At 62.5% G+C, this 57,175-nt stretch carries 49 protein-coding genes and 2 pseudogenes (1 of these 51 cut by a window edge); 33 read left to right on the top strand and 18 right to left on the bottom strand.

All coding sequences use genetic code 11. The features are described from left to right. Nucleotides 1-710: the 3' portion of an NADH:flavin oxidoreductase/NADH oxidase gene (locus BM017_RS15770; protein WP_092246033.1), read on the top strand. Its footprint begins 382 nt before the window's first position; only the last 710 of its 1,092 coding nucleotides appear in the window; its start codon lies off the left edge, out of view; it ends in the stop codon at nucleotides 708-710. A gap of 191 nt (nucleotides 711-901) precedes the next feature. After that, complete coding sequence (locus BM017_RS15765) at nucleotides 902-3,028, top strand: TonB-dependent siderophore receptor (RefSeq protein ID WP_092246030.1); 2,127 nt, start codon at nucleotides 902-904, stop codon at nucleotides 3,026-3,028. A 70-nt stretch (nucleotides 3,029-3,098) separates the two neighbouring features. On the opposite strand, the gene BM017_RS15760 is transcribed toward BM017_RS15765, so the two are convergent. Together BM017_RS15760 and BM017_RS15755 are read right to left on the bottom strand one after the other, a co-directional pair. Beyond that, on the bottom strand, nucleotides 3,099-3,821 hold the full coding sequence (locus tag BM017_RS15760) for a FadR/GntR family transcriptional regulator (RefSeq protein ID WP_071494877.1): 723 nt from the start codon (nucleotides 3,819-3,821) through the stop codon (nucleotides 3,099-3,101). A gap of 48 nt (nucleotides 3,822-3,869) precedes the next feature. Then, nucleotides 3,870-5,606 carry an IlvD/Edd family dehydratase gene (locus tag BM017_RS15755; protein ID WP_092246027.1) on the bottom strand — a complete coding sequence of 579 codons (1,737 nt, stop codon included), beginning with the start codon at nucleotides 5,604-5,606 and terminating at the stop codon, nucleotides 3,870-3,872. 193 nt (nucleotides 5,607-5,799) lie between these two features. On the opposite strand from BM017_RS15755, the gene BM017_RS15750 reads away from it, so the two are divergent. The 7 genes from BM017_RS15750 to araH are packed head-to-tail and all read left to right on the top strand — an operon-like array spanning nucleotide 5,800 to nucleotide 14,137. Then, nucleotides 5,800-7,122 (top strand): MFS transporter, encoded by a 1,323-nt coding sequence (locus BM017_RS15750; RefSeq protein ID WP_071491459.1) that lies wholly within the window; start codon nucleotides 5,800-5,802, stop codon nucleotides 7,120-7,122. Between the two features lie 15 nt (nucleotides 7,123-7,137). Then, nucleotides 7,138-8,127 (top strand): AraD1 family protein, encoded by a 990-nt coding sequence (gene araD1, locus BM017_RS15745; protein ID WP_092246025.1) that lies wholly within the window; start codon nucleotides 7,138-7,140, stop codon nucleotides 8,125-8,127. Between the two features lie 11 nt (nucleotides 8,128-8,138). Then, the gene (locus BM017_RS15740; protein WP_092246022.1) at nucleotides 8,139-9,719 is read left to right on the top strand and encodes an aldehyde dehydrogenase (NADP(+)); all 1,581 of its coding nucleotides are present in this window, start codon (nucleotides 8,139-8,141) and stop codon (nucleotides 9,717-9,719) included. 36 nt (nucleotides 9,720-9,755) lie between these two features. Then, a complete protein-coding gene (locus tag BM017_RS15735) occupies nucleotides 9,756-10,619 on the top strand; it encodes an SMP-30/gluconolactonase/LRE family protein (protein WP_092246019.1) in 864 nt (287 codons plus the stop codon). Between the two features lie 36 nt (nucleotides 10,620-10,655). Beyond that, nucleotides 10,656-11,660 carry a substrate-binding domain-containing protein gene (locus BM017_RS15730; RefSeq protein ID WP_092246016.1) on the top strand — a complete coding sequence of 335 codons (1,005 nt, stop codon included), beginning with the start codon at nucleotides 10,656-10,658 and terminating at the stop codon, nucleotides 11,658-11,660. Further along, a complete protein-coding gene (gene araG / locus BM017_RS15725; RefSeq protein WP_092246013.1) occupies nucleotides 11,657-13,159 on the top strand; it encodes an L-arabinose ABC transporter ATP-binding protein AraG in 1,503 nt (500 codons plus the stop codon). Before BM017_RS15730 ends, araG begins: the two co-directional genes overlap by 4 nt. Before the next feature lie 9 nt (nucleotides 13,160-13,168). After that, complete coding sequence (araH, locus tag BM017_RS15720) at nucleotides 13,169-14,137, top strand: L-arabinose ABC transporter permease AraH (protein WP_092246010.1); 969 nt, start codon at nucleotides 13,169-13,171, stop codon at nucleotides 14,135-14,137. Between the two features lie 116 nt (nucleotides 14,138-14,253). Here araH and BM017_RS15715 read toward each other — a convergent pair whose 3' ends face one another. Next, nucleotides 14,254-15,402: an aldose epimerase family protein gene (locus tag BM017_RS15715; protein ID WP_092246007.1), complete on the bottom strand. Its 1,149-nt coding sequence runs from the start codon at nucleotides 15,400-15,402 to the stop codon at nucleotides 14,254-14,256. Nucleotides 15,403-15,539: 137 nt separating this feature from the next. On the opposite strand from BM017_RS15715, the gene BM017_RS15710 reads away from it, so the two are divergent. The 5 genes from BM017_RS15710 to BM017_RS15690 all read left to right on the top strand — a co-directional run bounded on the left by BM017_RS15710 (nucleotide 15,540) and on the right by BM017_RS15690 (nucleotide 20,270). Next, complete coding sequence (locus BM017_RS15710; protein ID WP_092246004.1) at nucleotides 15,540-16,307, top strand: SDR family NAD(P)-dependent oxidoreductase; 768 nt, start codon at nucleotides 15,540-15,542, stop codon at nucleotides 16,305-16,307. Nucleotides 16,308-16,570: 263 nt separating this feature from the next. Further along, entirely contained in the window at nucleotides 16,571-17,530 is a 960-nt protein-coding gene (locus BM017_RS15705; RefSeq protein ID WP_092246001.1) for a cysteine synthase family protein, read from the top strand. Further along, entirely contained in the window at nucleotides 17,517-18,080 is a 564-nt protein-coding gene (locus tag BM017_RS15700) for a type I phosphoribosyltransferase (RefSeq protein WP_170856086.1), read from the top strand. The genes BM017_RS15705 and BM017_RS15700 overlap by 14 nt, the downstream gene beginning before the upstream one ends. Nucleotides 18,081-18,114: 34 nt before the next feature. Then, nucleotides 18,115-19,026 carry an EamA family transporter gene (locus BM017_RS15695; protein ID WP_092245998.1) on the top strand — a complete coding sequence of 304 codons (912 nt, stop codon included), beginning with the start codon at nucleotides 18,115-18,117 and terminating at the stop codon, nucleotides 19,024-19,026. After that, a complete protein-coding gene (locus BM017_RS15690) occupies nucleotides 19,023-20,270 on the top strand; it encodes an ATP-grasp domain-containing protein (protein WP_092245995.1) in 1,248 nt (415 codons plus the stop codon). The genes BM017_RS15695 and BM017_RS15690 overlap by 4 nt, the downstream gene beginning before the upstream one ends. Nucleotides 20,271-20,452: 182 nt before the next feature. Here the strand turns inward: BM017_RS15690 and BM017_RS15685 are convergent, their stop codons facing one another. Next, a complete protein-coding gene (locus BM017_RS15685; protein WP_092245992.1) occupies nucleotides 20,453-21,049 on the bottom strand; it encodes a glutathione S-transferase family protein in 597 nt (198 codons plus the stop codon). Between the two features lie 102 nt (nucleotides 21,050-21,151). Beyond that, complete coding sequence (locus BM017_RS15680; protein WP_092246187.1) at nucleotides 21,152-22,150, bottom strand: AraC family transcriptional regulator; 999 nt, start codon at nucleotides 22,148-22,150, stop codon at nucleotides 21,152-21,154. A 64-nt stretch (nucleotides 22,151-22,214) separates the two neighbouring features. Between BM017_RS15680 and BM017_RS15675 the strand changes: the two genes are divergently transcribed. Both BM017_RS15675 and yghU read left to right on the top strand, forming a co-directional pair. Then, the gene (locus BM017_RS15675; protein ID WP_092245989.1) at nucleotides 22,215-23,438 is read left to right on the top strand and encodes an MFS transporter; all 1,224 of its coding nucleotides are present in this window, start codon (nucleotides 22,215-22,217) and stop codon (nucleotides 23,436-23,438) included. Nucleotides 23,439-23,540: 102 nt separating this feature from the next. Continuing rightward, entirely contained in the window at nucleotides 23,541-24,374 is an 834-nt protein-coding gene (gene yghU / locus BM017_RS15670) for a glutathione-dependent disulfide-bond oxidoreductase (RefSeq protein WP_092245986.1), read from the top strand. Nucleotides 24,375-24,426: 52 nt separating this feature from the next. Here the strand turns inward: yghU and BM017_RS15665 are convergent, their stop codons facing one another. From BM017_RS15665 to BM017_RS15655, 3 genes are read right to left on the bottom strand one after another with little or no spacing between them, the layout of a single operon-like run. Continuing rightward, nucleotides 24,427-25,353, bottom strand: a complete 927-nt coding sequence (locus BM017_RS15665; protein ID WP_092245983.1) for a sugar ABC transporter substrate-binding protein — start codon at nucleotides 25,351-25,353, stop codon at nucleotides 24,427-24,429. A 19-nt stretch (nucleotides 25,354-25,372) separates the two neighbouring features. After that, nucleotides 25,373-26,152 (bottom strand): TIM barrel protein, encoded by a 780-nt coding sequence (locus BM017_RS15660; RefSeq protein WP_092245980.1) that lies wholly within the window; start codon nucleotides 26,150-26,152, stop codon nucleotides 25,373-25,375. Next, the gene (locus tag BM017_RS15655) at nucleotides 26,149-27,153 is read right to left on the bottom strand and encodes a Gfo/Idh/MocA family oxidoreductase (RefSeq protein WP_092245976.1); all 1,005 of its coding nucleotides are present in this window, start codon (nucleotides 27,151-27,153) and stop codon (nucleotides 26,149-26,151) included. The genes BM017_RS15660 and BM017_RS15655 overlap by 4 nt, the downstream gene beginning before the upstream one ends. 185 nt (nucleotides 27,154-27,338) lie before the next feature. Between BM017_RS15655 and BM017_RS15650 the strand changes: the two genes are divergently transcribed. Next, the gene (locus tag BM017_RS15650) at nucleotides 27,339-29,300 is read left to right on the top strand and encodes a sigma-54 interaction domain-containing protein (RefSeq protein ID WP_092245972.1); all 1,962 of its coding nucleotides are present in this window, start codon (nucleotides 27,339-27,341) and stop codon (nucleotides 29,298-29,300) included. Between the two features lie 178 nt (nucleotides 29,301-29,478). Here the strand turns inward: BM017_RS15650 and BM017_RS15645 are convergent, their stop codons facing one another. Beyond that, entirely contained in the window at nucleotides 29,479-30,522 is a 1,044-nt protein-coding gene (locus BM017_RS15645) for a LacI family DNA-binding transcriptional regulator (RefSeq protein WP_092245969.1), read from the bottom strand. A 162-nt stretch (nucleotides 30,523-30,684) separates the two neighbouring features. Here BM017_RS15645 and BM017_RS15640 point away from each other — a divergent pair, with 162 nt between their 5' ends. The 5 genes from BM017_RS15640 to BM017_RS15620 are packed head-to-tail and all read left to right on the top strand — an operon-like array spanning nucleotide 30,685 to nucleotide 35,164. After that, nucleotides 30,685-31,779, top strand: a complete 1,095-nt coding sequence (locus BM017_RS15640; RefSeq protein ID WP_092245966.1) for a fatty acid desaturase family protein — start codon at nucleotides 30,685-30,687, stop codon at nucleotides 31,777-31,779. Nucleotides 31,780-31,808: 29 nt separating this feature from the next. After that, nucleotides 31,809-32,129, top strand: coding sequence for a MocE family 2Fe-2S type ferredoxin (locus BM017_RS15635; protein WP_058426960.1), 321 nt, complete (start codon nucleotides 31,809-31,811; stop codon nucleotides 32,127-32,129). Between the two features lie 2 nt (nucleotides 32,130-32,131). Beyond that, on the top strand, nucleotides 32,132-33,331 hold the full coding sequence (locus BM017_RS15630; RefSeq protein ID WP_092245963.1) for an NAD(P)/FAD-dependent oxidoreductase: 1,200 nt from the start codon (nucleotides 32,132-32,134) through the stop codon (nucleotides 33,329-33,331). 1 nt (nucleotide 33,332) lies between these two features. Continuing rightward, nucleotides 33,333-34,151, top strand: coding sequence for a sugar phosphate isomerase/epimerase family protein (locus BM017_RS15625; RefSeq protein WP_071489134.1), 819 nt, complete (start codon nucleotides 33,333-33,335; stop codon nucleotides 34,149-34,151). Nucleotides 34,152-34,201: 50 nt separating this feature from the next. Continuing rightward, on the top strand, nucleotides 34,202-35,164 hold the full coding sequence (locus BM017_RS15620) for a Dyp-type peroxidase (protein WP_092245961.1): 963 nt from the start codon (nucleotides 34,202-34,204) through the stop codon (nucleotides 35,162-35,164). A 77-nt stretch (nucleotides 35,165-35,241) separates the two neighbouring features. Here the strand turns inward: BM017_RS15620 and BM017_RS15615 are convergent, their stop codons facing one another. Beyond that, a complete protein-coding gene (locus BM017_RS15615; RefSeq protein WP_092245958.1) occupies nucleotides 35,242-36,114 on the bottom strand; it encodes an undecaprenyl-diphosphate phosphatase in 873 nt (290 codons plus the stop codon). 168 nt (nucleotides 36,115-36,282) lie between these two features. Here BM017_RS15615 and BM017_RS15610 point away from each other — a divergent pair, with 168 nt between their 5' ends. Then, entirely contained in the window at nucleotides 36,283-36,789 is a 507-nt protein-coding gene (locus BM017_RS15610) for a GNAT family N-acetyltransferase (protein ID WP_092246184.1), read from the top strand. On the opposite strand, the gene BM017_RS15605 is transcribed toward BM017_RS15610, so the two are convergent. Then, nucleotides 36,767-37,711, bottom strand: a complete 945-nt coding sequence (locus BM017_RS15605; protein ID WP_092245955.1) for a GlxA family transcriptional regulator — start codon at nucleotides 37,709-37,711, stop codon at nucleotides 36,767-36,769. The genes BM017_RS15610 and BM017_RS15605 overlap by 23 nt on opposite strands. A gap of 159 nt (nucleotides 37,712-37,870) precedes the next feature. On the opposite strand from BM017_RS15605, the gene BM017_RS15600 reads away from it, so the two are divergent. After that, nucleotides 37,871-38,548, top strand: a complete 678-nt coding sequence (locus tag BM017_RS15600) for a type 1 glutamine amidotransferase domain-containing protein (protein WP_092245952.1) — start codon at nucleotides 37,871-37,873, stop codon at nucleotides 38,546-38,548. A gap of 78 nt (nucleotides 38,549-38,626) precedes the next feature. Then, nucleotides 38,627-39,745, top strand: coding sequence for an alkene reductase (locus BM017_RS15595; RefSeq protein ID WP_092245948.1), 1,119 nt, complete (start codon nucleotides 38,627-38,629; stop codon nucleotides 39,743-39,745). On the opposite strand, the gene BM017_RS15590 is transcribed toward BM017_RS15595, so the two are convergent. Continuing rightward, nucleotides 39,746-40,732, bottom strand: a complete 987-nt coding sequence (locus BM017_RS15590) for an NAD(P)H-quinone oxidoreductase (RefSeq protein ID WP_092245945.1) — start codon at nucleotides 40,730-40,732, stop codon at nucleotides 39,746-39,748. It lies immediately after the preceding gene. Next, entirely contained in the window at nucleotides 40,729-41,961 is a 1,233-nt protein-coding gene (locus tag BM017_RS15585; RefSeq protein ID WP_092245942.1) for a YbfB/YjiJ family MFS transporter, read from the bottom strand. The genes BM017_RS15590 and BM017_RS15585 overlap by 4 nt, the downstream gene beginning before the upstream one ends. Nucleotides 41,962-42,073: 112 nt before the next feature. Here BM017_RS15585 and BM017_RS15580 point away from each other — a divergent pair, with 112 nt between their 5' ends. Together BM017_RS15580 and BM017_RS15575 are read left to right on the top strand one after the other, a co-directional pair. Next, nucleotides 42,074-42,949 (top strand): LysR family transcriptional regulator, encoded by an 876-nt coding sequence (locus tag BM017_RS15580; RefSeq protein WP_071488262.1) that lies wholly within the window; start codon nucleotides 42,074-42,076, stop codon nucleotides 42,947-42,949. 77 nt (nucleotides 42,950-43,026) lie between these two features. Further along, nucleotides 43,027-43,413, top strand: a complete 387-nt coding sequence (locus tag BM017_RS15575) for a DoxX family protein (protein WP_071488263.1) — start codon at nucleotides 43,027-43,029, stop codon at nucleotides 43,411-43,413. Nucleotides 43,414-43,468: 55 nt separating this feature from the next. On the opposite strand, the gene BM017_RS15570 is transcribed toward BM017_RS15575, so the two are convergent. The 3 genes from BM017_RS15570 to BM017_RS15560 all read right to left on the bottom strand — a co-directional run bounded on the left by BM017_RS15570 (nucleotide 43,469) and on the right by BM017_RS15560 (nucleotide 46,662). Next, nucleotides 43,469-44,287: an alpha/beta fold hydrolase gene (locus BM017_RS15570; RefSeq protein ID WP_092245939.1), complete on the bottom strand. Its 819-nt coding sequence runs from the start codon at nucleotides 44,285-44,287 to the stop codon at nucleotides 43,469-43,471. 90 nt (nucleotides 44,288-44,377) lie between these two features. Next, the gene (locus BM017_RS15565) at nucleotides 44,378-45,769 is read right to left on the bottom strand and encodes an alginate export family protein (protein WP_092245937.1); all 1,392 of its coding nucleotides are present in this window, start codon (nucleotides 45,767-45,769) and stop codon (nucleotides 44,378-44,380) included. After that, the gene (locus BM017_RS15560; RefSeq protein ID WP_092245935.1) at nucleotides 45,766-46,662 is read right to left on the bottom strand and encodes a VOC family protein; all 897 of its coding nucleotides are present in this window, start codon (nucleotides 46,660-46,662) and stop codon (nucleotides 45,766-45,768) included. The genes BM017_RS15565 and BM017_RS15560 overlap by 4 nt, the downstream gene beginning before the upstream one ends. Nucleotides 46,663-46,769: 107 nt before the next feature. On the opposite strand from BM017_RS15560, the pseudogene BM017_RS28890 reads away from it, so the two are divergent. Further along, nucleotides 46,770-46,943: pseudogene (locus tag BM017_RS28890) on the top strand (NAD(P)-dependent alcohol dehydrogenase); the annotation flags it as partial. 107 nt (nucleotides 46,944-47,050) lie between these two features. Here BM017_RS28890 and BM017_RS29640 read toward each other — a convergent pair. Continuing rightward, nucleotides 47,051-47,173: pseudogene (locus BM017_RS29640) on the bottom strand (hypothetical protein); the annotation flags it as partial. Nucleotides 47,174-47,441: 268 nt separating this feature from the next. Beyond that, a complete protein-coding gene (locus BM017_RS15550) occupies nucleotides 47,442-47,753 on the bottom strand; it encodes a hypothetical protein (protein WP_092245932.1) in 312 nt (103 codons plus the stop codon). Nucleotides 47,754-47,954: 201 nt separating this feature from the next. Here BM017_RS15550 and BM017_RS15545 point away from each other — a divergent pair, with 201 nt between their 5' ends. The 5 genes from BM017_RS15545 to BM017_RS15525 all read left to right on the top strand — a co-directional run. Beyond that, nucleotides 47,955-48,614: a TonB family protein gene (locus BM017_RS15545; RefSeq protein ID WP_170856085.1), complete on the top strand. Its 660-nt coding sequence runs from the start codon at nucleotides 47,955-47,957 to the stop codon at nucleotides 48,612-48,614. Next, on the top strand, nucleotides 48,611-49,156 hold the full coding sequence (locus BM017_RS15540) for an RNA polymerase sigma factor (protein WP_092245929.1): 546 nt from the start codon (nucleotides 48,611-48,613) through the stop codon (nucleotides 49,154-49,156). Before BM017_RS15545 ends, BM017_RS15540 begins: the two co-directional genes overlap by 4 nt. A 37-nt stretch (nucleotides 49,157-49,193) precedes the next feature. After that, nucleotides 49,194-50,120, top strand: a complete 927-nt coding sequence (locus tag BM017_RS15535) for a FecR family protein (protein ID WP_092245926.1) — start codon at nucleotides 49,194-49,196, stop codon at nucleotides 50,118-50,120. Nucleotides 50,121-50,544: 424 nt separating this feature from the next. Continuing rightward, entirely contained in the window at nucleotides 50,545-52,239 is a 1,695-nt protein-coding gene (locus tag BM017_RS15530) for a ShlB/FhaC/HecB family hemolysin secretion/activation protein (RefSeq protein ID WP_092245921.1), read from the top strand. Nucleotides 52,240-52,261: 22 nt separating this feature from the next. Further along, nucleotides 52,262-57,175 (top strand): two-partner secretion domain-containing protein (locus BM017_RS15525; protein ID WP_139216863.1); only part of this gene is annotated, 4,914 nt, incomplete at its 3' end.

Raw genomic sequence — 57,175 nt, 5'->3', positions numbered from 1 at the left:
AAACCATCGCACCCTCGGCCATCGCCTTCGGTGCCAACCTGCCACAGGTGCCTCGCGCCATGACCCTGGACGACATCGCCCGGGTGCGCCAGGACTTCGTCGATGCCGCCCGCCGTGCCCGCGACGCCGGTTTTGAATGGATCGAGCTGCACTTCGCCCACGGCTACCTGGGCCAGAGCTTCTTCTCCGAGCACTCCAACCAGCGCACCGACGCCTACGGCGGCAGCTTCGACAACCGCAGTCGTTTCCTCCTGGAAACCCTGGCTGCCGTGCGCGAAGTCTGGCCGGAAAACCTGCCGCTCACCGCACGTTTCGGTGTGATCGAGTACGACGGTCGCGACGAGCAGACCCTCACCGAGTCCATCGAACTGGCCCGCCGTTTCAAGGCCGGTGGCCTGGACCTGCTGAGCGTCAGCGTCGGTTTCACCATCCCCGACACCAACATCCCGTGGGGGCCTGCGTTCCTGGGGCCGATTGCCGAGCGCGTGCGTCGCGAAGCCGGTATCCCGGTGACTTCGGCCTGGGGCTTCGGCACCCCGCAACTGGCCGAAGGCGCGTTGCAGGCCGGGCACCTGGACCTGGTGTCGGTAGGGCGTGCGCATCTGGCCGACCCGCATTGGGCGTACTTCGCGGCCAAGGAACTGGGTGTCGAGAAGTCCTCGTGGACCTTGCCAGCGCCCTACGCGCATTGGTTGGAACGTTATCGCTGAGGTCACGCGTCAACGATGAGCCACTCGATTGAGTGGCTTTTTTTTGCCTGCGTCAGCGCTGATACACAGTCGATGCGCGAAAAATAGCGAATGAGAATAGATGTCAACCGCGAATCACTTGATATACCATCCCTCGCGAATTCTTGGCAGGTCTGCCGTCCCATCTGGCTCATTCACTAGGTTCCACACCCATGCGTCGTACCCTGATTTCCCTCTGCGTGCTTCAGGCGTTTTCCTCGTTCACCTGGGCAGAGGTTGCTGCTACCGAGAAAGCCAGCCTTGAGTTGCAAGCGACCAATGTCACCGGCGAGGCGGATTACGAGACCGCCCAAGGGCCGGTGCAGGGCTACCACGCCACACGTTCAGCCAGTGCGACGCGCACCGACACCTCGATCCATGAAACCCCGCAGTCCATCAGCGTGGTGTCCAGGGCGGTGGTCGAAGACATCGGCGCCACGCGCCTGCAAGACGCCCTGGACTACGCTGGCGGTGTCGGCCGCGCCAACAACTTCGGCGGGCAGGGCCTCACCACCTTCACCGTGCGCGGCTTTACCACTGGCGAGTTCTACCGCAACGGTTTCCCGATCAACCGTGGCTACCCGAACATGCCGGACGCCAACACCATCGAACGCCTGGAAGTGCTGCGCGGCCCGGCGACCATGCTCTATGGCCGTGGCGATCCCGGCGGCACCTTCAACGTGGTGACCAAGCAACCGTTGGCCGAACGCACGGTCACCCTCGGCAGCCAATTGAATGACCAGGGCATGAAGCGCGGCACCCTGGATGCCTCCGGCCCGTTGGACGAGGAGGGTCGCCTGGCCTATCGCCTGAACGTGGTGGGCGAGGGCGGCGACACCTTCCGCGACCATGTGGAGACCGAGCGCTACGGCGTCACCCCGGTGCTCACCTGGCAGGCCAGCGACGACACCAAGGTGATCTTCGAAGGCGACTTCATGCGCAACAATCACCCGCTGGATCGCGGGCTGACACGCTTTGCCACTCAGAAAGGCACGGCGTCCCGCGATACCTTCTGGGGCGACAAAGACGTCGGCAAGCTGCACAACGACAACAGCATGGCCCAGTTGCGTTTCGAGCATCTGCTCAATGACAACTGGACCCTGGGCGGTGGTTTTCAATGGCTCGACGGCACCCTGCAAGGCAACGCCATCGAAGCCAACGGTCTGGCCGCTGACGGTCGCACCCTGGGTCGCAACTTCAACTACCGCAAGCTGGAGTGGACCGACAAGGACACCCAACTCAACCTCACCGGGCATTTCTCCGCCGGCGGTTTTGACCACACCCTGCTCACCGGCGTCGAGTTCGAAGACTACGACTACAAGTCGATCATCCAGCGCTCCAGCGGCGCGGTGGGTGCCTATCCCATCGACATCTTCAACCCGGTCTACGGCCAACCACGCCCGACGCTCACGCGCACGCCGACCCACGACAAGGAAAACCTCAAGACTTACGCCGCCTTCGTCCAGGACCAAGTGGCCCTGACCGAGCGCCTGAAATTACTCGCCGGCGCACGCTTCGAGCGCTTCGAGCACGACTACCACACCTATGTGCCAGGCGGTAAAAGCTGGGAGGCCAGCGATAACGCGGTCACCCCGCGCGTAGGCGTGACCTACGACCTCACCGACACCGTCGCGGTGTACGCCGACGCCGCTCGCTCGTTCAAGCCGAATACAGGTGCCAGCCGTCAGGGGGGTGGGTTTGAGCCGGAGAAGGGCAAGTCCTACGAAATGGGCATCAAATGGGAAGCGCTGGATCGTCAACTGAGCGTCGATGCTGCGGTTTACCAGATCGAGAAGAAAAACGTGCTCACCACCGACCCCCTGGACTCGACCTTCAGTGTCGCCGCCGGCCAGGTGCGCAGCCGCGGCTTTGACCTCAACGTGGCCGGCAACCTCACCCCTGAATGGCGCGTGATCGGCGGCTACGCCTACGTCGACGCCGAAGTCACCAAAGACAACACCATCCGCGTCGGCTCACCCCTGGCCAACATCCCGCGCAACAGCTTCAGCCTGCTCAATGTCTACGAATTCCAGGACGGTCGCCTCAAGGGGCTCGGGCTAGGCGCGGGCGCCAAATACGTCGATGAACGGGTTGGCCAGACCTCCAACACCGCCTTCTCGATGGACGCCTACACCGTGGTCGACCTGCTGGGCTACTACAAGGTCAACGACAAAGTCCGCCTGAACCTGGATGTGAAGAACCTGTTCAACCGTGATTTCGAGGAAGGCGCGTTCGGCAACTTCTACGCCTACCCAGGCGCGCCACGCACGGTGCAGGTGGGCATCGTCTACACCCTCTAATGCCTAGCACAGTTTCAATGTGGGAGAGGGCAAGCCCCCTCCCACATTTGGTTCTGTGTACCCCTTGAAGTCAGAGCGGCGTAAGCACGTTCATCACCGTATCCAACGCCACCCGCGTGTCATCCAGCTGCACCAGCGATGCATGCCGGGCGCCGAGGGCGTCGCGGTTCTGGATCGCGGTGAGGATCGCCTTGTGCCGGGGCAGGCTCAGGCCCTGGATGTCCGGGCGGCGGTTGGTGATGTTGATCGACTCGCGCAACGGCAGCGACAGCATGTTGCACATGTAGGCGAGCAGGTCGTTGCGGGTGGCATCGGCGATGGCGCGGTGGAAGTCCAGGTCGGCCTGCAGCAGTTGTTCGTGGGTCTGTGCGGTTTCCATGCCCAGGTAGGCTTTTTCGATGGTGGCGATGTCTTCATCGGTAGCCGTGGTCGCGGCCATGGCGGCGATCTCCGGCTCGAGGATGCGTCGCACACCGGCCAGGGTGTTGAAGAACTCACTGTGGGGCGTGGACTGCATCAACCAGGACAACACGTCCGGGTCGAGCAGGTGCCACTTCAATCGCGGCCGCACCACCGCGCCCACCCGTGGCTTGGAATACACCAGGCCCTTGGCGCTGAGCACCCGCGTGGCTTCGCGCAACACCGAGCGGCTGACCTGGTACTCCTCGCAGAGCGTGGCCTCCATAGGCAGGCGTTCTTCCGGCTTGAAGCGGCCGGAAACGATGTGCATGCCCAAGTCCTGAACGATCTGGGCATGCTGGCTCTTGCGCGGCTTGGGCGGCTGGTGATCCATGACGACGGGGAGGCTCTGGCTTAAAGACGCGGCATCATAGCATCCCAATTAGTGGGAATGCCGTGGGACTTCCGCCCCGCGGCAACCCACCAGGAAGTCAAAGTCGCAGCCCTGGTCGGCCTGCAGCACGTGGTCGATGTACAGCTGGCGGTAGCCGCCGACGATGAGGTTCTGCGGGGGCGCCAGGTCCGCCATGCGCGCCGCCAGCTCTGCGTCGGGGATGTCCAGGTGCAGGCGGCCGTTGGCGCAGTCCAGTTCGATCCAGTCGCCTTCCTGCACTGTGGCCAGCGGCCCGCCGGCAGCGGCTTCCGGCGCCACGTGCAACACCACCGTGCCGTACGCCGTGCCACTCATGCGCGCATCGGAAATCCGCACCATATCGGTCACACCCTGGGCCAGCAGCTTGGCCGGCAGGCCCATGTTGCCGACCTCGGCCATGCCCGGGTAGCCCTTGGGGCCGCAGTTTTTCATGACCAGGATCGAGTTGGCGTCCACGTCCAGCTCCGGGTCATTGATGCGCGCCTTGTACATGTCGAAGTTTTCGAACACCACTGCACGGCCACGGTGCTGCATCAGTTCCGGGCTGGCGGCGGAGGGCTTGAGCACCGCGCCCAGCGGCGCCAGGTTGCCGCGCAGCACGCAGATGCCGCCGTCGGCGCGGATCGGGTTGTCGAGTGTGCGGATCACCTCGTCCTGGCCGTAGATCGGCGAGTCCTTGGTGTTCTCGCCCAGGGACTTGCCGTTGACGGTCAGGGCATTCGGGTGCGGGATCAGGTTGGCTTCACCCAGGCGGCGCAGCACGGCGGGCAGGCCGCCGGCGTAGTAGAACTCTTCCATCAGGAAGCGCCCCGAAGGTTGCAGGTCGACGATGGTCGGCATGCCACGGCCCATGCGGGTCCAGTCGTCCAGGTCGAGTTCGACGCCGATGCGCCCGGCGATGGCCTTGAGGTGGATCACCGCATTGGTCGAGCCGCCGATGGCCGCGTTCACACGGATCGCGTTTTCAAACGCCTCTTTGGTGAGGATCTTCGACAGCTTCAAGTCTTCGCGCACCATCTCCACGGCACGCATGCCCGACATATGCGCCAGCACATAACGCCGCGCATCCACCGCCGGAATCGCCGCGTTATGGGGCAGGGAAGTGCCGAGTGCCTCGGCCATGCAGGCCATGGTCGACGCGGTGCCCATGGTGTTGCAGGTGCCCGCCGATCGCGACATGCCGCCTTCGGCTGCAAGGAAATCATCCAGGGTGATGGTGCCGGCTTTCACTTGTTCGCTGAGCTGCCACACCACGGTGCCCGAGCCAATGTCCTGGCCTTTGTGCTTGCCGTTGAGCATCGGCCCACCGGTGACCACGATGGCCGGCACGTCGCAACTGGCGGCGCCCATCAGCAGGGCCGGGGTGGTCTTGTCACAACCGGTCAGCAGCACCACGCCGTCAATCGGGTTGCCGCGAATCGCCTCTTCCACGTCCATGCTCGCCAGGTTGCGGGTGAGCATGGCGGTGGGACGCAGGTTCGACTCGCCATTGGAGAACACCGGAAACTCCACCGGGAAGCCACCGGCCTCGATCACGCCGCGTTTGACGTGCTCGGCGATCTGGCGGAAATGTGCATTGCACGGGGTCAGCTCCGACCAGGTGTTGCAGATGCCGATGATCGGCTTGCCATGGAACTGATGGTCGGCAATGCCCTGGTTCTTCATCCAGCTGCGGTACATGAAGCCGTTCTTGTCGGCGGTACCGAACCACTGGGCGGAGCGGAGGCCGGGCTTTTTATCAGGCATGATCGATTCTCTTATTGTATGACTATATGTTCTATGCGTGCTTAAACATAAGCGCAAAAACGCTGCTTTGGAAGAGTTGTTTTGTAAATAGTCCTACTATATAGTCGATCTCAACTGAGGTATGACCCTGGCGGATTTTCGCGAGAGGCGTCCCCCGAGCTTCTATAAAAACAACAATCGGAGATCGACCCCCATGAGCCAGGAACTGCGGCTTATTCGGCGCATCACGCTGAAACTGATTCCCTTCCTGATCCTGCTGTACCTGATCGCCTACGTGGACCGTTCCGCCGTGGGCTTCGCCAAGTTGCACATGGGCGCCGACGTCGGCATTGGCGATGCTGCCTATGGCCTGGGTGCGGGGTTGTTCTTCATTGGCTACTTCCTGTTCGAGATCCCCAGCAACCTGATGCTCGACCGCTTTGGCGCACGCCGCTGGTTTGCGCGGATCATGATCACCTGGGGCGCCATCACCATCGGCATGGCCTTTGTGCAGGGCCCGCACAGCTTCTATGTGATGCGCTTTCTGCTCGGCGCGGCGGAGGCGGGGTTCTTTCCCGGCGTTCTCTACTACATTACCCAGTGGTTCCCGGTGCGCCATCGCGGCAAGATCCTCGGGCTGTTCATCCTGTCGCAACCCATCGCGATGATGATCACCGGTCCGGTGTCCGGCGGTTTGCTGGGCATGGACGGCATCCTTGGCCTGCACGGCTGGCAATGGCTGTTCATCGTGATTGGCACCCCGGCGATCCTGCTGACCTGGCCGGTGCTGCGCTTCCTGCCAGATGGCCCTGAACAGGTCAGTTGGATGAGCGACGACGAAAAGGCCTGGCTCACCGGCGAACTCGCCAAAGACCTGCAAACCTACGGCCAAACCCGTCACGGCAACCCCCTGCATGCCTTGAAAGACCAACGCGTGTTGCTGCTGGCGCTGTTCTACCTGCCGGTGACCCTGAGCATCTACGGCCTGGGCCTGTGGCTGCCGACCCTGATCAAGCAGTTCGGCGGCACTGATCTGGTCACCGGCTTTATCTCTGCGGTGCCGTATCTCTTCGGCATCATCGGCCTGCTGATCATCCCGCGCAGTTCCGACCGTTTGAACGACCGCTACGGCCATCTTGCGGTGCTCTACGTGCTGGGCGCCATTGGGCTGTTCTTCAGTGCCGCGCTCAGTGTGCCGGTGCTGCAAATGGCAGCGCTGTGCCTGGCGGCATTCGCGATGTTCTCCTGCACGGCAGTGTTCTGGACCTTGCCCGGGCGCTTCTTCGCGGGCGCCAGTGCGGCGGCGGGCATTGCGTTGATCAACTCGGTGGGCAACCTCGGCGGCTATATCGGCCCGTTCGTGATCGGCGCGCTCAAGGAATACACCGGCAACCTCGCTTCGGGCCTGTACTTCTTGTCCGGGGTGATGCTGTTCGGGCTGGTCCTGACCGTTGTGGTCTACCGCCTGCTCGAGCGCAGGCACGTCCTGCCTGCCGACCAATTTGCCGCCAGTGCCCGTGGCGCCACCCGACCTTAATCCAGGAGAACAGTCATGCGTTTAGTTCAGTTCGAGTTGCGTAACGGAGACCGCCGTGTCGGCGTGGTCGACGCCACCAAGGTGCGCGAAGTACAGACAGCCCGCAGCGTGCGCGAATTGGCCCTGGCTGCCATCGACGCCGGCGTAGGCCTGGCGCAACACGTGGACAGCCTGGGACTTGGCGACAGCTATGACTACGCCGCGCTGCTGACCGACTTGAAAATTCTGCCACCGCTGGACCACCCGGACCCGGCCCATATGCTGATCAGCGGCACCGGCCTGACTCACCTGGGCAGTGCCTCGGCGCGGGACAAGATGCACCAGGCCGGCGACGACAGCGCATTGACCGACACCATGCGCATCTTCAAATGGGGCGTGGAGGGCGGCCGTCCACCGGCTGGCCAGGCGGGTGTGCAACCCGAGTGGTTCTACAAGGGCGACGGCAGCATCGTGGTGCGCCCCGGCGCAGCCTTCCCGGTGCCACCGTTTGCCGAGGATGCCGGTGAAGAGCCGGAGATCGGCGGCCTGTATGTGATCGGCCCGGACAGCAAGCCGTATCGCGTCGGTTTTGCGGTGGGCAACGAATTCTCCGACCACATCATGGAGCGCAAGAACTACCTGTACCTGGCCCATTCCAAACTGCGCAGTTGCAGCTACGGCCCTGAGTTGCGCGTGGGCGAGTTGCCCCAGCACCTGGCGGGCACCAGCCGCATTCTGCGCAACGGCGAAGTGATCTGGCAGAACGAGTTCCTCAGCGGCGAGGCCAATATGTGTCACAGCCTGGAGAACCTCGAATACCACCACTTCAAATACCGTCAGTTCCTTAAGCCGGGCGATGTGCACATCCACTTTTTCGGCACCGCCACGCTGTCATTCGCCGACGGTATACGGACCCAGGTCGGCGATGTGTTCGAGATCAGCCAGGCCGAGTTCGGTGCGCCGCTGGTCAACCGTGTCGGCAGCAGCGCTGCGGCGTTCGAACCCGGCAATGTCATCACCCTTTAATGGAGAACCCCATGACTCAGTTTCTCGGCCACAACTACATCGGCGGCCAGCGCAGCGCCAACGGCAGCGTGACCTTGCACAGCGTCGACGCCAGCACCGGCGAGGCCTTGCCCCAGGCCTTTTTCCAGGCCACGCCGCAGGAAGTCGACGCCGCCGCCAAGGCTGCCGCGCAGGCCTACCCTGCGTACCGCGCCTTGAGCGCATCGCGCCGTGCACAGTTCCTGGATGCGGTGGCCGATGAGCTGGACGCGTTGGGGGATGATTTTGTCGAACTGGTCTGCCGCGAAACGGCGCTGCCGGCCGCACGCATCAAGGGCGAGCGCGGGCGTACCAGCGGCCAGATGCGCCTGTTCGCCACGGTGCTGCGTCGCGGTGATTTCTACGGTGCGCGCATCGACAAGGCACTGCCCGACCGCCAACCGCTGCCACGCCCTGACCTGCGTCAATACCGCATCGGCCTGGGGCCGGTCGCGGTGTTTGGCGCGAGCAACTTTCCCCTGGCGTTTTCTACGGCGGGCGGTGATACAGCGGCTGCTTTGGCGGCAGGCTGCCCAGTGGTGTTCAAGGCCCACAGCGGGCATATGGCGACCGCCGAACGCGTGGCCGATGCGATCATCCGCGCGGCCGAGGCCACGGAGATGCCGGCCGGTGTGTTCAACATGATCTTCGGCGGTGGCGTGGGTGAGGCGCTGGTCAAGCACCCGGCGATCCAGGCGGTGGGCTTTACCGGCTCGCTCAAGGGCGGGCGTGCCTTGTGCGACATGGCGGCGGCGCGCCCGCAGCCGATCCCGGTGTTTGCCGAGATGTCGAGCATCAACCCGGTGATCGTATTGCCCCAGGCCCTGACCGTGCGCGCCGACAGCGTCGCGCGTGACCTGACCGCCTCGGTGGTACAAGGCTGCGGCCAGTTCTGCACCAACCCTGGGCTGGTCATCGGTGTCGCATCGCCTGCATTCACCGCGTTCACCCAGCAAGTCGCGCAACTGATCGGCGAGCAACCGGCCCAGACCATGCTCAACGCCGGCACCCTGGGCAGCTACGGCAAAGGCCTGGAAAAACTCCTGGCGCACCCGGGCATCCAGCATCTGGCGGGCAACCAGCAGGCCGGCAATCAGGCGCAACCACAGCTGTTCAAGGCCGATGCGAGCCTGTTGATCGACGGCGATGAAGTGCTGCAGGAAGAAGTCTTCGGCCCCACCACCGTGTTCGTCGAAGTCGCCGACCAGGCCCAACTCAACGCCGCCTTGCACGGTCTGCACGGTCAACTTACGGCGACGATCATTGGCGAGCCCGCCGACCTGCAACAGTTCGCCGAACTCACGCCGCTGCTGGAGCAGAAAGTCGGGCGCATCCTGCTCAACGGCTACCCGACCGGCGTGGAAGTCTGCGATTCGATGGTGCATGGCGGGCCGTACCCGGCCACTTCGGATGCCCGTGGCACCTCGGTTGGCACCTTGGCCATCGAGCGTTTCCTGCGCCCCGTGTGCTTCCAGAATTACCCTGATAGCCTGCTGCCCGACGCGTTGAAAAACGCCAATCCGTTGCGCATCCAGCGGCTGGTGGATGGCACGCCATCTCGCGAACCGCTGTAACGCACACCTGAGAACAACAACAATCCAGGAGGCATCATGTCGTGTATCGCCGTTACCCCGCACCGTGCGCAATTGGGCGAGGGACCGTTCTGGGACGCGCCCACCCAGGCACTGTACTGGGTGAATATTGCCGGCAAACAGGCACTGCGCCTGATGGGCGGGCAGTTGCGGGTGTGGCAGTTGCCCGAGCATGTCTCGGCGTTCATCCCGTGTGAGGGCGGCGATGCCCTGGTGACCCTGAGCAGCGGCGTGTACCGCCTCGACCTGGCCACCGAGGCCCTGACCCTGCTGTGCGTGGCCGACCCGCAACCCGGCAACCGTGGCAATGAAGCACGCTGCGATGCCCAGGGCCGGCTGTGGCTGGGCACCATGCAGAACAATATTGGCGAGCAGGGTGAAGACCTGCCCATCACGCGACGCTCCGGCGGCCTGTTTCGTGTCGATGCCGATGCGCAGGTCACACCGTTGCTCAGCGGCCTGGGCATTCCCAACACCTTGCTGTGGAGTGATGACGGTCGGCAGGTGCATTTCGGCGACAGCCTGGACGGCACGCTGTACCGCCACGCTATCCAGCCAGACGGCCAACTCGAATCCGCGCAGGCGTGGTTCGGTCCCCACGAGCGTGGCGGGCCGGACGGTTCGGCCATGGATGTGGAAGGCTACATCTGGAACGCCCGCTGGGATGGCAGTTGCCTGCTGCGCCTCACGCCCGACGGCACCGTCGACCGCATCATCGAGCTGCCCGTCAGCCGCCCCACCAGTTGCGTGTTCGGTGGCCCGAACCTCACCACCCTGTACATCACCAGCGCGGCCAGCCCGTTGGAACACCCCTTGGATGGCGCGGTATTGGCCATCGAGGTCGATGTGCCTGGAACACCCTGTCATCGCTTTGCCGGATAAGTCCCCCTTTAAAAACAACAACAAGGAGTCACCCGTATGAATCGTCGTCGTGGTTTGCGTTCCCTGTGCTGCGCCGCTGTGGCGGTCTCTGCCATGAGCTTGAGCGGGCTGTTGCTGGCCGCTGAAGAAGTGAAGATCGGCTTCCTGGTCAAGCAGGCCGAGGAGCCGTGGTTCCAGACCGAATGGGCCTTCGCCGAGAAAGCCGGCAAGGAGCATGGCTTCACCGTGATCAAGATCGCCGTGCCCGATGGCGAGAAGACCCTGTCGGCCATCGACAGCCTGGCCGCCAACGGTGCCAAGGGCTTTGTGATCTGCCCGCCGGACGTGTCCCTCGGCCCGGCCATCGTGGCCAAGGCCAAGGCCAACGGTTTGAAAGTCATTGCCGTGGATGACCGCTTTGTCGACGCCAAGGGCAACTTCATGGAAGACGTGCCGTACCTGGGCATGGCGGCCTTTGAAGTGGGCCAGAAGCAGGGCGCCGCGATGGCGGCCGAAGCGAAAAAACGCGGCTGGGACTGGAAGGACACCTACGCGGTGATCAACACCTTCAACGAACTCGACACCGGCAAGAAACGCACCGACGGCTCGGTCAAATCCCTGGAAGAAGCCGGCATGCCCAAGGACCACATCCTGTTCACCGCCGCCAAGACTCTCGACGTACCCGGCAGCATGGACGCCACCAACTCGGCGCTGGTCAAGCTGCCCAGCGGCGCGAAAAACCTGATCATCGGCGGCATGAACGACAACACCGTGCTGGGCGGCGTACGCGCCACCGAAAGCGCCGGCTTCAAGGCCGCCAACGTGATCGGTATCGGCATCAATGGCACCGACGCCATTGGCGAACTGAAAAAGCCTGAAAGCGGCTTCTTTGGCTCCATGCTGCCCAGCCCGCATATCGAGGGCTACAACACTGCGAAGATGATGTTCGATTGGGTCACTAAAGGCACCGAGCCTGCGAAATACACGGCGATGGACGAAGTGACGCTGATCACCCGCGCCAACTTCAAGGAAGAACTGACCAAGATCGGGTTGTGGCAATGACCGCTGCGGCCCTGCGCTTTGACGGCATCGGCAAGACCTTTCCCGGGGTCAAGGCGCTGGATGGCATCAGCTTTACCGCCCACCCCGGGCAGGTGCACGCCCTGATGGGCGAGAACGGTGCGGGCAAGTCGACACTGTTGAAGATCCTCGGCGGCGCCTACATTCCCAACAGCGGCTCGCTGCACATCGGCGCGCAGACCATGGCCTTCAAATGCGCCGCCGACAGCATTGCCAGCGGCGTGGCGGTGATCCACCAGGAACTGCATCTGGTGCCGGAAATGACGGTGGCCGAGAACCTGTTCCTCGGCCACTTGCCGTCGCGTTTCGGCGTGGTCAACCGGGGGCTCCTGCGCAAGCAGGCCCTCGCGTGCCTCAAGGGGCTGGCGGATGAAATCGACCCGGCCGAGAAACTCGGGCGCTTGTCCCTTGGCCAGCGTCAACTGGTGGAAATCGCCAAGGCGCTGTCCCGTGGCGCCCATGTGATTGCCTTTGACGAACCGACCAGCAGCCTGTCGGCGCGGGAGATCGACCGCCTGATGGCGATCATCACGCGCCTGCGTGACGAAGGCAAAGTGGTGCTCTATGTGTCGCACCGCATGGAAGAAGTGTTCCGCATCTGCAACGCCGTCACGGTGTTCAAGGACGGCCGCTACGTGCGCACCTTCGAGGACATGAGCGCGCTGACCCATGACCAACTGGTGACGTGCATGGTGGGGCGCGATATCCAGGACATTTACGACTACCGCCCGCGTGAGCACGGCGAAGTCGCGCTCAAGGCCGATGGCCTGCTCGGTCCCGGCCTGCGTGAGCCGATCAGTTTCAGTGTGCGCAAGGGCGAGATCCTTGGCCTGTTCGGGCTGGTCGGGGCTGGGCGCACCGAGCTGTTCCGGCTGCTCAGCGGCCTGGAGCGCGCCAGTGCCGGCAGCCTGCATTTGTGCGGGCAGGCGCTGCAACTGCGCTCGCCCAGGGATGCCATCGCCGCCGGCGTGCTGCTGTGCCCGGAGGACCGCAAGAAGGAAGGCATCATCCCGCTGTCCAGCGTCGCCGAGAACATCAATATCAGCGCACGCGGTGCCCACTCCACGTTCGGCTGGCTGCTGCGCGAGGGCTGGGAAAAGGGCAACGCCGACCAGCAGATCCAGGCCATGAAGGTCAAGACGCCGAACGCCGCGCAGAAGATCATGTACCTGTCCGGCGGCAACCAGCAGAAGGCCATTCTCGGTCGCTGGCTGTCGATGCCGATGAAGGTGCTGCTGCTGGACGAACCGACCCGTGGCATCGATATCGGCGCCAAGGCCGAGATCTACCAGATCATCCATAACCTGGCGGCCCAGGGCATTGCGGTGATTGTGGTGTCCAGCGACCTGATGGAAGTGATGGGCATCTCCGACCGCATCCTGGTGCTGTGCGAAGGCGCGATGCGCGGCGAACAAACCCGCGAAGACGCTACCGAATCCAACCTGCTGCAATTGGCCCTGCCGCGCAGCGTGGCGAACTGAGAGACGACTATGACCACTCAACACAACGTGCTGCCCACGGCGCGCAAGCCTCTGGACCTGCGTGCACTGCTGGACAACTGGGCGATGCTGCTGGCGGCGGTGAGCATTTTCCTGCTGTGCGCCTTGCTCATCGACAACTTCCTGTCACCGCTGAACATGCGTGGCCTGGGCCTGGCGATTTCCACCGTGGGCATCGCCGCCTGCACCATGCTGTTCTGCCTGGCGTCGGGGCATTTCGATCTGTCGGTGGGCTCGGTGATCGCCTGCGCCGGGGTGGTGGCGGCGATTGTGATGCGCGACACCGACAGCGTCCTGCTCGGCATTGGCGCCGCCTTGCTGATGGGCCTGCTGGTGGGGCTGATCAACGGTATCGTGATCGCCAAGCTGCGGGTCAACGCGCTGATCACCACCCTGGCGACCATGCAGATCGTGCGCGGCCTGGCGTACATCTTCGCCAACGGCAAGGCGGTGGGCGTGTCCCAGGATCAGTTCTTCATCTTCGGCAACGGCCAGTTGCTGGGTGTGCCGGTGCCGATCCTGATCACGATCCTATGCTTCCTGTTCTTCGGCTGGCTGCTCAACTACACGACCTACGGGCGCAACACCATGGCCATCGGCGGCAACCCGGAAGCGGCGTTGCTGGCGGGCGTGAATGTGGACCGCACCAAGATCCTGATCTTTGCCGTGCACGGAGTGATCGGTGCGTTGGCCGGGGTGATCCTCGCCTCACGCATGACCTCCGGCCAGCCGATGATTGGCCAGGGCTTTGAGCTGACCGTGATCTCGGCGTGTGTGCTGGGCGGGGTGTCGCTGAGCGGCGGGGTGGGTATGATCCGTCATGTGATTGCCGGGGTGTTGATTTTGGCGATCATCGAGAATGCGATGAACCTGAAGAACATCGACACCTTCTACCAATACGTGATCCGCGGCTCGATCCTGCTGCTGGCCGTGGTCATCGACCGCATGAAACAACGCTGATCCCAAGCCAAATGGAGTTCCAAATGTGGGAGGGGGCTTGCCCCCGATAGCGGTGTGTCAGTGTGCATCTCTGTCATTGACACTCTGCTATCGGGGGCAAGCCCCCTCCCACAAGTTTAGTCCGCGGAGAATTTGAAGACGGTGTGTTGGGTGTAGGTCTGCCCTGGGTTCAGCCGGGTCGACGCAAACTTCGGCTGGTTAGGCGCATCCGGAAAATGCTGGGTCTCCAGCGTAAACCCGCTCCAGTGCTGATAGGTCTTGCCAGCCTTGCCCTTCACCGATCCATCGAGGAAGTTGCTGGTATAAAACTGCACCCCAGGTTCCGTGGTAAACAGCTGCAAGCGCCGCCCCGAGGCAGGATCATGCACCTCGGCCGCCAACCGCTTCACATCACCCTGGGTATCCAGCGCCCAGTTGAAGTCGAACCCACCCTGTTTCGGCTCGGCAAATTTGAGCTGTGGGTGATCGTCCTTGATGTGCTGGCCGATCGGCGTCGGCGTGAGGAAGTCCATCGGTGTGCCCTTGACCGGCGCCAGTTCGCCGGTGGGGATCAGCGTCGCGTTCACCGGCGTGTAGTGGCTGGCGTGCAAGGTTGCGACCTGCTTGAGGATGTCGCCATTGCCCGCACCGGCCAGGTTGAAGTAGCTGTGGTTGGTGAGGTTGAGCACCGTGGGTTTGTCGGTGGTGGCGCTGTAGTCGATGTGCAGTTCGTTGTTGTCGTTGAGGCGGTAGGTGACTTCGGTCTTCAGGTTGCCGGGGAAGCCCATCTCGCCGTCCTTGGACAGGTAGGTGAGCGTCACGCCAACCGAGTCCTTGGCGTTGACTTGGGTGGCTTTCCACACCCGCTTGTCGAAGCCCTGGGCGCCGCCATGCAGCGAGTTGGGGCCGTCGTTGAGTGGCACCTGGTAGCGCTTGCCGTCGAGTTCGAAGGCGCCGCCGGCCAAGCGGTTGCCGAAACGACCGATGGTTGCGCCGAAGAACGCCGTACCGCTCTGATAGCCTTGCACGTCGTCAAAGCCCAGTACCACGTCGTCGAGCTTGCCATTTTTGTCCGGCACCTTCAGCGACTGCAACACGCCACCGTAGGTGATCACCGTGGCTTGCATGCCATGGCTGTTACGCAGGATGTACTGCTCGACGGCAGTGCCGTCATTGGTTTTACCGAACGCTTTGTGTTCGCTGGTAAGGCCCGCTGCCTGGGCGCCGCCGCTGGCGACCAGCATGGACAGGGCGAGGCCCGAAAGCAGGTAACGAGGGTGCTTCATGGTCGAACTTCCTTTTGTTGTTTTGAGTGGAATAGTTCTACTAATGTGCGATATTTTGTCGATATGACAGCGAATTTATAGCCTTAAACCGCATTTTTGCAAAATAAAATAAGACTAATTAAGCGAGGCAACCTTTTATGACGACTCAGCACGCCATTTACCCCGACCTTGAAGGCAAAACCGTCCTGGTCTCCGGCGGTGCCTCGGGCATCGGCGAATTCATGGTGCGCGCCTTCGCGGCCCAAGGCGCCAAGGTCGGCTTTGTCGACCGCGCGCAAAGCCAGGGCGAACGCCTGGCGGCTCTGTTGAGTTCGCGCGGGCACACCGTGGAATTCGTCAATTGCGACATCACCGACGAGATAGCCTATAAAGCCGCCATCACTCGTTTCGAACACTCGCTGGGGCCGATCACCGTGCTGGTGAACAATGCCGCTAATGACGTACGCCACAGCTTGGAAGAAGTCGACTCGGAAATGTTCGACCGGCTCATCTCCGTCAACCTCAAGCACGCCTTCTTCGCCGCCAAGGCCGTGGTGCCGATGATGAAAAACGCGGGCGGCGGGGCGATCATCAACCTCGGTTCGGTAGGCTGGATGATGGCTTCGGCCGGCTACCCGGTGTACGCCGCCAGCAAGGCCGCCGCCCACGGCATGACCCGCGCCCTGGCCCGGGAACTGGGGCCGAGCCGGATCCGCGTGAATACGCTGGTGCCGGGTTGGGTGATGACGGAAAAACAATTGGCGATGTGGGTCGACGATGCCGCCAAGGAACTGATCAGCCGCAGCCAGTGTTTGCCGGGGAGCGTTTTGCCGGAACACATCGCCAACATGGCGTTGTTTCTCGCCTCCGATGCCTCGGCGATGTGTTCGGCGCAGAACTTTATTGTGGATGGCGGTTGGGTGTAGAGAGTCACCCAACTCAAGCGCCGATGGCGGTGGCACAGGCGATAGATTCATTGCCCATACCACCGCTGTTATGACATTTTTTGCATTTTACGGTGGTTGGCATGTGTCGCCATCGCTGGTTTTTTCGAAGCGTTTTTCAAGTAATGAGGCGGGGGTATAGCGCTCTTCGAGGGCTTTAATACCTAGCCGTTCGGCTAGTTGTTTGCCATGAGAATGATCTGATAATGTCTTGAAGTGGCTATCAGGTATTGAGATTATTTTTCATGAAGCTGACTGATATTGGTAGGACACCGCTCATAGAGTTGGCAAGTCTGTCTATTAATGGCGGTAGGTGCTTTTCTAAGTGCGAGTTCTTGAACCCGTCGGGAAGCCATAAGGACAGAACATATTTAAGTATTATTAATGGGTTGGAAAAGATTGGTGCTATCCAACCCGGTATGACCCTAGTAGATAGCTCCACAGGGAATGGCGGTGCGGCACTTGCATGGATTGGACGTCTGAAGGGATACAAGATAAAAATTTTTATGCCTGAAGGCATGACGCAAGAGAGAAAAGTCCAGATACGCTCATTGGGTGCGGAGATAATCGAGACGCCTAAGGAAGGTTTCTTGTCGGGTGCGGTACTTGCAGCTAGGCGCTATCAAGCTGAACAGTTGAATGAACAGGTTTTTTTTCTTGATCAGTCCAATAACCTATTAAATAAGGCCGCTTGGGCTGACTGTGGAGAAGAAATAGTAGAAGCGTTACGTCATCAGCATGTGGTACCGGATTTTTTTGTGTGCTCAATTGGCACGGGAGGAACTTTTTCGGGTATAGCTGAGGTGTTGAAGTGTGAGTATAGAGAGATAAGGACAGTGGCGATTGAAGTCAATAAATCTGCTCCACTGTATTCAGAAAGAAATAATTTAACATTTGAGCACCGCCCTCATAATTTGATGGGGTTAGGGGGAGGGGTGCTGTCGACTAATACGGTCTCTGCGCTTGTCGACGAAGTGCGAGTGGTTGATGGCAATGAAGCATGGGTTCGAATGAAGCAGTTTATTGAACATGAAAGGGTGCCTGTCGGGCCTACGTGTGGCGCGAATTTATTAGTTTGCGAAGAGGTCGCTCTAACGCATCAGAAGAAAAATATTGTTACTGTGTTTTTTGACAGTTCTTGGAAGTATGCGAGTCGCTGGGACGGTTTTTATCCTGAGTATGGTGGGGTGGATGATGCTACTTGAACAAGTCTATAAGGATGCGAAAGTTGTTAACTCTGGGGGGGCGTACACTACGGTGAATGAGTTTACCGACCAGATTCCCGCGTTGCGCCCTGCGGTATTGGTGGAGGTGGCTCAACGAATAGTAAGGTTGATGGATCTGAATGTTTCAAAAATTGTGACTGAAGAAGATAAGGGAGCTGCGCTAGCTACCACGGTATCCTTGCTTACCGGCATTCCCATGGCTGTGGCCAGATGGTATCCCTACAGTCTTGGCACTATTAATGAACAAGTAGTTTCCATCGACTCTGAATATTTTCAAGGCGAAATGTATCTCAACGGGATTGAGGCAGGCGATCGTGTTGCAATTATTGACGATACATTGAGTACCGGGGGGGCAATTGTTGCTTTAACTGAAGCGATAAGGTCGGCGGGAGGGGAGTTGCTCGATGTGGTCTGTGCGGTTGAAAAAGTTGGAAATGGTGGTTTCGAAAAGGTTCGAAAGATGACAGGCCTTTCTGTTAAGTCCGTCTTGAAAATCAAGGTAAACGAAAGCGGAGTGAGCGTGGTTTGAATTGCTTTGCTGGCTCAACTTGACAGGTGTATCCATGGTGCGTTCTGGCGTAGTTGTAGGTTTGATTTTTTGCCTGATCAGCGCTGCGTTCGATGTGTACGTAGCATTCGTCACGCAAACGATCAATACGCTGCTTGTTGTTTTTTATTGTTTTACAACGTCTGCCATTTTTTTTGTCGTGTGTGCCCTGTTTGATAACGCTGGCTCGTTACTTTCAAAGATAAGGATGCACTGGGTAATAGTTGTTGTCGTGAATGTTTCAGTATTGCTTAATTGGGGTGGCCTGTTTTACGCCTTGAAATACCTGGAGCCTGCCGTGGTCGGAGTCGCTTCGGTCGCCTGTGGCCCGGCGCTCACGTTAGTTATCTTAATGGCCAACAAGCGTAATGCCAAAGTCGCTTTCGTAGATGCGGTGGTGTCGTGTCTGGTGCTTGTTTCCGTGGGAATCATGCTGTTTAACTCCTTCGCAGGAGACAGTGGTATAGCCACTACGACGCTGGAAGAGCGGCTGATGGGAATCGCCAGCGTGGTGGTGTGTGCACTGGGTACGGTTATGTACACGGTGTTTTCCAAGGAGCTTTACCGGCGGCAATGGTCCGTCTATGAAATTCTGGCGGTCAGGAGCGTGGTAATGGTCGGTGCATGCGTCCTTGCAATGACTGCTTTGGGGGAGAGTTTCAGGCTGAATGCCGAGTTGATTCTGCCAATGGTACTGCTGGTTGTGATAGGGCATCTGTTGCCCATCTACTTGATCCAGAAAACAATCTTCTATCTCACGCCCATCCATGTTTCTTTGGTGTTGTTGACGCTTCCGGTATTTGTCTTGTTGTTGCAGTACCTCGACGACAGAGTCGAATTCTCTATCGCGAGTGTTACTGCGGTCAGCCTCATTGTGTTTTTGCTGTTGGGAAGGGCGTTATATGCACTGCGGAGGGAAACAACATGAGCAGGGTGATTGTCGTCGATGGTTTCTCATCCGGAAAATTTATATCAAAGCGCCTTGCTGAAGCAGGGTGTGTACTGATGCATGTGGCCTCATCCAACACCTTGGACGGTTATTACTATCGAGGCTTCGATTATTCCATTTATGACAACGTCATCGTGAATACGGGGTTTGCCACCACGTTGGCGAGTGTCGAGCAGTTCAAGCCACAATTCATTATTGCCGGCGCCGAAACCGGTGTACGGCTGGCGGATGAATTGAATGAGCACCTTCAACTGCCTTATCGCAATGACATCGAGAAGAGCACCGCCCGCAGAAATAAATACGACATGATTCATCGCATTACCCAAGCGCAGCTATTGGCAGCGCAGCAGTTCACCGCGGACACGTGGGAGCGTGCTGAGACCTGGATTAATGATCATGGTCGTTTTCCCGTGGTGGTTAAACCCCTCGAAAGCGCTGGCGCTGATGGCGTATTCATTTGTGAGGACTTGCGTGCTTGTGAGGTTGCAGTCGGCAAGCTATTGGGCGCGACTAACAAATTGAGCATTCCCAATCACCAGGTGCTGATCCAGGAGTATTTGGCAGGGGTGGAATATGTGGTGAATATGGTTTCGCTCAACGGCCAGCAGCTTGTCACTGAAGTAGTTCGCTATCAGAAACAGCGCACTGAAAGCGGTGGGGTCCTCTATGACATTGATGAGTTGATTGACGCCGATTCACCGGAGTATTCGAGCTTGGTGGATTACACTCGGGAAGTGGTGCGCACGCTCGGCATCCGTAACGGCCCCAGCCACGCCGAAGTTATGTTCACTGACGATGGCCCGAAACTGGTGGAGATCGCTGCACGAACCGATGGCATTTTACGGCCCGACGTGTCTAGGCAAACGACAGGACTCGGCCAAATCGAAGCAACTGTTTTATCGATCACTGCACCTGAACTGTTTGCCCGATTAGTGGCAGCAAACACCGATTATAGGCTGATGCAACACACCTACAACGTTTGCTTGATCAACCGTGCGAAGGGACGTTTCAAACAGGGCTTTTTTCTGAGTGAATTGCTTAAGCTTGAGTCCTTCTTTGATGCGGTGTTTTACGTTGACGATGGGCACGTACTAAGTGTGACTCAGGATGTGTTCAGCCAGCCAGGCACGGTGTATCTGGTACATGCTGACCCTGAAGTGATTGCCGCCGATTACCTCAGGATCAGGGCACTTGAACTCCAGGGCGTGTATTCGATGGCATGACGATTGGACACCGGAGGCGGTTCTATTCATTCGCAATAGCGTCGCCCATTGGGAAACGCTTCGGCCTTAATCACTGACGCTACGAGATCGCGGCGTGTCAGTCTGCACACCTGTTGCTGAAACATAGTCATCGGCAGCAATTCGAATCGTCACGCCGCCCCCCCACATTAGAACTGCCTTGCCTACTCGATTGGATAACGCTTGAAAGCCGAGTGCTGTTCCAGCCGCTCGGCGTGGCGTTTGAGGTTGGGGAACGCATCGGCCTTGACCACCGACGCCACGGTGAACTGGCTGAACGACCAGGCGACTGCCGCTGTCAGGGAAGCCTGGGTCAACTCCTGACTGTCAGGCAGTTGTTTTTCCAGCAGCGAGTAGGCCGCCAGCAATTGCCCGCTGACGCGATCCAGCCAGGGCGCATGCAGCTTTTCGGCCGGGCGCAGGTTGTGTTCGTAAACGATCTGCACGCTTTTCTCGCAGGCCGCCAGGGCCAGGCCAAGGATATGCAGGTCATGGGCACGACCTGCGGGGGAGGGGGGCAGCAGCTTTTTATCGGCCGGGGCCAGGGTTTCCAGATAGTCGAGGATCAGGCTGGAATCCATCAGCACCGTGCCGTCATCCAGCACCAGGGTCGGCGCCTTGACCACCGGGTTGATCTGGGAAAACTCGGTGAACGTGCTGAACACCGACAGCGGTTCATGCACAAAATCGACGCCGTAAAGGTCCAGGGAAATGGCCACGCGGCGTACGTAGGGCGAGTCCAGCATGCCGATCAGTTTCATGAAGCCTCCGTTGCTCTCAAGGTGATGGCTCCAGAGAGTAAGGGCACAGGATCGGCATGCGCAATGACTGAATGTTGCCTGCAAAGGTCAGGCTGCGGTCATTCAGGCAGGACGCCTGATGTTCTGCCGGCTGGCCCCCGGTGGCTGGCCGGTAATGCGCTTGAATGCACGGCTGAACGCCGCCTGGGAGGTGTAGCCCAGGCGCAGCGCTACTTCTTCGATAGGCAATCGCTCCAGGGTCAGCCATTGGCTGGCCAGGCGCATGCGCAGTTCCGTCATGTAGCGCAGTGGCGGGAGACCCAGGGTGGCCTGGAAGCGCTCGGCGAATACCGAGCGGGAGGTGTGACACTGCGCGGCCAGTTCGGCCACGCTCCAATCGCGCCCGGGTTGCTGGTGCAGCACGAGCAGGGCGCCCGCCAGGCGTGGGTCGCGCAACGCTGCGACCAAACCCGACGCATTGCCGCAGGCGCATTCCACCCAACCCCGCACAATCATGGCAGCCACCACATCGGCCAGACGCGTGAGGATGCCGGGGTAGCCGACGCGAGCCGCGGCGACTTCGCGCTCCATCACCGCCAGGATCGGCATCAGGCCGGGGTAACGCTGGCCCTGGGCATCGATCAGCATTAAGGCTGGCATCAGGCTGCCGAGCCCCTGGAGACTGCCGAGTTCGAACTCCATGCAGGCGCTGAACAGCAACGTGCTCGGCGGTGAGTCCGGTGATGCGTCCACGGCGCAGACGGTCTCGCCCAGTGGTGTCGCGTCAAAGCCGCCGATGGCCTGCACCGGCCTGTCCGCACTGGACAGCAGCGCATGGGCACCGCCGTGGGAGATGAACACGGCATTGCCCGCCGACAATTCGAACAGGCTGCCGTCATCGGTGCGCAGGGTGGCCGTTCCTGCGGCGAGGAGGTGGAAGTAGGCATGCCCCGGTCTGGCGTCAAAGCCCATGCCGAAGCTCGGTCCGGCCTGGATGCGTCGGTACTGCACGCCGCGCAGGCGCATGCCGCGCAGCAGTTCGTCGATAAGGTCGGAGGACAGGTTGAAGGGCGCCGCTGCAGCCATGTTCGGGGTTTCGGTCAAAAACTCAAGGGTTTGCATCATAGATCATCCGGGTTGGCAAACCTAGACTGGCCGTCGTGCTAATGACCGAGGATGTCGTGTGATGAATGATTGTGTAGCCCAAGCCGCTCACTCTGCCCAAGTTGAGCCCGATGCGCCCGCCTGGATGGCGGTGTTTTCCCTGGCCATGGGGGTATTCGGCTTGTTGACGGCGGAATACCTGCCGGCAAGCTTGTTGACGCCAATGGCGATGGACCTGGGAGTGTCCGAGGCGCTGGCCGGCCAAGCCGTGACGGTGACGGCAGTGGTGGCGTTGTTTGCCGGGCTGCTGGTGCCCGGCCTCACGCGTGGGATCGACCGACGCGTGGTGCTACTGGGTTTCTCCCTGCTGATGATTGCGTCCAACCTGTTGGTGGCGTTCTCTTCAAGCCTGACGGTATTACTGCTGATGCGTATCCTGCTGGGCGTTGCCCTGGGCGGTTTCTGGAGCATGGCCGCCGCCGTGGCGATGCGCCTGGTGCCAGCGGCGCTGCTGCCCCGCGCGCTGTCGATCATCTTCAGTGGCATTGCGGTGGGCACGGTGGTCGCTGTGCCGCTGGGCAGCTACCTCGGTGGTCTGTATGGCTGGCGCAGTGCGTTCGTTGCCGCCGCCGCCGTCGGTGCAGTGACGCTGGCGTTCCAACTGTTCACGCTGCCCCGCCTGGCGCCCTCGGGGACTGCACGCTTGCGCACGGTACTGGATGTGCTGCTGCGTCCAGGCATCGCCATCGGCATGTTGGGCTGCGTGCTGGTGCACACCGGGCACTTTGCGCTGTTCACCTATATCCGGCCGTTCCTGGAAAGCACCACGGGCGTGGGCACTGAAGGGCTGGCCTTGATGCTGCTGGGCTTCGGTGCGGCCAACTTCGTCGGCACGCTGTTGGCCGGTTGGATGCTGGTGCGTTATCCCCGCGGCACCTTGGTGCTGATGCCTGTGTTAGTGGGCGTCGCGGCGCTGGCGCTGGTGTTGCTGCCGGCCTCGCTGCCAGGCCAGGCGTTGCTGCTGGCGCTGTGGGGCATGGCGTTTGGCGGCGTGCCGGTGGCGTGGTCGAACTGGGTAGCCCGCAGCGTGCCGGATCAAGCTGAAAGTGCCGGCGGCATGGTGGTGGCGTCCGTGCAGTCGGCCATTGCGGCGGGCGCGGCCGGTGGGGGCGCGATGTTCAGTCTCAGTGGCATCAGCGGGGTGTTTCTCGGCGCCGGTGTGTTGATGCTGTTGGCCGCCTTGTTGATTGCGCTGCGGGTAACGGTGCCCGGCAATGACGCCGTGGGTGCACCGCTGCATCTTTGACGTCAGCCTGGAGATTGGCCGCATTCACGGTGTGACGAGCCATCGACCTTTGGTTTAGTCTGGAACGCTTCGTTGAACGCAAGCACATTTGGAGCAGTAAGCATGACCGATTACGTACCCCCGAAAGTGTGGACCTGGGACACCGAGAATGGCGGCACTTTCGCCAGCATCAACCGCCCTGTGGCCGGCGCGACCCATGAAAAGGAATTGCCGGTGGGCAAGCATCCACTGCAGTTGTACTCCCTGGCCACGCCCAACGGGCAGAAGGTCACGATCCTGCTGGAAGAACTGTTGGCCCTGGGGCACAGCGGTGCGGAGTACGATGCCTGGCTGATCAAGATCGGTGACGGCGACCAGTTCGGCAGCGGCTTCGTGGGGGTGAACCCCAACTCCAAGATCCCGGCACTGCTGGACCGCAGCGGCGCCACGCCGATTCGGGTGTTCGAGTCGGGCGCGATCCTGCAATACCTGGCGGAGAAGTTCGGCGCGTTCTTGCCCACCGAACCCGCCGCCCGCGCCGAATGCCTGTCGTGGTTGTTCTGGCAGATGGGCAGCGCGCCCTACCTGGGCGGTGGTTTCGGCCACTTCTATGCGTATGCGCCGAGCAAGATGGAATATGCGATCAACCGCTTTGCCATGGAGACCAAGCGTCAGCTCGATGTGCTCGACCAGCGCCTGGCGGTGAGCGAATACATCGCGGGTGATGAGTACACCATAGCCGATATCGCCATCTGGCCCTGGTATGGCGGGTTGGTCAAAGGGCGTTTGTATGGCGCGGCGGAGTTCCTCTCGGTGCATGAGTACCAGCATGTGTTGCGCTGGGCGGACGCGATTGAAGCGCGGCCGGCGGTGCAGCGTGGGCGGCGGGTCAACCGGGTGTCCGGCGAGCCCCATGAGCAGTTGGCCGAACGCCATAGCGCTCGCGACTTGGACTAAAAATGTGGGAGGGAGCTTGCTCCCTCCCACATTTGGATCACCACACTCCAGTTTATTGGTAGCGCTGCTCGAACACCGCCACCTGCTCGGGCTTGATCAGTTCGAACGGCACCCACACCTGCGGCTCAATCGCCTCGCCCTTGATCATTCGCACAGCCGCCTGCAAGGCCTGGGTCGCCTGGGCCTTCGGGTCCTGGAACACCGACGCCGTCAGCAGGCCGCGTTTGATCGCCGCCAGCCCGTCGGGCAAGCCATCAATGCCCACAATCGCCACCTCACCCTTGGCTTTGCCCGCCTGCTGCAAGGCCATGGCCGCGCCAATCGCCATTTCATCGTTGTTGGCCACGATGGCATCGAACGGCGTGCCCGCCAGCAGCCAGTTGCTGGTCAGGTCCATGCCCTTGCTGCGTTGCCATTCAGCACTTTGCTGCTCGACCACCTTGATCCCGGGAAAGTCCTTGAGCACCTGTTTGGCGCCCTCGGTGCGGTCGTGGGTGGCGTTCTGTGCGAGGTCGCCCATGATGATCGCCACGTTGCCCTTGCCGCCGAGTTTTTCCGCCAGGTAGCGCATCTGCAACTGGCCGGCCTCGATGTCGTTGGAGGCCACGGTGACCACGCCCTTGGGCAGGGTGCGTTCGTCCGGGTGGCGGTTGACGTACACCAGCGGCGTCTTGGCGGAGACGGCGGCGCGGGTCATGTTGGCGGTGGCGGCGGTGTCCACCGGCAGCACGATCACCGCGTCGACCTTCTGGTTGAGAAAACCTTCGACCTGATTGAGCTGGCGCACCACATCGCCCTGGGCGTCTTCGAACTGGATCTGCACATCCTGCTGCTTGGCTGCCGCTTCCAGGCCGGTGCGCACGTACGTCATGAAGTTGTCGTCGACCCGGGCAATGCTCACGCCGATGCGATAAGCCGCGAAGGTCCATTGGCTGAACAGCAGCAACAAGGTGGCAGCAAACAACGAATAGCGATTCATAAGGGTGATCCTTTTATTGTTATAGGGTGAACGCCTGGCGGAAACGCTCCAGGGCCAGCTCGCTGTCGCCGCTGGCCCAGCCTTCCAGGCCGACCACCCCGCTGTAGCCTATGGCGTGCAAGGCTTTGGCAATGGCCGGGTAGTGGATTTCACCGGTGCCAGGCTCCTTGCGACCTGGTACATCGGCCACTTGGATTTCACCGATGGCGCTGCCGGCGCGCTGGATCAGTTCGATCAAATTTCCTTCGCCGATCTGCGCGTGGTACAGGTCCAGATTCATCTTCAGGTACGGGCTGCCCACGGCCTCGATCAGCGCCAGGGTATCGTCGGCGCGGGCGAATGGCGTACCGGGGTGGTCGACTTCGGTGTTGAGGTTTTCCAGCAGGAACACACGGCCGGCGTCTTCCCCCAGGCGGGCGATTTTTTCCAGGGTCTTGCAGGCGCTCAGCCACATGCGCCCGGTGGCCAGGCTCACCGGTTGAACGGGCAGGCCGCCTTCACCCAGGCCGGTGCCGTGCAGGTTGAGGCTGGGGCAATTCAGGTGTGCGGCTACCCCTAAGGATTCGCGGGCGCTGTCGAGTAACTGGCGGATGCCATCGGGGTCGGTGAGGGTGCCGCTGATGTAGCCGGTCATGGAGGTGAAGTCGGCGCCGGTGGCGGCCAGGGCGGTGATGTCCTTGTCTGTCCAGTTCCAGATTTCGGCGCTGAACCCCAGTGCGTGAATGCGCTTTATACGCTCGACAAACGGCAGGTCGAGAAACACCATCTCGGCGCTGACCGCCAGCTTGAACGGGCTCATACCGCCACCGCCTTGCCGGTTTCGAACGACTCGATGCACGCACGGGCAATCGCCAGGGCCGCGCGCGCATCCTCGCCGCTGGCCATCGGCTTGGCACCGCTGCGCAGGCAGTCGACAAAGTGGTTGAGCTCGGCAATGTAGGCGTCGCGCAACAGGTCGGTGTCCAGGCGCTGGGTGTCGGCCTGGATGCCCTGGGCCAGGTAGCGCACCAGGTCGCTGTCGTTGAGACTGCCCATGCTCAGCATACCGGCGCTGCCGAACACTTCGCCGCGCACATCGTAGCCGTACACGGCCTGGAAGTTGGCTTCGGCGGTGGCGATGGCGCCGTTGTCGAAGCGGATCGCGACCACGGCGGTGTCGAGAAAGCCTTTGCTTTTGAATTCTGGAGCGATCAGTGCGTCGGCCATCACATACACCTGCTCGGCCTCGGCACCTGGGTTGAGGTAGCGCAGGGTGTCGAAGTCGTGGATCAGGGTTTCGAGGAAGATCACCCATTGCGGCGAGTTGGCCGGGTTGTTCAGCGCCGGGTCGCGGGTCAGCGAGCGCAGCAACTGCGGCGTGCCGATGCGGCCGGCGGCGACGTCGAGGTGCGCGGTGCGAAAGCTCTTGGCGAAACGCCGGTTGAAGCCCACCTGCAACGGCACCCGCGCATCGGCGGCAGCGGCGATGGCGCGGTCGGCCTCATCGAGGGTGATGGCCATGGGTTTTTCGCAGAAGATGCCCTTGCCGGCGCGGGCGGCGCTGATCACCAGTTCGGCATGGCTGCGGGCCGGGGCGGCGATGATCACGCCGTCGATAGCCGGGTCGTCGAGCAGCTGCTGAGGGTCGGTGTAGACCTTGCTCACCCCCAGTTCGGCGGCGAGGCGGGCGGCCTGGCCTGGCGTCGGGTCGGCAATCGCTGCCAGGCTGGCACCGGGGATGTGCCGTGCGGCGGTCAGGCCGTGGAAGCTGCCCATGCGACCGGCACCGATCAAACCCAGGCGGATGTTTTGTGTACTCATGCAATGACCCCTTGTTGTTATTGGCCTCAGGACAGTCCTGATGGGCAAGGGGGTGGGAGCAAGGCGTGTGCCAGTTTTTAACCTATTGATTAATAAGGGTTAATTAATATCTACAAACAATAAGTGTTCATTCTGATGACATGCCTATACTGACATGTCAAAAATATGAACATGGATATCACCCAATGAGCATGGCCTTCAGTGTGCAAGACCTCGACTACCTGACGACCCTGGGGCCTGCGGCGCTGAATGACGGCCCGGTGGCCGCGCTGGAGCAGGCCTGGCGCGATTGCCTGGCCGGCCAGGTCGACCGGCCGGCGTCCGTGCGCCAAGTGATCTGGGATTCGTGGCGGCGCAGCGTCGAGGCGGGCATCGATCCAGCCGACAACGCGTACCGCTTTGTCGCAGCCGACACGCTGACCGCCACCCTGACCACCCACCGCGTGCTGATCGCCGCTGCCGCGCAAGTCATGCACGGCTTGCTGGCCTACAACCCGCGCGGCCATATCAACCTCACCGATGCCGATGGCGCCACCCTGTATTTCTGTGGCCTGGACATCACTCCGGTCGGCAGCCGCCTGCTGGAGTCGGTGCAAGGCACCAACTGCACCGGCCTGGCCCTGGCCGAAGACCGCCTGGTGTACGTGCTGGCCGAGGAAAACTTCGGCATCGGCCTGCGCCAGCGCCGCATGCACTGCGCCGCCGCGCCGATCAGGAATGCCCAGGGCCACACTGTGGCGATGCTGACCCTCACCGCCGAGCCTGGCTGGTTTCACTTCCATACCCTCGGTACGGTGCAGGCGGCCGCCGAGGCGGTGTCGCGGCAGATGGCGTTGCAGGTGTTGCTGGAGGAGCAGCAAGCGGTGCTCGAAGTCCTCAACGAAGGCCTGGTGGTACTGGACGAGCGCGGCTGCATCAAGGCGCTCAACCGGTATGCCCGGCAGTTGTTCGGCGTAGGGCTGGAGCTGATCGGGCGGCCGTTCCAGCAACTGGGCCGTAGCGAGTTGAGCGACGTCCTTGGCGAGCCCGTGCGCGACCTCGATTGCACCTTCCACTTGGCTGACCGGGGCCAACTCGCCTGCCTGGTGTCGGTGTGCCCGCTGGAGCAGGGCGGGGTGATCGTGTCGCTGCGTGAAAACCGCCGCATCCGCGAAATCACCCGGCGCCTGATCGGCACCCAGGCCAGCTACACATTTGAAACTATCCAGGGCAACTCCCGAGCCATCCAGGACGCCCTGCACCTGGGGCGTATCGCCAGTCGCAGCGACTCCACCACGCTGATCCTCGGCGAAAGTGGCACCGGCAAAGAGCTGTTCGCCCAGGCCATCCACAACGGCAGCGACCGCCACAAAGGCCCCTTCGTGGCGGTCAACTGCGGGGCGATCCCCCGTGACCTGGTGCAAAGCGAACTGTTCGGCCATGTCGAGGGCGCGTTCACCGGCGCCACCCGTGGCGGTTCGGCGGGCAAGTTCGAACTGGCGGATGGCGGCACCATCTTTCTGGATGAGATCGGCGACATGTCCTTCGATGCCCAGGTCAGCCTGTTGCGGGTGTTGCAGGAGGGTGAAATCACCCGGGTGGGCGCGAAGAACTCGCGACAAGTGGACGTGCGCATCATTGCCGCCACCCACCGCAACCTCAGCCAGGCCGTGGCGCAAGGCGCGTTTCGCGAAGACCTCTACTACCGCCTCAACGTCCTGAACCTCACCGTGCCGCCCCTGCGCATGCGCCGCGAAGACATTCCGCTGCTGGCGCGGCACTTCCTGGCCCGCTGTGCACGCTCGTTGCGCAAGTCGGTGCAGGGCTTTTCGCCGGAGGCGATGGCATTGCTGTCGGCCTATGGCTGGCCGGGCAATGTGCGGGAGTTGGAAAACAGTATTGAGCGGGCGACCAACCTGGCGATGGGTGAGCTGATTCAGCCTGCCGATCTGCCGATGGAAACCAGGCAGCACACGCCGCTGCGCGCCTATGAGCCGCAACCCGCCCAGGACCTGAGCAGCCACGAAATGCACGCCATCGTCGCCGCACTCCAGAACACCGGCGGCAACATCCGCCTGGCCGCCCGGCAACTGAATGTGTCGCGGGGCGGGCTGTACAACAAAATGAGCCGGTTCGGGCTGAGTGCCAGCGATTTTCGCCGCGCCTGAGATTTAAGCAGCGCTGACCCCTGTGGCGAGCGGGCTTGCCCCGCGTTGGGCTGCGCAGCAGCCCCCAACCAGCTTCTGCGAAATATCGGGTACACCGCGTTCGTCTTTGATCAGGGGAGCTTCGCTCCCCAACGCGGGGCAAGCCCGCTCGCCACAGACAGCCAGCGCCTGAGTGCCGCTAGAGGTTCTCCGACGTCACAATCTGCGGCGGTATATACACCCGCTGCCGCACCGGATCGAACCCTTCGGCAGTCTGCAACTCCACCATCAACTGCACCAACGCCGTCGCCGTCTGCCCCGGCTGCGAGTCCATCACCACATCGATCAAACCCTGGCGCAGCGCCTGGCGCGACAGCTCGGTGGACTCCTGCAGGATGCAGCACAACGCCGGCCGCCTGGGCAACTGCGCCAGGGCGCTGATGATGCCGTCGCCGCCGCCACCCACCACGCATAGACCGCGCAGATCGCTGTGGCGGCTGATCAGGTCGAGGGTGGCTTCTTCGGTAATGTCGCAGTTGTCGAGGTTGATCAACGGCTCCAGCGGCTTGAGCCCCGGCGCGTGCTCGGCCAGGTAGCTGTGCAGGCCTTCGACCCGTGCCTGGTGGCCGAGGAAACGATGGCCGCCGAGCAGGATGCCCACGCTGCCTTTGCGCGCGCCGCAGGTGCGGGCGAGCAGCCAGCCCATGGTGCGGCCGACCACATTATTGTCCTGGCCTACGTAGGGTTCCTCCGCCTGTTCGTGGATATCCGAGAGCAGGGCGACCACGGGCACGCCGGCTGCGCGGATTTGCGCCAGGCAGGCGTTGATCGACGGATGGGCAAAGCTGACCACCGCCAGGCCATCGCACTGCACGGCCAACTGTTCGATCTGCGCGACGATGGCGTTGGGCGAGCGGTCCACGATGTACTCGAACTGGCACGTCAGGTTGGCGTTGGCATGCTGCTCCGCGGCGGTGCTGATGGCCTGCGCCAGGCTGGCATAGAACGCCTGGGCGGTGGCCAGCAACAGGATGCCGAAGCGATAGGTCGGCCGACGCTCGCGAATGCGCTGGCCGATCAGCCGCGCCGCAAAATACCCCACGGCTTCGGCCGCCTGGAATACCTGCTCGGCAGTCTCGGGATTGACCGGTGCCCGCGCATTCAATACGCGGTCGACCGTGGCCACACTCAGCCCGGCATGGGCGGCCACGCTGGCGATGGTTGGGCGTTTGTTGTTGTTCATGACTGGCCCCTTGTGCGTCTTGATAGAAAACTATCAAGCCCCGCTGGGCCTGGATGATAGCTTGATAGGGAATGGATTCAAGGCCTTGAGGGTGAATAACCCGTTCTCTAAGGTGGGTTTCACACAGCACCAGAAACCACCCGCTTGGGGAGAACAATAACAATGCCTGAACACACCGCTCCTATCGGCCGCCGCGACTACAGCCTCACCGGCCCCGAAGCCGCCCGCGCCGCTGAAAAAGGCCTGGTCTCGGCCAGTTGGTACCAATCGCCGATCTCGCGTAAACGCATGAAAGAACTGATGCAACGCCGTGACGGCCCGGCACTGCTCGACACCGCGATCTGGGTGATCGCACTGTTTGCCAGCGGTTTTGGCGGCTACTGGTTCTGGGGCACCTGGGCCTGCGTGCCGTTCTTCCTGGTCTATGGCGTGCTGTATGGCACTGCTTCCAACCCGCGCTGGCACGAAACCGGCCACGGCACCGCCTTCAAGACCCGCTGGATGAACGATGTGCTGTATCAGGTCGCCAGCTTCATGTGCATCTTCGAACCCCACGTGTGGCGCTGGAGCCATGCCCGGCACCATACCGACACCATCGTGGTCGGCCGTGACCCGGAGATCGTCGAACCGCGTCCGCCGAGCTTCTGGATGATGTGCCTGAGCCTGTTCAACCTGCCCCTGGCCTGGAAAACCTTCAGCGGCGTGGCGCGCCATGCCATGGGCAAGATGAGTGCCCAGGAAGCGGACTTCATCCCCGAATCCGAATGGCCCAAGGTGTTCCGTGCCGCGCGTATCTGGGTCGGCATTTATGCCGTGGTGATCGGCACCGCGTTGTACCTGCATAGCTGGTTGCCGCTGATGCTGGTGGGCCTGCCGAGTATTTATGGCGCGTGGCTCGGCTATCTGTTTGGCCTCACGCAGCATGTCGGCCTGGCCGAAGATGTACTCGACCACCGCAGCAACTGCCGCACCATTTACATGAACCGCGTGCTGCGCTTTATCTACATGGACATGAACTACCACCTCGAACACCACATGTACCCGATGGTGCCGTACCACGCCCTCGCGCAACTGCACGACGAAATCCGCAGCGACTGCCCGCCGCCGTACGCCAACCTGTTCGAGGCATTCAAGGAGATCCTGCCGACCATCTGGAAGCAGCGCAGCGATCCCACCTATTTCGTCCAGCGCCCGATTCACCCGAATACGCCTCCGGCTGCCCATGCGCCGGTGCATGCAGAAACCGCTGCCGGTTGAACCCCACCCAAGAACAAGAGAAAAACGCCATGAACGATCAATGGATCGACGTCTGCGCCGTGGGCGAAATAGACGAAGAAGACGTGCTGCGCTTCGACCATGGGCCGCACACCTATGCGGTGTATCGCTCGGCCGAGAATGAATTCTTCGCCACCGCCGGGCTGTGCACCCACGAGAAAATCCACCTGGCCGATGGCCTGGTGATGGACCACGTGATCGAGTGCCCCAAGCACAACGGGCGCTTCGATTACCGCACCGGCAAGGCCCTCGGCGCGCCGGTGTGCGTCAACCTCAAGACCTACCCGGTGCGGGTCGAAGCGGGGCGGGTGTTGCTCGCTGTCACGGCCTGATCATGCACGATCCCTTGATCATCGTCGGCGCCGGTCATGCCGGCGGCCGTGCGGCGCTGACCTTGCGTGAAGAAGGCTACACCGGGCGGCTGATCCTGATTGGCGATGAGCCGCACTTGCCCTACGAGCGGCCGCCGCTGTCCAAAGGCGTGTTGCAGGGCACGGCGGACCTGGCCGGCTGCAGCCTGTGCGACAGCGCGCGACTGGCCGAGCTGGGTATCGAGCACATCGCCGCTAACCCAGTGACGCAGTTGCAGCCGCAACAGCATCGTCTGCAACTGGCCGATGGCCAATGGCTGCGGTACGCCGGCCTGCTGCTGGCCATCGGTGGGCGGGCGCGCCGGTTGCCTCAGGAGCAGGCCAACGTGCTCTACCTGCGTACCCACGATGAAGCGCTGGCCCTGCGCGATGCGCTGAAGCCCGGCACGCGGTTGGTGGTGGTCGGTGGCGGCTTTATTGGCCTGGAAGTGGCGGCCACGGCACGTGGCCTTGGCTGTGAGGTCACCCTGCTCGAAGCCGGGCCGCGATTGGCGGGCCGGGTGTTGCCGGCCGTTATCTCTGAGGCGCTGTTGGCCCTGCATCGCCAGCACGGGGTCGACGTTCGCCTGAATGTGGCCTTGGAATCGATCCAGGCCGACGCCGTGCTGCTGGTGGACGGGCAACGCTTGCCCTGCGACCTGGTGGTGGTCGGCATCGGCATGCAACCCAATATCGAATTGGCCGCCGCAGCGGGGTTGGACGTGGGCCAGGGCATACGCGTGGATACGCACCTGCGTACCAGTGCGCCGGATATTTTTGCCGCCGGTGACGTGTGTGAGTTTCGCCTGGATGGCCTCTATCAGCGCCAGGAAACCTGGCGCAACGCCGAGGTCCAGGGCCGGCATGCGGCATTGAACCTGCTGGGCCGCGATGTGCCGTTCGAGGCGCTTCCCGGGTTCTGGTCCGACCAGTACGACTGGGGCTTGCAGACCGTCGGCGTGCTCACGCCCTCGACGGTCAGCCGCCCATTGCCGGGCGGCGGCATATTGCTGTTCCATCTCGATGCCGATCACCAGTTGCAAGGCGCGTGCGGATGGGCGCCAGGCAACAGCATGGCCAAGGACATCAAGCTCTGCGAACGCCTGATCAGCGCGCGACGCTCACTCGATCCCGCCAGCCTGGCCAACCCCGAGCTGTCCCTCAAACACCTGCTGCGAGGCTGATATGCGCCAATTCCTGGTGTTCCAATCCCTGTGGGCCATGCAGACCGAACCCGGCCCACTCGAGGCTCAACTCGAGCGCATCAAGGCCGCCGGGTTCGACGGCATTACCGATCATTACTTCAAGCCCGCCGATGTCGCCCGCCTGCACGCCGCCGCCACGGCGCAGGGCTTGCAGATCGAAGGCCAGTTGTTCCCGCAGTCGGTGGATGACCTGGCCGCCGCGCTGGAGGTGATCAGTGGCTATGGCTGCCACCACCTCACCCTGCAAGCCGACGTGCGCCCACGCACGCAAAGCGAAGCGGCGCGATTGGTCGAAGGCTGGCAGCGCTTGGCCGAACAGGTGGAGTTTCCGGTGCTGCTGGAAACCCACCGTTATCGCCTCACCAATGATCTGCTGTTCACCCTTGACCTGCTGGCACAGATGCCCGACTTGAAGCTGCTGGCCGACCTGTCCCACTACGTGGTCGGGCGCGAACTGCCGGAGCCGGGCGCCGCCGAGGACGATGCGCAGATACGCAGCATCCTGCGCCACAGCTGGGGTTTCCACGGTCGGGTAGCCAGCAGCGAGCAGGTGCAAGTCTCGTTGGCGTTTCCCCAGCACCAAGCCTGGGTCCGGCGCTTTACCGAGTGGTGGCGCTACGGGATCGAAGACTGGCTGGCGCGCCCGCAGACGCCGCAGAGCCTGTCCTTTACCTGCGAACTCGGCCCGCCGCCTTATGCGATCACCGGCGCGGACGGGTGCGAAATCAGCGATCGCTGGTCCGAAGCGCTGAAGATGCAGGCGCTGATTCGTGAGGTGTGGCGCAGTTGTCAGAAATGATCTGCTAATCTGCGCGGGTTCAATCTCGCCCTTTAGCCTGGACTTTCACCATGACCCCATCCTCCGTTCAGCCGCCCCTGGAACCCCAGTCCGTGTGCCACCCGATCACCAGCAGCGCGATTTTCATGGTCGCCACCGTCGCCCCCGGCAGCGAGGACACGGTACGCGCCTGGTGCGCCGATATCGCCGGGCTGGTGCGCTCGGTGGGCAAGCGCGTGCCGGCCGGCAACCTGACCTGCGTCTGCGGGTTTGGCTCGGACGCCTGGGACCGCCTGTTCGGCGCGCCACGCCCGGCGGCGCTGCACCCGTTCCGCGAGTTCGGCGTGGAGGGGCGCATGGCAGTGTCGACACCGGGGGATATCCTGCTGCATATCCGCGCCGAACAGATGGACCTGTGCTTCGAACTGGCCACCCATCTCATGGCGGCCCTGGGCGACAGCGTGAAGGTGGTGGATGAGGTCCAGGGTTTCCGCTATTTCGACATGCGCAGCATCATCGGCTTTGTCGACGGTACCGAGAACCCGGTAGGGCGCAAGGCCGAGGGCTTCACCATCGTCGGCGACGAAGACAGCGAATTCCGTGGCGGCAGCTACGTGCTGGTGCAGAAGTACCTGCACAACATGACGGCGTGGAATGGCTTGACGGTGGAGGCCCAGGAGAAAGTGATCGGGCGCACCAAGTTGTCGGATATCGAGTTGGACGAAGAAGCCAAGCCGAGCAACTCCCACAGCGCCTTGACCGTCATCACCGACGAGCACGGTGAAGAAGTGAAGATCCTGCGCGATAACATGCCCTTTGGCCGGCCAGGTGCCGGGGAGTTCGGCACCTACTTCATCGGCTATGCCCGCTCGCCGCAGCCCCTGGAATTGATGCTGGAAAACATGTTCGTCGGCCGTCCGGTGGGCAATTATGACCGCCTGCTGGATTTCAGCACGGCAGTCACCGGCGGCCTGTTTTTCGTGCCGTCGGCCGACCTGCTGGAAGAACTGGCCGACCGAACCGACAGTCTGTAAGGCAACACGGTACAAAGGTGGGAGAGGGCTTGCCCCCTCCCACATTGGATTAATGCTGGTTTGAGATTAATGTCAGATCAGCTCAGCCACCCAGTGCTGACCGCCACAATCAGGAACACCCCCAACAGCGCGCGGTAGATCACGAACGGCCAGGTGGAGAACCGCTCCAGGAACTTCATCAGGCCCCAGATCGCAAAGAACGCCGAGACGCTCGCCACCACCAGACCGAACAGCAGATGCGGCCAGGCATGGGCCGGCATGTCGGCGTGCAGCAACACCCACAACTCCTTCAGCCCGGCGAGGGCGATGGCCGGCAGGCCCAGCAGGAAGGAGAAGCGTGCAGCTTCCTCACGCTTGAAATTGAGAAACAACGCAGCGGTCAGCGTAGAGCCGGAGCGCGATACCCCCGGAATCAACGCGCCAATTTGCGCGATCCCGACGATCAACGCATCGCGCAGGCGCATTTCGCTCACCTCACGGGTGTGGCGTGCGCGTACTTCCGCCACAGCCAGCAGCACTGCCATCACCACGCAGGAAATACCGATCACCATCAGCCCACGCAGCGGCGAGTTGCAGGCATTCAAGGTCGACGACAACGCCAGGCCGGCAATCCCGATGGGAAGGGTCGCCAGCACAATCGCCACCGCCAACTTGAACCAACGGTCGTTGTAGTCACCCCGACGCACCGCGCCGATGCTGCCGGTGGTGACCTGGCGCACATCGCGCCAGAAGTAACTGACCACCGCTGCCAGCGCCGCCAGTTGCATGGCCGCAGAAAACGCCGAGCCGGGGTCTTGCCAGCCGAGCAGGGCGGGCACCACGCGCATGTGGGCGGTGGACGACACCGGCAGCAGTTCGGTAATGCCCTGGATCACGCCAAGGATGAAGATCTGTAGGTAATCGAGGGAGGCAAAACCCACATCCAGGCCGGCGGTACACATGTTGGTCAAAATAGGTGTCCTTGAAGAGCAGGGGCAAATTTCACGAAGTTTATTCGAAATGTTTCAAGGTTTTGGGCGAGGCAACACCTATTTGCAATCGGTTCAGCAAGTAGAAAGGTTGGCCTCTCCTCGCGTTTTGTGAACAATGGCGCCCTGCGTTTTTTCACCGAGAGCCCCATGCCCGAAGTCACCGTCGAATTGATCCAGACCGGCCCCGAAGCCGCCGAGCTGATCCGTAATCTCTACCAGTACTACGCCTATGAGTCGTCCGACTGGGAACAGGAAGATGTGGAGGCGGACGGCCGTTTCTACATCCATGACGAACACCTGGCCCGCTACTGGCAAGACCCGCAATGGAGCGCCAACCTGCTGCTGGTGGATGGCTACATTGCCGGCTTCCTGCTGATCGAAGGCAGCGAATTGCCAGGCATCGATGCCCTGGAGCTGGCCGATCTGTTCATCCTCAAGCGCTACCGCCGCAAAGGCATCGGCCGTGCCATCGCCAGCCAGGTGCTGTGCAGCGGCCAGGCCAATTGGCTGGTGCGGTTCTATGACCAGGACGAAGTGTCCCAGGCGTTCTGGCGCACGGTGCTGGATAACCTGCCGCGCCCGGTACAGACGATAGAGCTGGAGGATGACCCGCAGTTGGTCAGTTACCTGGTTACGCGGGCGGCCCTGCATTAAAGGCCTGTTGCATCACCGCCGGCGGCTGCCCGAACGCCCTCAGGAACGCCTGGCGCATGCGCTCGCGATCGCCAAAGCCGGTTTCGCGGGCCACCACCTCCACCGGGTGACGGCTGGTTTCCATCAGTGCCCGGGCGGCTTCCACGCGCAGGGCTTCGATGGCTTTGGCCGGTGTCTGCCCGGTTTCCTCACGGAACACCCGGCTGAACTGGCGCGGGCTCAGCCGGGCGACATCGGCCAAGGTCTCCACCGTGAGGTCGTGGGTCAGGTTCTCACGGGCGTAGGCCATGGCCAGTTGCACGCGGTCTGACTTGGGGTCCAGCTCCAACAGCGCCGACAGCTGCGATTGTTCACTGCCGCGACGCTGGGCAATCACCAGTTTGCGCGCAATGCGCCGGGCGAGGTCGCTGCCCAGGTCGTTCTCCACCATGGCCAATGCCAGGTCCACCCCGGCGCTCATGCCGGCACCGGTCCACACTTGGCCGTCCACCACGAACAACTTGTCTTCTTCCAGCTGGATGTGCGGGTAGCGCTTGCGAAAGGCCGGCGCGTGAATCCAGTGGGTGGTGGTGCGCTTGCCTTCCAGCAGGCCGGCTTCGGCCAGCACGAAGATGCCCATGCACAATGACGCGACGCGCCGCGACTGGGCAGAGGCGGCCTTGACCTGTTCCAGCAGGTTGGCTTCCGGCAGGCGAAACTCCATGTAGCCGCCGACGATCAAGGTGTCATAGCCCTCGGCCCGAATGGGCGTGGTGTTCACCGAAAAGCCCTGGGATGTCATCACCGCGCCGCCGGTCTCCGAGACCAGGTGAAACGCATAGGCCGGCTCGCCGCGCAACAGGTTCGCGCACTCGAACACCGAGCCCACGCTGAGGCTCAGGCATTCGAAATTCGGGTAGACCAGCAGCGCAACGCTGTGCATCGTGTTTCTCCAGGGGGTAGGGGAGACGCGATTGTCGGTGGCTGGGCGAGAAACGGCAACTGCCGTCGAGCGATGTCCGAAAACCTTGCGGATATGACGTTGTGAGACGACGCCCGGGCTCCTAAGCTTCAACCCACAGTCATCCCGAGGCACTCGACAATGAAAGTATTGATGGTATTGACCTCTCACGATCAGTTGGGCAACACCGGCCGCAAGACCGGCTTCTGGCTCGAAGAATTTGCCGCACCTTATTACGCGTTCAAGGACGCCGGCGCCGAGGTGGTGCTGGCATCCCCGGCCGGCGGCCAGCCGCCGTTGGATCCGGTGAGCGATCAGCCGGACTTCCAGACCGAACAGACCCGCCGCTTCGCCGCCGACCCGGCCGCGCAACAGGCCCTGGCGACCACGCTGAAGCTGGATTCGGTCAACGCCGATGCCTTCGACACCGTGTTCTACCCAGGCGGCCACGGCCCGCTGTGGGACCTGGCGGAATCGCCGGTTTCCATCGCGTTGATCGAGTCCTTCGAGCGTGCCGGCAAGCCGATCGGCTTTGTCTGCCATGCACCGGGTGCCTTGCGTCATGTCAAGGCGGTCAACGGCGAGCCGTTGGTCAAGGGCCGGCGTGTCACCGGTTTCTCCAACTCGGAAGAAGCCGCCGTTGAATTGACCGATGTAGTGCCGTTCCTGGTGGAAGACGAGTTCAAGAAGCTGGGTGGCCTGTATGAGAAAGGCGCTGACTGGCAGTCCTTTGTCATTACCGATGGCTTGCTCGTCACCGGGCAAAATCCCGGCAGTTCCAGCGATGTCGCCAAGGCCCTGCTGAAACTCACCGCCTGACTCAATAAACCGCTTGATGCATTGGCGACTTGAATAAGTCGCCAATGCTTTCGCGCGCTCGTAATCTGGAAGAATGAGATGACCGTTTTAAGTACCCCGGTGAAACTGGGTCACCACACACTGAACAACCGTATTGTGCTGCCACCGTTGACGCGCCAGCGCAGCGCCCAGCCGGGCGATATCGCCACTGACTTGATGGCCGAGTATTACCGCCAGCGCGCCAGTGCCGGCTTCATGGTCAGTGAGGGCACGCAGATTGAACCGCGTGGCCAGGGTTACGCGTGGACGCCGGGCATTTATACGCCGGCGCAGATCGACGGCTGGCGCAAGGTCACCGAGGCGGTGCATGCCGAAGGCGGGGTGATCTTCGCCCAGTTGTGGCATGTCGGTCGGGTGTCCCACAGCGCGTTGCAGCCTGAGGGTGCCGCACCGGTCGCACCTTCTGCTATCCAGGCAATTCAGGCCAAGGCCTTTATCGAAACGGCGCCGGGCGAGGGGCAATTGATGCAACCGCCTGTACCGCGTGCGTTGACCACGCAGGAGGTCAAGGACCTGGTCGGGCACTACGCCCAGGCAGCGCGCAATGCACTGGATGCGGGGTTTGATGGGGTGGAAATCCATTCAGCCAATGGCTACCTGGTCAACCAGTTCATCTCGGCCCACGCCAACCAGCGTGACGACGAGTACGGTGGCTCGCTGCACAACCGCCTGCGCTTCCTGCGCGAGATCGTCGAAGCAGTGATCGCCGTGGTCGGGCCCGAGCGCCTGGGCGTGCGCTTCTCACCATTGTTCAGCGGCACCGACCAGGACCGGGTGTACATCGGCCTGGTGGAAGACGACCCGCACCACACCTACATTGAAGCGATCAAGGTATTGGAAGCGTCGGGCATCGCCTATGTGTCCATTGCCGAAGCCGACTGGGATAACGCCCCGGTATTGCCCGAATCATTTCGCCGAGCGGTACGCGACACCTTCAGCGGGCGGATCATCTATGCCGGTCGCTACACCGCTGAACGCGGTGCAGCACTGGTTGAAGCGGGGCTGGCGGATCTGATCGCATTCGGGCGGCCGTTTATCGCCAATCCGGACTTGCCGCAGCGGATTTTCAACGACTGGCCGTTGAACCCGCTGCGGGCGGAAGGGATGTATGGGGGAGGCGAAGCGGGTTATGTCGACTACCCGGTGTTCGCCGGGTAATCAAACCACCCGCAACACAATCTTGCCAATGTGATCGCCACCTTCCATCCGCGCATGCGCCTGATCGGCCTGGGTGTAATCGAACACCTGGTCGATCATCGGCAGGCAGCGCCCGGCTGCCAGCACCGGCCATACGTGCTCGCGCAGTTGGTCGGCGATGGCGGCTTTCTCGTCCTTGGTACGGGCGCGCAGCAAGGAGCCGGTGACGACGGCGCGTTTGCCGAGGATGGTCAGCAGGTCCACGTCATTGGCCTTGGCGCCGCCGAGGAAGCCCAGCATCACCAGGCGCCCGTCCATGGCCAGGGCCTTGAGGTTGTTGTTGAGGTAGGAGCCGCCCATGATGTCGAGGATCACATCGACACCTTGAGCCCCGATCACCTCGGCAAAATCCTGCTCGCGATAATTGATGGCTTCAGCGCCCAAGGCACGGATGGCCGCACATTTCTCTTCGCTGCCAGCGGTGGCGAACGCCTGGATACCGAATTCGCGGCACAGCATCAGGGCGGTGGTGCCGATCCCGCTGGTACCGCCGTGGATCAGCACGCGCTGGCCCTTGTGCGCGCCGCCGATGCCGAACAGGTTGGCCCACACGGTGAAAAAGGTTTCCGGGATGGCGGCGGCTTGAATCCACTCCATGCCTTCGGGAACCGGCAACGCCTGGCTGGCGGGCACCGTGCAGTATTGGGCGTAGCCGCCGCCATTGGTCAGGGCACAGACCCTGTCGCCAATCGCGTATTCGCTGACCCCTTCGCCCAGCGCGACCACTTCGCCGGCCACTTCCAGGCCGGGGATCGGGCTGAAGCCGGGTTTCATCGGGTACTTGCCGGCACGTTGCAAGGCGTCGGGGCGGTTGACCCCGGCGGCGTGCACGCGGATCAGGATTTCGCCGGAGGCCGGGGAGGGCACCGGTTCCTGGCGCGGCTTGAGCACCTCGGGGCCGCCGGGCGTGGTGATTTCAATCAGGGTCATGTCGGTAGGCAGGGTCATTTGGCAAATCCTGTAAGGGGGAGCGTATGGGTTGGGACCGTGTCGAGCGGTCGACGGTTCAGCACAATCATGCCCAGTTCCAGGGCCAGGGCGACCACGATGGCGCCAGCGGCAATCACGAACAACAGCGCATGCTGGCCACCGCTGCTGTTGAACAGTGCCGAGTAGGCAAACCCGGACAGTGCCTGGAAGGTAGCAAAGGAGACGGTGGCGCGGCTCCACGCTACCTGCTGCTGATGATGGTTGGGCAGCAATTCATGCACCCGCGCCAAGGCCAATGGCACGATGCCTGGCGGGAACGAACCGAGGATCACCGCCAGTACGGCAAGGGCAGTGAACGAACTGGCCAGCGGCAACAGGCCGACGGCAACCGCCTGCACCACCAGCACCACACGGATACTCAGGCGTGCACCGAGTTTATCGGCGAGGAACCCGTAGCTTACCGGCCCCACAATCGCGCCCAGGCCGTACGTCACCCAGACCATCGCGCCGATGTGCGCACCATCACCCAGGCCACGGGCCACGTAATCCACCAGGAACACCATCGCCGGCACCAGGCCTGCGGCCATGAAGGCGTACTGGGCGAACAGCAGGTACACGCCGGACGGCATCCGCGCTGAAGTGGCCATTGGTGCTGCTGCTTCATGCAGCGTAACGCCGGGCCAGGCGAACCAGCTGGCCGCCGTCAACAGCAACGCCAGCAGGCCCAGGCCCAGCCACGTCTGCTGCAAGCCCAGGCTCAACAGCGGCGGCACCAGTGTGCCGGAGCCGGCAATGCCCAGGCCGATGCCGAGGAAGATCGCGCCACTGGCCAGGCCCCGGCGTGCGGCCGGTACGTGGGGCAATACGGTCGCGGCCACCAGCACCATGATTGCGCCGCCGGCAATCCCCGAGAGCAGGCGCCAGGCGAAGAACCACACCACCGACAACGGGAAGGCACAGGCGAAGAAGGCCAGGGTCACCGCTACCATCATGATGCGCAGGGCGGTCGTATTGGAGGTGCGCTGGGCGATGGGCCGGCCGATCAGCGCACCGATCAGGTAACCCACCAGGTTGGCGGCGCCGAGGTAGACCACGTCATTGGCGGAAAACCACTGGGCCTGGATCAGGCTGGGGATCAGCGGTGTGTAGGCAAAGCGTGCCAGGCCGATACTGACCAGGCTGGCACACAGGCCGGCAAAGATCGGCAGCCAGACCGCGCTGCGGGATGGTGCGTGGGAGTCGAGCATGATGGCTGTCCTGAAGTTTTTTCTGCGGCGGTCAGCATATCGGGCTTTTTAGATGCAATAATGCAGCGAATTAGCGTCATGATGATGCATATCTGCATCAATGGGAGGCCGCATGAATTGGGACGATGCACGGGTATTCCTGGCGGTGTGCCGCGAATCCACGTTGCGCGGCGCCGCACGGGTACTGGGCGTGGACCAGGCCACCGTAGGGCGCCGCGTCAACGCCTTGGAAAAGTCCTTGAACGCAACCTTGTTCCTGCGCACCTCCGAAGGCTACGCGCTCACGGCGGTCGGCGAAGCGGCGTTGCTTTCGGTGGAGAAAATGGAGCGCTCGGCCCTCGACCTGGAGCGCCAGATCCAGGGCCTGGATGACCGCCTGACCGGCACTGTGCGGGTCAGTACCACCGACTCCCTGGCCATCGACTTCCTGATCCCGGCCATCGCCTGCCTGCACGACAAACACCCCGACGTGCGCGTGCAACTGGACGCCTCCACGCAGATCCTCAGCCTGGCCAAGCGCGAAGCCGATATCGCCGTGCGCAACCAGCGCCCGGATAACCCCGACCTGATCGCCCGGCGTATTGCGCGCTGGCCGCTGGGGTTGTTTGCGTCCCAGGGTTACCTCGAGCGTCACGGCGTACCTGAGCCGGGCAGCCTGTTCGAAGGCCATGACCTGGTGGTCTACCAACCTCACCTGCAAAGCCAGAAGGACATGACCCTGGTCTCCGAGCCCCTCGGCCGCGGGCGCATCGTTGCTGCCTTGAGTTCCAGCCTGCTGGTGCGCCGCTCCATCGCTGCCGGCATCGGCATCGGCGAAATCCCGGTGTGCACCGGTGAGCGCGACGGGCTGGTGCGCCTGTGGCCGGAGCGCACCCGACCCCTGCCATATGACGTGTGGCTGGTGACCCACGCCGATCTGCGCCACACCGCACGGGTGCGGGCGGTGATCGATGAGATCGTGGCGGCGTTTGCCGGCACCGGGGAGTGAGGTCAGCACAGGCTTGCAAGCGCGGCGGTGGCTCGGTCGACACAATCGTTGTTTGTGGCAATCAACCGAGAGCACGTATGAACGAATCGACGCGTCAGGACCTGGGACTATTGTTTCTGCGGATCAGCGGGGCGCTGTTCCTGCTGTGGGTGCATGGCTTGCCCAAGTTGCTCAACTACAGCGAGCAATTGCAACTGATCGAAGACCCGTTTCACCTGGGGGCGAACATCACGTTGTTGCTGGCGATTTTCGCTGAAGTGCTGTGCCCGCTGCTGATCATTGCCGGGGTGCTGGTGCGCCTGGCGTGCCTGCCGATCCTGGCGGTGCTGTTGATCGCTTTGTTGGTGGTGCACCCGGAGTGGACGTTGTTCGAAGGGCAGTTCGGCTGGCTGCTGTTGATCATCTTCACCACCTTGCTGATCAGCGGGCCCGGTCGCCTGGTCCTGGGCCAGCGTTTCTCCTGAGCAAAAAAAGGCCGGGCAAGCCCGGCCAAAATAAGGAGAGGGTGGTGCAGGTGTTTCAGCGTTGCAGGAACGCCAGCAGGTCTTCGTTCAACTGCTGCGCGTGGGTCACGGCGAAGCCGTGTGGCGCGTCCTTGTAGACTTTCAGTTCGGCGCCCTTGATCGAGGCGGCCGCCACTTTGCCGGTGGTTTCGAACGGTACGATCTGGTCGCCATCGCCGTGGATCACCAGGGTCGGCACGTCGATTTTGGTCATGTCCGGGCGGAAGTCGGTTTCGGAGAACGCGGTCACGCAATCCACCGTCGACTTGAGGGATGCCAGCATCGCCACCTGCAGGGTCTGGGTCAGCACGCCTTCAGAGACCTTCTGGCCCTGGTTGATGCCGAAGAACGGCGTGTTGAAGTCGCTGATAAATTGCGCACGGTCTTTCAACAGGCCGGCCTTGATGCCATCGAACACTTCAGTCGGCACGCCCTGCGGGTAGTCCGCTTTCTGGCCGAACAGTGGTGTGACCGCGCCCAGCAGTACCAGGCCGGCCACGCGTGCGCTGCCGTGGCGTGCGATGTAGCGGGCGACGTCGCCACCGCCCATGGAGAAGCCCACCAGGGTCACGTCCTTGAGGTCCAGGTGTTCGATCAACTGGGCGATATCGTCGGCGAAGGTGTTGTAGTCGTTGCCGGTCCAGGGCTGATCCGAGCGGCCGAACCCACGGCGGTCAAACGCGATGGTGCGAAAGCCGCGGCTGCTCAGGTATTCCATCTGGTATTCCCACATGTCGGCGTCCAGCGGCCAGCCGTGGCTGAACAGCACGGGTTTACCGCTGCCCCAGTCTTTGAAATAGATCTGGGTACCGTCTTTGGCGACGAATGTGCTCATGAACATCTCCTTATCGAGGGGGGGATAAAACGCAGGATCACTATTGCCGTTAACCGGCTCGAGGGCTTGTACGGGTGTGCTTGCTTGGGGTTACCAGCTGAACTTGAGCTCGACCCCCAGGTAATTGCTGTCGTCACCGCCGGCATCGCGCAGGGTCTGGCCCACGTCGTAGTGCACGGCCTCGACGGCGCCGGTGAGGTTGGGGCTGAACACATAATCGGTGCGCACTTGCGCATAGGCGCCGGTCCAGCGATCGCCCTGGCCTGCGGTGCCGGCCACCGGCAGGTTGGGCTGGGTGTAGACCGCGTCGCTGGTGGTTTGGCGCCACAGCAGGCCGATGGCGGTTTGCACGCTGAGCCTGTCGATCGGCTTGACCGTGATCGACGGCTTGACGTGAATCAGGTTGCTGTAGCCGGTGTAGCCCGCCAGGGAAAAATAGTAGCCGTTGGGGAACAGCGGGTTGAAGGTGCCGACGGTGCCATCCCCGGTTTTGCGGTCGCCCGAGGCGATGTCCAGTTGCAGGCCGATGCGCGGTTTCCAGGCCAGGCTGTCGAAGGTGTAGCCGGTACGGCTGCCACCGGCCCAGGCGCGAATGTCCTTGTTGCCGACCGAGCCGCTTTGCAGCATCGCTTCGATGTCCCAGTCAAAGCCCATGGCCGCGCCGCCCAGGCGTGCGTCGAACAGGTGGCGGGTCTCGTCGCCGTCGGCGTCCAGGTAGTGGGCGCCGGTGCGCTCATACACGCCATAGTAGGCGGACAACTCGTTCTTGCCGCCCACCAGTCGCTCCACACGCACCATGTGGAAGCGCGCATCGCTGTTGGATTTGTCGTCGAAGTGACGCCCGTCCTGATACTGCACCGGCTGGCTGGCGATCCCGATAAAACGCCAGTTGGAGGTCTCCCAGTCGGCCCACAGCGCATCGAAGGACTGCCGCACATTCGGGCCGTCCCGCGATGAGATGAAGCGTTGCAGGTCGAAGGCGAAATCCTGGCGCCCGACACGGGCCTTGAGAGTCCCACTGCTGAAGGTATTCACGTACTCGGCGAAGGCCAGGCGCAGATCGACGCGATTCTGGTCGGCGCCGCCGATCGTGGTCTTGTCGTACGCCCGCGCATCTTCCAATTGGGTGAACACCCGCCAGTGCTCGTTCAGATGCAGGTCGGCGTGGACCTGGAAGCGTTGGATCAGGTAGCGATCACGCTTCACATCCCGCACGCCGAAGCCACTGGCATCGTTCATCTCGAAACGCTCGCGCAACGTCGCGCCCAGGGACAGGTAGGTGTAGGGGTTCGCGCTGGACAGCGGGATGTACTTCAAGCTGTCCAGCGGCTGCGTGCGCAGCGCCGGGTCCTGCAAAACCGACCAGTCTTCCTGCCAGCGGTTGGCCTTGATGGCCGGGCGTGTCGCTTGCTCGTCGGCGTGGACGCTGCCGACGAGCACCGGCCACAGCACGGCCAGGCCCCAGCCTGTGCGGCGCATCATTTTGCGGCGTTGAGTTGATGGATCTCCGCGACGTAGCCGCCCGGAAATTCCACCAACGCACTGCGACGGCCTCTGCTGTCGAACGCAGGCACTAACACTTTCGCGCCGGAGCCGGTGGCCTTGCCCAGGGTGGCCGTCAGGTCAGCCACTTGATACCCGGTGGTCTCGTGGCCGAACGGGTAGGGCAGTTGGCCGTTGGTGACCAGTACCGCCATGCGCCCGAATGGCGATTCGATGTCGACGCGACGGTAGTTGCCGTTGGCTTGGCCGATATCCACGCCAGGGGCATGTTTGTCATCGGCCAGGACTTTGCCGTGGGAGAAGCCGATAAACGATTTGATAAAGGTGTCGGCACGCTCGGCACTGAGGTACACGCGGTTTTCCGGCACGGTCTGGAACGCGGCGTAATCCGGGGTCTTGGTGTGCCAGTAAAGCTGCATGTTCACACCGCCCGGCCACTGCACCACCGCGTCACGCCCGATCGGGTCGGGAAAGTCGCTGACGATCACCGCCGCGCCGTTCTCCCGGGCGGCCTTGAGGGCGACGTCCATGTCCTTGACCAGGTAACCGTTGCGCTCCTGGCCGAACGGGTGCGGGATCGGCGTGGTGAAACCGAACAGCGACACTGTGCCTGCCGGGGTCTGCAGCAGTTGCGACGTGGTGCTGCTGGGCACCGGCAACACGTTCACCACCACTTGGGGTGTGCTTGTGCCGCCGAATGTGGCCAGGAAGCTCTGGGTAAAACGCTCCACATCGGCCGGTGCCACATAGACGTGGCTGGTGTCGTATTGCGGGGCCACGGCGACCGCCGGTGTAGCGGCGAAGGCGCTGTTCATCATGGCCCCGGCCAGCAAGGTGACTGCCAGCGATACCGTCCTGACTTTTCTACACATACCCACTCTCCCGCGTTTTGAGAAAGTCTCGATCTTAGGGACGGGGCCGACCGGCGGATTGTACGGACGTGCTCGGTTGAACGATTCAGCGTCCATGCTGGTCATGGTTGAACGGTGGCATCCAGCAGCCCCAGGACATGCTCGACTTCTGCGCCAGGCACGGGATTGTCTCGGACATCGAGATGATCGATATCCAGGGTATCAACGAGGCGTATGAGCGGATGCTCAAGGGCGATGTGACGTATCGGTTCGTGATCGATATGGACAGCTTGAAAAAGTAAAGCCAAGCGGCGTGAAACGCATTCCCTGAACCGCTGTAGAACCCTTGTGGGAGGGGGCTTGCCCCGATAGCAGTCGGGCAGTCACCGCATAATTGACTGACCCGCCGTTATCGGGGGCAAGCCCCCTCCCACATTATTTTGCGGTGTGCCTGGACCAAGAGGTGCTCGTACAGAATTGTCGCCCCCACTAGCATCAGCACCACACCACCGACCATCTCCGCACGCTTGCCACCAGATCATGTGCAGCCCCAGCCCGACCAGCAGGGTAAACGCGATCCAGTGCTCCCAGTCTCTGGCTGAAACCCTCCCGTTAAGAGCGAACACTGCAACTGTGGCGAGCGGGCTTGCCCCGCGTTGGGTTGCGAAGCGACCCTGGAAGGAGGAATGCGGTGAATCAGGCATGCTCCGGGCGCTGGTTTTGGGGCTGCTGCGCAGCCCAACGCGGGGCAAGCCCGCTCGCCACAGGGGACTTATCGCCCGTTTTGAAAGGGTTGGCCCTCAGGGCCGCTGCGGTTTCACCGACGTCCCGAAGGTATTGCCCATGCGCACGCTGGTCGCCGCCGGGGTGGATAGGCCCACCGCGTTCGGCGGGCGTTTTTCGATGGGGAGGTTCTGCGCCTCGCGGTTCCTTTTGGCCGCCTTGGTTGCGTTCGTGTCGTTGCCCATCTGCTGGCTCAGGCAGCCATAGTCGGGCGCCTTGTAGCCATCCACGCTGACCTCGGCGCACGTGCCGGCAGCGTTTTCGGCATGGGCGAACAGGGGCAGGGCAGCGCACAGCAACAGGCTGGCAAGGGTCGGCAAGGTTTTCATCGGGCCTCCTGGCAGGCCCGAAGGAGTGGGCCGGTAAGGCTTGGAAGTCTAGTGCAGCGAGTCTCTCATCACCGTGATGTTTTTTTTGCTATCACCGTAACATCAGGTTCATAAACTGGCCTCAGGATGACGGTTTTCTAGGGCGCGTCGGCCGTGCAGCGATGCAGAACAGGGGGTGAACAGGGAGCCTGGAGGCGCGTCATGCGCGCCCTGGTCTTGCTGTTGCTGCTGGCCGCTGGTCGCGCGGCGCAGGCAGAGTCACCGCTGCTGCCGTTGAACCTGCCGGCGCAGGACCTGGAACATGCACTGCAAGCCTACAGCCGTGCCACCGGGATGGCGGTGCTGGTGGACCGTGAGTTGACGCGCGGGCGGCGCTCCATCGCCGTGCGCGGGCGCTTCACGGCGCAAGAGGCACTGGCGATGTTGCTGACAGGGAGTGGCCTGATGGCCCGTTATGCACGCAGCGATGCGTTTACCTTGCAGACCCCGCAAGTCAGCCCGCCGCCTACTACGCGGGGTGCGGCGGCACGCAACGCTGCGCGGATCAACAACAGCTACGCGACGGCGTTGCAGCAAGCCATCGAGACCAGCCTGTGCCGCTCGCCGTTGACCCGGCCCGGCAGTTTTCGCGCGCTGGTGCAGGTGTGGGTCAACCCGGATGGGCGGGTCGAACACAGCCGTTTGGTGAGTTCCACCGGCGACGAACAACGCGATGAAGCACTGGTGCGCAGCCTGGCAGCGGCGCGGGTCGAACGCCCGGCGCCAAGCTCGCTGCGCCAACCGGTGACTTTACTTTTGATGCCTGACACAACAGGAACGCGCATGGAATGCACAGCCGCAAAAGGAGCCTCGGAGGGATGAAAAATACCGGGCACAGTACGATGGTCAGCCTGTTCCTGGCCTCTTACGAAGACTTCAAGGTGCGGTTGCGCAAGCGCCTGGGCTCGGAGGACCTGGCCAACGACGTGCTGCACGAGACCTACCTGCGCGTCGACCGCATGGACGTGCCGCCGAACCTGCAACAGCCCAATGCCTACCTGTACCGCATGGCCCTGAACATCGCCGCCGACCGCCGCCAGGCCGATGCGCGCCTGCTCACCGGCGGCGAGGTGGAAGAGCTGCTGCAAAGCGCCGACGAAGCCCAGGACCCGTCGCGAGTGGTGGGCGGCCAGAAAGAAATCCAATCCCTGGTCAAGGCCCTCTACGAACTGCCGGCGCGTCGGCGCAAGATCCTTATCGCCGCGCGCCTGGAAGAGGCGCCGCACCTGGAAATCTCCCAGCGTTTTGGCATTTCCACGCGCATGGTCGAAAAGGAAATCAAGGCCGCCCTGGGCCACTGTGCCAAGCGCCTGGAAAGAAAAGTGATTCAGCGGTTCGGTCCCGGGGCCGGAAAACCGTCTTAGTGTCGAGTCCCTGATAAATCCGTGAGTACGTGCGCGCTTGAATATTTTTAGCCTCTCCACCGCCCGGCAGTCCGCCGCCAGCCCCCTGCACGATGAAGCCCGCGACTGGCTGCTCCTGCTGACCTCGGGCCGCGCCACCGTGGCCGATGCCAAGGCCCTCAAAGCCTGGTGCGCGCAGAGCCCGGAACACGCCCAGGCTTTCGAACAGGCCAAGGCGCTGTGGCAGCAACTGTCCCCGGCCCTTGATCAAATGTCGCAACCGCGCAGCTTTGGCCGCCGTGCCTTCCTCGGCGGGGCCATCGCCGCCTCGGCAGCCGTGGTGATGGTGCGCGTCGGTGTGCCGGGCGGCTTCGCCGGGCTCACAGCGGACTATCGCACCGAAGTCGGCGAGCAGCGCCAAGTGCTGTTGAGCCAAGGCATCAGCCTGGAACTCAACACCCAGACCCGCATCAGCCGGGTGGGCGAGGGCATCGAACTGCTCGAAGGCGAAGTCGAGGTGGTCACCCACGTTTCGCAACCGCTGCTGGTCCAGGCTGGCGAGGGCTCGGTCAGCGCGGCGCAGGCACGCTTCAATGTGCGCAATACCGACCACCGGGTATGCGTCACCTGCATCGACGGTTCACTCGCGGTGGCCATCGCCGGGCGCAGCGTGCGCCTGGACAGCGGCCGGCAACTCACCTACGGCGCGTCCGGCGTCAGCGAGGTGACAATGGTGGACACCCAGGCAGTGGTGGCCTGGCGTGAACAGGTGCTGGTGTTCAACAACGCCACGCTGGCGACGGTGGTGGACGAGATCAACCGTTATCGCCCGGGCATGCTGCTGCTGTTGAACAAGGAACTGGGCCAGCGTCGGGTTCAGGCGCGCTTCAGTTTGCAGCAGTTGGCGGGCGTGGCGTTGTTGATCCGCGATGCGTATGGGGCCAAGTGCACGGAGTTGCCGGGTGGGGTGGTGTTGTTGAGTTGAGGGGCTGCCGCTCGTCGGGTAACTCCAATTTTTACGATGTAAATGGACCGGGCCAGAACGCTAATCTACGCCTGTCGCTTTCAGGTATGCCTGTGTGCTCATGGGTTGAGCGACCGGTCTTTTTCCTCTGACAGATCTCCTTTCTTATCCTCTCTGAATTGTCTTTCTCGTTTGTAGGGGAAAGGACTTTCAGCGTAAGAAAAAACCAGGAAATGTACGTTTCAAGTCTCACTTCCTATCCGGTTTCTTCCTTCGACTGACATTGTTCGGAAGCATCTGACAGCCCTCCAACGCCTGTGTGACAGACAAGGCGACGCCCTCAGGAACGCCGAATTTTTTGTAACCTTTCCTGTTTTCCTTAAGCGTTTCAGCCTCGGCAGCATGGGTGCTCTTTCCATTTGAGTACCTGTGTGAGGGTGAAAGGATGCCGGCTGTTTTTCGACCTGCGCTGCTGGGGATAGCGCTGTTTTCAGGTCCGCTTCTTGCCGCGTCCCCCGTGTCGCCCGGCGACCGCGAATTGGCCCGTGAGCGTCAGCAGCAAGTGTTGGAAGAGCAGCGTCGTCGCCTTGAAGACCTGCAGAACCTGCCCGGCCAAATCGCTGTGCCAACGGCTCCCGCGCTGCTGGAAGACGGCCAGTGCATCACCGTCACGCGTATCAACATTGAAGGCGCGACATTGCTGCCCGAAGGCCAGCGAGAGGCGCTGCTGCAACCCTGGCAGGGGCGTTGCCTGGGGGTGCCCCAACTCAACGCCGTGCTCAAAAGCCTCACCGATCACTACCTGCATCGCGGCTACGTCACCACCCGCGCCTACCTGCCACAGCAGGACCTGAAACATGGCGAACTGAACATCATCGTGGTCGAAGGGCGCCTTGAAGGGCTCGACAGCTCATCGCTGGCCAGCCCGCTGGAGTCCGCCATGACCTTTCCCGGCACCGTAGGGGAGGTGCTCGACCTGCGCGAGCTGGAGCAGTGGGTGGATCAACTGTCGCGCTTGCCCTCGCGCCAGCCGCAGCTTGAGGTGTTGCCGGGGCAGGCAGTGGGGGGCAGCCGCGTGACGCTCAAAGGTGAGCGCCGCGAACCCTGGCGTGTCTCGGCCAACCGCAACAACCATGGCGATGCCAGCACCGGTCGCCAGCAGGCCGGTATCGGCCTGGATTGGGACAGCCCCCTGGGCCTGGCGGATCAATTGAACCTGCGGGCCAGCCGCGACACCGTCAGTGACCGCTGGCGCCATTCCCACAGCCAGAACCTGTTCTACAGCCTGCCGTATGGTTGGTGGACGTTCAATGTCAGCCACAGCCAAAGCTTCTACCGCACGCGCAACGACCTTTCCGGGTTTGCCTTCGCACTGTCAGGCGAGACGTCCAGCCAGCAGTTGCGCGCCGAGCGCGTGCTGCACCGCGATAACCTGGGCAAGACGGCGTTCAGCTTTGGCCTGAGCCACCTGCGGACCCGCAACTACCTGGAAGACGCGTTGCTGCGCACCTCCAGCCATCGCATCACGGAGCGTCAACTGGGCTTCAACCATGGCCGCCGCATCGGCAACGCCTTTCTCAACCTCGATGCCGGCTGGCAACAGGGCATCGGCGCCCTGGACGCCCAGCGCGATCTCTCTACACAGCGCGGCGCGCCGACCTCGCGCTATCAGAAATACACCCTGACCCTCAGCTATTTGCAGGCCTTTCGCTGGCTGGGCCAGCACTGGAGTGTCGACAGCCTTGCCACCGGCCAACACGCCGAAGACGAACTCTATGGGCCACAACGCCTGAGCGTCGGCGGCCTCGGTGCGGTGCGCGGGTTCCAGCAACAGAACCTTTCGGGCAATAGCGGCGGCTACTGGCGCAGCCAGGTGCGCTGGCGCCAACCGGTGGCCTGGGAGGCGCTGCGCCCCTGGGTGCACGAAGTGGGCGTGGGCTTTGGCTACGACGTCGGAGTGATCCGCCGTGGCCCGCACAACCCTGACGTTGCCGGGCGCCTTACCGGCCATGCCTGGGAGCTCAGCGCAAGCGGTACTCACCTTGCCGCTTCGCTGGTGCTCGCCCGCTCCCTGGAGCGCCCGGCCATCGTTGAACGTCGCGAACACCCGATCTACGCCCGAATCGACCTGTTTTTCTGAATAACAACAAGGAACCTAGCCTATGGACGTGCGCCGCCCGTTTTACCAGTGCCTGGCCCTGAGCCTCGCAGGCATCATCTTCCTCAACCCGATTGTCGCGGCCGCCGCCGAGCTGAGCGTGGACCCGGCCAGCCCCGACACCAGCCTCGGCCATGCGCCCAACGGCGTGCCGGTGGTGAATATCGCCGGGCCCAATGGCAGCGGGCTGTCCCATAACCTGTTCACCGACTACAACGTCGGCAGCAACGGGCTGATCCTCAATAACGCCACCCAGGCCACGCAAAACACCCAACTGGGCGGTGTGATCCTCGGCAACCCAGGCCTGCAAGGGCGGCCTGCCAGCGTGATCCTCAACGAAGTCACCGGTGGCAACCGCAGCTACTTGGGGGGCTACACCGAAGTGGCGGGGCATGCCGCGCGGGTGATCGTCGCCAATCCTCACGGCATCACCTGCAATGGCTGCGGGTTTATCAATACGCCGCGCGCGACGCTGACCACCGGCAAGCCCGTGATCGAAGGTGGGCGGCTGAATCACTTTCGCGTAGACGGCGGCGATATTGCGCTGGAGGGCGCCGGGCTCAATGCCCGCAATGTCAGCCAGTTCGATCTGATCACCCGCACGGCCAAGCTCAACGCGCAACTGCATGCCGACCAGCTCAACATTATCACCGGCCGTAACGATGTCAGTGCCGACACTTTGCAGGCCCGTGCCCATGCCGAAGATGGCCGGGACAAACCGCAACTGGCCATTGATGCCAGCGCCCTCGGCGGCATGTACGCCGGGACGATTCGCCTGGTGGGCACTGAGCAGGGCGTCGGCGTAAGGCTGGCGGGCGATATGGCCAGCACCGCCGGCGACATCGTGATCAACGCCAATGGCGGCTTGAGCCTGTCCCACACCACCAGCGTCGGCGCCCTCACGGCCAAGGCCGCGTCGATTGACTTGCAAGGCCCGACCTTTGCGATGGCTGATATCGACCTGCAGGCCCAGGGCGATCTGGTGGTGCGGCAGACCCTGGCCAGCGCCGGGAATGTCAGCCTCGAAGGCAGTACGGTGAGCAACCAGGGCAAGGTCGTCAGCGGCATTCTGGAAGACCGGCGTATCGCGGGCAAGCAGCTGAGCATCAAGGCCCAGCGCCTGGATAACCCGGGTGAACTCAATGCCAGTGGCCACCTGGAAATCACCAGCGGCAGCCTCGATAACAGCGGCCAGATCGCCGCCGACAGCGCCAGGATCGAAGCCCGCCAGGACCTGAGAAACACTGGCCAGGTGGTCACCGCCGGCCAACTTGAAATTGCCGCCGGACAGGCCATCAACCATGCCGGGACGCTGCATGCCGAAGGCGATTTGAGCCTGGTCGCCGACAGCGTCGACAACAGCGGCAAGATCGTGGGGGCAGGCACTGCGCTGAGTATTGCGGCCGGCACGTTCACCAACGCGGGCGAACTGCTCGGCGACAACCACCTGCACCTGCAGGTCGATGGCGACCTGAACAACAGCGGCCTGATCGCCGCCAAAGGCGATGCCCATATCAGCGCATCAAACCTTACCCAAGACCACGGCCAGATTCTCAGCGGCCAAGACATCCAACTGCGCGTGCGCGATGTACTGCATAACCTCGGCGTGCTCAGCGCAGCGCGGCATATGCAGATCAATGCGGCTCAACTGAATAACCCCGGCACGCTCGGCAGCCAAGGCAACCTCCTGCTCACTGCCAACGTCACCAACAGCGGCCTGCTGTTCAGCGGCGGCGACCTGCATGTGCGTGGCGAGCATTTCAGCAATCTTGAAGGTGACCTCTACAGCGTCGGTGACTTCAGTTTCGCCGGCACGCGCTTCAGCAACCTCTCCGGCAGCGTGGAAACCGAAGGCAACCTGCACATCAACGCCCGCGAGTTTGAAAACGCCCGCACCCACCTTGTCCTCGAACGCGAGCTGGTCGGCGGCAGTATCCAATGGGTCTGCGGCCAGCACTGCCACGGCAACGACAGCTACAAGCGCGGCACTATCTACATCAGCGAAATCTGGCGCGAAACCGCCGCGCCCAACTCCACCAGGGCGGCGCGACTGGTGGCCGGCAAAGACCTGCGTATCGACGCGCAGACCCTGGAGAACCGCTACAGCCTGCTCGCCGCCAATGGCGACGTGCACCTTTCCGCCAACCGCCTTATCAACCAGGGCGCGGCCTCCCAGACCGGCATCTCCAGCACCATCATCGGCACCCCCGGTCGCATCGATAAAGCCCTGTGGGACCAGATGGAATTCCACGACCTGCCGGCCTTCAATAACGCACCCTTCGACCCCGTGCGTTTCGCCGAACTCAAGGCCCGCTCGACCGGAGAGGGGTTCAGCAACCCCGGCACCCTCACCACCTGGCGCGAGGATGGCCGCGAAGTCTATGCCGCCACGCTGCAAGCCGGCGGCCGCCTCAACCTGCAGGCCACCGAGTACCTGCAAAACGGCACCCTGCGGGAAAACACCCTGGCGCAACTGACCGGCGACATTGGCCACAACCCCAACGACCTTGAACTTAGCCCGGATCGCCTCAGCGATGACCTGACCCAACCGCCGGAATTCCAACTCCCCAGCGGTAAATACGGGCTGTTTATCCCCAGCAAGAATCCAGGCAGCCCCTACCTGATTGAAACCAATCCCCTGTTCACCCACCTGGCCAACTTCCTCAGTTCCCAGTACTTGCTCGACAAGATCGGCTACAGCACCGACGAGGCCTGGCGACGCCTGGGCGACGGCTACTACGAAAGCCGCCTGATCCGTGACGCCGTGCTGGCGAAGACCGGGCAACGCTTCCTCGCCGGGCTGGAGAGCGACGAGGAACAGTTCCGCTACCTGATGGACAACGGCCTCAGTGCCCGCGACAGCCTGCAATTGAGCGTCGGCGTCGGCCTCACCGCGCAGCAGGTGGCGGCCCTGACCCACGACATCGTATGGATGGAAAAACGCCAGGTGCAGGGTGAAGACGTGCTGGTGCCGGTGCTGTACCTGGCGACGGTCGATGCCAATAACCTGCGCGGTGGCAGCTTGGTGCAAGGCCGGGACATCAACCTGGTCAGCGGTGGCGATATCGTCAGTGTCGGCACCTTGAAAGCGGCACAGGAGCTGACCGCCATCGCCGACGGCCGCCTGCTCAATGGCGGCACGCTCAGCGCCGGTGAACGCATCAGCCTGCTGGCCACCGACAGTATCCGCAACGCGATGGCCGGCGAGATCCGTGGCAGCCATATCGAACTTACCAGCGTCACCGGCGACATCGTCAACGAGCGCACCGCCCACGCCAAGCATCAGGGCGACGGCACCCTTGTCACCCATCTCGACCAGGCGGGCCAGATCAGCGCCGCACAGCACCTCACGCTCAACGCCGGGCGCGACATCACCAACCGCGGCGACATCAACAGCGCTGGCGATGCCAGCCTGAATGCCGGGCGCGACATCAACCTCATCGCCGTCACCGACACCCAACAGGTGCGCACCACGGAAAACGGCGGCCACCGGGTCACCCAACACAGCCGCACCGAACAGCTTGGCGCCAACCTCAACGCCGCCGGCAGCCTGAGCCTGCATGCCGGGCGCGACATCACCCTATTGGCCAGCCACGCCAACGCCGGCAAAGACCTGACCGTCGCCGCCGGTGGCAACCTCCACCTGTTGGCCGCTGCCAACGAAACCGATCACGCGGTCAACAGCAAACGCGGCGGCGCCAAGGAGCATGAGCAAACCACCCAGGTGCGTCACGTGGGCAGCCAGCTCAACGCCGGCGGCCAACTGAGCGCCAGCGCGGGGCAAGACATCGTGCTGCACGCCAGCCAGGTCAGCAGCGCCAAGGATGCGTATCTGGTGGCGGGTGGGCAGTTGCAACTGCTGAGTGCCAATGACAGCGACTACAGCCTGTATGACTACAAGAAAAAAGGCAGCTTCGGCGCCCTCAAGACCCAACGCGACGAAGTCACCGACGTGCGTGCGGTGGGCAGCCAGATCACCACAGGCGGCAACCTCGACCTGATCAGCGGCGGCGATCAGCTGTATCAAGGGGCAAGGCTGGAAAGCGCGGCGGATATCGCCATCACCAGTGGTGGGGCGGTGACCTTCGAAGCGGTCAAGGACCTGCATCAGGAGAGCCACGAGAAGACCAATAACAACGCATTCTGGGTGGCATCCAAGGGCAAGGGCAGCACTGACGAAACGCTGCGCCAGAGCCAGTTGGTTGCCGGGGGCACCATTGCGATCCAGGCCGTCCACGGTTTGCAGATCGACATCAAGCAGGTCAATCAGCAGAGCGTCAGCCAGTCCATTGATGCGATGGTCAAGGCCGACCCGCAATTGGCTTGGCTCAAGGACGCAGAACAGCGCGGGGATGTGGACTGGCGTCAGGTCAGGGAGGTCCACGACAGCTTCAAGTACAGCCACTCCGGGCTGGGGCCGGCCTCGCAACTGATCATTGCCATTGTGATGTCGGCGGTCATCGGGCCCATGGCGACGGCCGCAGCAGGCGGCGGTGTCGGCGGCGCCATGGTGGGTGCGATTGCGACCGGCGCCTCGACCAATGCCAGTGTCAGCGTGGTCAACAACCGGGGCAATCTCGGTGCCGTGTTCAAGGACGTGACGTCGTCCGATGCCCTGAAGGGCTACGGGGTTTCGGCGATCACTGCCGGCCTGACGGTGGGTTACTTCGACCCATGGACCGGAGCGCAGACCAATACCACCATCAGCAAAGTGGCCACCTCCGGCTCGCTGGGCACCTGGAGCGGCGTCGGCCAATTCGCGGCCAACCAGGCGCTGCAGAACGGCACCTCTGTGTTGCTGAACAAAGCCCTGGGGCAGGGCGGCAGTGTCAGTGACGCGCTGAAAAATGCCTTGTTCAACACGTTGGCGGCGGCCAGTTTCAACCTGGTAGGGGACTACACGAAAAACGTCCTGGCG

Source organism: Pseudomonas sp. NFPP04 (assembly GCF_900113815.1).
In the GTDB taxonomy this organism is placed as follows: domain Bacteria; phylum Pseudomonadota; class Gammaproteobacteria; order Pseudomonadales; family Pseudomonadaceae; genus Aquipseudomonas; species Aquipseudomonas extremorientalis.
Note: the sequence above shows the minus strand (reverse complement) of the source record. Positions and strands in the feature narration are given on the sequence as shown.

Bases quoted from the DNA above. Each gene is read 5' to 3' on its own strand.
- BM017_RS15605 (WP_092245955.1), bottom strand. From the start codon at position 37,711: ATGCACAGCGTTGCGCTGCTGGTCTACCCGAATTTCGAATGCCTGAGC.
- BM017_RS15610 (WP_092246184.1), top strand. From the start codon at position 36,283: ATGCCCGAAGTCACCGTCGAATTGATCCAGACCGGCCCCGAAGCCGCC.
- BM017_RS15685 (WP_092245992.1), bottom strand. From the start codon at position 21,049: ATGAAACTGATCGGCATGCTGGACTCGCCCTACGTACGCCGCGTGGCC.
- BM017_RS15590 (WP_092245945.1), bottom strand. From the start codon at position 40,732: ATGACCCTGCCTACCGACATGACCCTGATTGAAATCACCACGCCCGGC.
- BM017_RS15545 (WP_170856085.1), top strand. From the start codon at position 47,955: ATGCGCGCCCTGGTCTTGCTGTTGCTGCTGGCCGCTGGTCGCGCGGCG.
- araD1 (WP_092246025.1), top strand. From the start codon at position 7,138: ATGCGTTTAGTTCAGTTCGAGTTGCGTAACGGAGACCGCCGTGTCGGC.
- BM017_RS15690 (WP_092245995.1), top strand. From the start codon at position 19,023: ATGAGCAGGGTGATTGTCGTCGATGGTTTCTCATCCGGAAAATTTATA.
- BM017_RS15705 (WP_092246001.1), top strand. From the start codon at position 16,571: ATGAAGCTGACTGATATTGGTAGGACACCGCTCATAGAGTTGGCAAGT.
- BM017_RS15565 (WP_092245937.1), bottom strand. From the start codon at position 45,769: ATGATGCGCCGCACAGGCTGGGGCCTGGCCGTGCTGTGGCCGGTGCTC.
- BM017_RS15630 (WP_092245963.1), top strand. From the start codon at position 32,132: ATGCACGATCCCTTGATCATCGTCGGCGCCGGTCATGCCGGCGGCCGT.
- BM017_RS15755 (WP_092246027.1), bottom strand. From the start codon at position 5,606: ATGCCTGATAAAAAGCCCGGCCTCCGCTCCGCCCAGTGGTTCGGTACC.
- BM017_RS15710 (WP_092246004.1), top strand. From the start codon at position 15,540: ATGACGACTCAGCACGCCATTTACCCCGACCTTGAAGGCAAAACCGTC.
- BM017_RS15695 (WP_092245998.1), top strand. From the start codon at position 18,115: ATGGTGCGTTCTGGCGTAGTTGTAGGTTTGATTTTTTGCCTGATCAGC.
- BM017_RS15660 (WP_092245980.1), bottom strand. From the start codon at position 26,152: ATGAGCCCGTTCAAGCTGGCGGTCAGCGCCGAGATGGTGTTTCTCGAC.
- BM017_RS15675 (WP_092245989.1), top strand. From the start codon at position 22,215: ATGAATGATTGTGTAGCCCAAGCCGCTCACTCTGCCCAAGTTGAGCCC.
- BM017_RS15640 (WP_092245966.1), top strand. From the start codon at position 30,685: ATGCCTGAACACACCGCTCCTATCGGCCGCCGCGACTACAGCCTCACC.
- BM017_RS15550 (WP_092245932.1), bottom strand. From the start codon at position 47,753: ATGAAAACCTTGCCGACCCTTGCCAGCCTGTTGCTGTGCGCTGCCCTG.
- BM017_RS15760 (WP_071494877.1), bottom strand. From the start codon at position 3,821: ATGGATCACCAGCCGCCCAAGCCGCGCAAGAGCCAGCATGCCCAGATC.
- BM017_RS15655 (WP_092245976.1), bottom strand. From the start codon at position 27,153: ATGAGTACACAAAACATCCGCCTGGGTTTGATCGGTGCCGGTCGCATG.
- BM017_RS15570 (WP_092245939.1), bottom strand. From the start codon at position 44,287: ATGAGCACATTCGTCGCCAAAGACGGTACCCAGATCTATTTCAAAGAC.
- BM017_RS15700 (WP_170856086.1), top strand. From the start codon at position 17,517: ATGATGCTACTTGAACAAGTCTATAAGGATGCGAAAGTTGTTAACTCT.
- BM017_RS15560 (WP_092245935.1), bottom strand. From the start codon at position 46,662: ATGTGTAGAAAAGTCAGGACGGTATCGCTGGCAGTCACCTTGCTGGCC.
- BM017_RS15765 (WP_092246030.1), top strand. From the start codon at position 902: ATGCGTCGTACCCTGATTTCCCTCTGCGTGCTTCAGGCGTTTTCCTCG.
- BM017_RS15715 (WP_092246007.1), bottom strand. From the start codon at position 15,402: ATGAAGCACCCTCGTTACCTGCTTTCGGGCCTCGCCCTGTCCATGCTG.
- BM017_RS15740 (WP_092246022.1), top strand. From the start codon at position 8,139: ATGACTCAGTTTCTCGGCCACAACTACATCGGCGGCCAGCGCAGCGCC.
- BM017_RS15665 (WP_092245983.1), bottom strand. From the start codon at position 25,353: ATGAATCGCTATTCGTTGTTTGCTGCCACCTTGTTGCTGCTGTTCAGC.
- BM017_RS15680 (WP_092246187.1), bottom strand. From the start codon at position 22,150: ATGCAAACCCTTGAGTTTTTGACCGAAACCCCGAACATGGCTGCAGCG.
- BM017_RS15580 (WP_071488262.1), top strand. From the start codon at position 42,074: ATGAATTGGGACGATGCACGGGTATTCCTGGCGGTGTGCCGCGAATCC.
- BM017_RS15625 (WP_071489134.1), top strand. From the start codon at position 33,333: ATGCGCCAATTCCTGGTGTTCCAATCCCTGTGGGCCATGCAGACCGAA.
- BM017_RS15645 (WP_092245969.1), bottom strand. From the start codon at position 30,522: ATGAACAACAACAAACGCCCAACCATCGCCAGCGTGGCCGCCCATGCC.
- BM017_RS15540 (WP_092245929.1), top strand. From the start codon at position 48,611: ATGAAAAATACCGGGCACAGTACGATGGTCAGCCTGTTCCTGGCCTCT.
- BM017_RS15730 (WP_092246016.1), top strand. From the start codon at position 10,656: ATGAATCGTCGTCGTGGTTTGCGTTCCCTGTGCTGCGCCGCTGTGGCG.
- araG (WP_092246013.1), top strand. From the start codon at position 11,657: ATGACCGCTGCGGCCCTGCGCTTTGACGGCATCGGCAAGACCTTTCCC.
- BM017_RS15750 (WP_071491459.1), top strand. From the start codon at position 5,800: ATGAGCCAGGAACTGCGGCTTATTCGGCGCATCACGCTGAAACTGATT.
- BM017_RS15635 (WP_058426960.1), top strand. From the start codon at position 31,809: ATGAACGATCAATGGATCGACGTCTGCGCCGTGGGCGAAATAGACGAA.
- BM017_RS15620 (WP_092245961.1), top strand. From the start codon at position 34,202: ATGACCCCATCCTCCGTTCAGCCGCCCCTGGAACCCCAGTCCGTGTGC.
- yghU (WP_092245986.1), top strand. From the start codon at position 23,541: ATGACCGATTACGTACCCCCGAAAGTGTGGACCTGGGACACCGAGAAT.
- BM017_RS15585 (WP_092245942.1), bottom strand. From the start codon at position 41,961: ATGCTCGACTCCCACGCACCATCCCGCAGCGCGGTCTGGCTGCCGATC.
- BM017_RS15735 (WP_092246019.1), top strand. From the start codon at position 9,756: ATGTCGTGTATCGCCGTTACCCCGCACCGTGCGCAATTGGGCGAGGGA.
- BM017_RS15600 (WP_092245952.1), top strand. From the start codon at position 37,871: ATGAAAGTATTGATGGTATTGACCTCTCACGATCAGTTGGGCAACACC.
- BM017_RS15575 (WP_071488263.1), top strand. From the start codon at position 43,027: ATGAACGAATCGACGCGTCAGGACCTGGGACTATTGTTTCTGCGGATC.
- araH (WP_092246010.1), top strand. From the start codon at position 13,169: ATGACCACTCAACACAACGTGCTGCCCACGGCGCGCAAGCCTCTGGAC.
- BM017_RS15650 (WP_092245972.1), top strand. From the start codon at position 27,339: ATGAGCATGGCCTTCAGTGTGCAAGACCTCGACTACCTGACGACCCTG.
- BM017_RS15530 (WP_092245921.1), top strand. From the start codon at position 50,545: ATGCCGGCTGTTTTTCGACCTGCGCTGCTGGGGATAGCGCTGTTTTCA.
- BM017_RS15595 (WP_092245948.1), top strand. From the start codon at position 38,627: ATGACCGTTTTAAGTACCCCGGTGAAACTGGGTCACCACACACTGAAC.